Raw genomic sequence first — 43,835 nt, 5'->3', positions numbered from 1 at the left:
CCAAAGCAAAAGCCTAAGCCAAAGGATCGGCCATCGTGTAATAGAGCACGATCGGAATGATCGCGGCTTTCAGGGGGGAAGCGCCCTCAATCGGCAAATCTACAGGTTGCGGAGCTTCAGGCTCAACCCAGTCGCACTGGCCACACAATGTTCGGTCGGATGCGAGCACCGCCCCAAGGCTCACAACCAGCCAGTCAAAGGCTGCATCGCGCCCCTCGCTCACTTGCACGATTACCTCGATCTCAGCCCGATGCTGGTAGTGATAAGCCAGAGGCGAGAGCGTCACCTCAGGCGTCCCCGGCTCCCCATCTCGCAAGATCACAACGCCCTCCCGACCGATCCGTTCTGGCAGCACCGCGTTGCGCAGCACCAAGGCATCCAGCACCTGAAGCTTGCCATGCAAAGAGGCGAGGATGGTTTCGCGAGAACTGAGCATGGTGGGGATCTTTATTCTCGTCCTCGAGACGTGCAAAAGGCAGCCTTGTTGATAAGACCGTGATCCCCCGTGTCTCGACAGGCAGTTCTTTTCAGCATCGCAATCGTCTGGATCAAACGAACCCGATCTCGAGAACCTCGATTTCAGCCTCATGGTCCCGGCCATAGGCGACAATGGCAATGGACTTCAGCTTTTCAGGGCGCGGCACATTTCGCAAAAGTGCACCCGACGCACGGAACGCTTCAAACGGCAAGATCACTTCCGTCCAGCTGCGGGTGACCTCAAAGCCCGCCTGATAAAATTGCCAAGGCAAGATCGTACCCGATGTGCGAAGATGCACGAAGTAGCGTTGGAGATTGCCGCGCACAACGAGACGCACTCCGGTGACATCGGCCGACGGCGGATTCGAAAGATCACGCCTCATCTGAATGAAGCCGCCCCGGTTCGCGGTACTGACAAGACCGGTCATACGCGCATAGGGCGCGCCATTTTCCTTGAGGAATACAACACGCCCTGTCGAGACCCCGCCCATCACATTATCGGTAAAAAAGCGCCAGCCAGTCTCCGGCTGCATCTTGAAACCCTCGATGTTCATCGTCTCGGACCTCGCATGCTGCACCAAAGCCAGGCTCGGAATAGCCGCCAGAGCGAGCGTAACCAAGCCGCGCCGTGTCATGTTCATTGTGCTCTCCGCCAGATTGCCTGCGACCGTTTCATATCCGGTCGCCGTAGAGTCGATTGATCGCGCGCGGCAGGTGGATATCTGCACTTTACCTAGATCCGCTCGTCGATCCAATGTGCCATGATCAGCCCGGGCACACCATCAATCGCATTTGCGGCATCTCGCCCCAGATCCAGCCGTTTCGACAGCTTCACCTGTGGCACTAGGAGGAAGATCGGCACAGTGCTCTGGCCGCGCCCGGACTTGGACCGTGATGCCACGCCCAGCCCACGGCTGTTCAGCCGCCCATCGGCCACGAGCAGGCTTGGAGCGCCCCGCCGATAGACAAAGCGCAGACGCAGACCGCGCCGCCTTTCCCATTCGCCGGGCGTGAGCGCCTTGCCGCGCGTGCCATTGCCGGCCGCTGGCGTTGGGATCGCAAGCCAGAACCCGTCCCGCGAGCGGATGAGCGGGCCTGTGTCATGAGCGCCGACGATAACCGGCGCCTTCGACCAGACGAGTGCCGCAGCGTTCAGGCTCTCCCCTGACCTCGGATAGGTCTGGCTCCGGATCGAGTTTGCCAGCCGCCGCCCAAGTCCCGCTTGGGTGATCTGCCCGCGCCAGGCGGTCTTGAGACCGGTTCCCGCTTCCCGCATGGCAGCGCTGACAGCCTTTTCGCCAGCTTTGACCTCCGCGGCCATGACCGCGACCAGATCCGGGCTGATGTCGATGCTAAGTTTCACGCGGGGGCCAGCTCAATCGTCCAGACAAGCCGCTCGCGGTCCCGACGCGGCTCACCTTGGATCAGGAAGGTTTCTTCGCCGATCAGAATCTGTTCTTGCGGCCGAGGGGCCGGGATATCCGCCACCCGCACATCGATCCGGGTGGTGTCCGACAAAAGGCGCGCCGCCCCGAACTCGGTCATCTCGTCTGGACGGCGCAAAATCCCCCGCGCCCGCACAAACCGACCCTCCATATCCCGATGCCAAATTTCCACCGAGAGGTTGGGGTCAGCAAAAAGCCGCCCTAAGGCGGCTGCAAACACTGACATCAGAACGATCCGTTCAACCTGACCCGGCCGATCACATCACCAGCGCCACCGGCCACAGCCAGCACAGCCACACCAATCAACGTATTCGCTGTCGCCGTCGTCGTGGTGAGCTTATTGGTGTCGTCCCAATAGATTTTCGCGCCGACCGTCCAGGCCTGGCTCGCCGCTTTGGCCAGATCATGCACGCCGCTCAGAACGGTTTCCACCTCACTCCCCGCCAGCGCGTCATGGGCAGCAACCCCGACGATCGCTCCGAGTTTCAGACACTGGCCGGAGAGAACATCGTAAGGCGCACTCAGCGTGAGCGTGCCCCCCGGTTGACTATAGGTTTTCATATGGTTTCCCTTTTTGACAAAAGGAACGGGCGGCCCCGAAGAACCGCCCGTTCACAAATTTCAGAACTCAAGGGACGAGAACATCTCTGCCCTGCCCCGCGCGCCCTCGCCTTGACTAATCTCAAGATCCTCAGCCGAGCGCCACGCCCGGGTTCTTGTAAAGCCCGCGCCAATCAATCGCCTTCGCACCAAAATCCAGACGCGCCCGGATTTCCATGCCGTCCACGTCAAATCCCATCCGGGTTTCCATCGCGACGCCTTCCTGCCCCTCGAGATAGGCATACTCGACCGTGTCAATCGCCGCCGGGCTCGCCATCAGATACCAGGGCACCGCCCCCGACGCCGGATCCAGACGCGGCTCAGAGATCACCGTCAAACTGCGCAATGACGCCGGAACCACATCCCCCGATGCCGTCGGCACAAAGGCCTGCGAGAGCAACTGCTCGGCCTCCAACTCCAAAGAGGTCGGCACCACCAGAAACGCCGGACGAATGTTCAGAAGCGTTTTCCCGTCAATCCCGGTCTGATGGCTCATCGCCGTGCGCGCCTTTGCCAATCCTGCCACATCAAGCTTCACACCCGTCGCCGCCAGATTGCTATGGCCCGCGTGGAAGAGTGCCTTGCCATCCGCCATCGCTGCATTCGCGGTGATCACGCCCCAAACCACATCGCTTTCCAAGGTCGCCGCGGCCGTCCCGAAGAGTGCTGGCACCCGTGTAAACGCCCCCAGATCATCATTGATCAGCACCTGACGCGTAATCCCGATCACCTTACCAAAGGTCTCGATCCGGTATTTCTCCTGCGCTTCGCCGAGCGTGCCGCGCTTGTATTCTCCGCTCTCATTGACCTTCTCGAGCTGCGGGGCCTCACCGAGCTGCAACCGATGCACATCGCGGAAGTCCGCAACACTCGTGCGCCGCGCAATCGGTGCAAATGTCCGGGGCGCCGCATCATAAGCCGCACGTAAGGTTTTGTTCGTAACGCTCGATAAAATCAGCGGAAAGTCGGATGTACTATGAAGCGCACGTGTCGCCACCTCATCACGGCTGAGCCCGCGCACCCGAACCCCTTCAGCCGCCAGAAAGCTGCGCGCCAACTCAAGCAAAGACATCCCACGCCACTCGCGCGCCGCCTCACTCAGCGCAAACGCGCCCGGATCATGGCGGTGCAAGAGCGCCGCCTCTACCGCCGCCCGGCGGGTCTCGACCTCGCATTGCTCCCCCATCCGGACATGCGGACGCGTCTCGATCGCCTGGTCAGTTTGCGCGGCCGCATCAATCAACGCCGCCCGCGCCTCATTCAAACCAACACCGCGCCCCACAAGATCTGCCGTGATCTCAGCGGCCACACCGAGTTTGCGCGCAGCCTCCTGGATCCCGGAGATCCGCGAGCGCTCCCCTTCCATCGCTTCTTGCGCAATCCGGCGCATCTCCTCGCCCATGTCTTTGGGGTCAGCCTGCTCTGCCGGCGGCATATCGGCGACCACGCGCGTGCTCATCGGCGCCGCGCGGTCTTCAGATCCCCTCACCGCTTGCTGTTCCATTTCCTCACCGCCCTCGGCGGTCTGTTCCTTGTTCTCACTCATATCCTGTTCCTTTGCCTGCCCCGTGCCTCGCACCAATGTGCATGTTGCCTCATCTTCATCCTGCCACCTGAACCCGGCCGCAGCATCTGCCCCCACCGGAACCGCCGAGAGCTCCATCGGTTGCCAATCCACCGCACGCCAGACCGGCACCTGCCCCTCTTCTTCCGTGATCTCGAACCGGCGCACGCTATAGCCCACCGAGACATTGCGAATGATCCCCGAGCGCACATCACGCCAGAACGGGTCCACATCCGCGCGCTCCGAGAAGCGCACCCGCGCCCGCCCCTCCGGCACCCCCCCGGCCCCAACCTCGATCCAGGCGCGTTCCACCACGCCCAAAACTTGCGAGAGGTCGCGCGCACCATGTGTGTTGAGCACAGGCGCGCCCCCATTCAGACGGCTCAGATCCACATGTGCCCCCTCCAACGAGAGCACCTCGTCATAGGGTTTCCCCGTCCAGTAATCGCGCCTGCGCACCATCGCACCGGTCGACCAGACCAGTTCCACCGTCCTGGCATCTGCATCCACCGTCTCAGGCATCACCCGCACATCCGCGCGTGAGAGAACCCCCATTCGGCGGCGCTCCGGATCGCCCTCCGGCGGGTCTTCCTTAGCCATGTCCATCTCCTTCATTCGGGCTCACGGCAGCCGCAACATCGCGACCGCTGTCCTGCCCTGTTTTCGTGGACCGTCTGGGATCACTGTCCAGAACCAGCCCCAACACATCGAGTTCCGCATTGGTTTGAGCGATCTCGCGAAGCACCTGCCCCGGCTCATAGCCCTGCCGCGCGATCGCCTCTTTCAGCGTCATCACGCCCGCACGCACTGCCAGAACATCCGCCTGAATATCTTTGAGGGGATCCACCGCTTCAAAGCGCGGCGCTGTCCATTCTGCCACCAAATCAAGATCCTGCGGCAGATGCCCGGCTGCCTGCGCCGCCAGCACAAACCGGCGCCACACCGGCTGACAAAGTCCCGGCACCAACAACTGCCATTGCAGCGCCTCCATCCGTCGGCGGAACTCGATCAACCCCGCCCGGATTGACGAGTAGTTCACCTGGCTCAGATCACCTGTGAGCAACTCATAGGTCAGCCCTACTCCCGCTGCGACCGCATGAAGCTGCATGCGCATATAGTCCGCATAGCCCCCCGCCGCCGACGGGGTCGCAAAGCGCACATCCTTCCCCGGCTCAAGATATTCGATCATGCCGGGTTCAAAACTCTCGATCCTCTGGCCCTCCGCTGATATCTCCGCGCGCCCCAGAGTCTCCTCATCTTCCACCCCCGTCACAAAGGCGGCAAAGCAGGCTTCGATCTTTTTGCGCACCAGCTCCGCCTCGTCGTAATCGTCGAGATCACGCAGCTTCAACATCACCGGCGCAAACCAGGGCACACCCCGCACCTGCCCGGGGCGCAAGCGCTCAAAAAGATGCAGTACCTGCTCCGCCGGAACCCGCTGCGATTGCAGCCCGCCCGAGAGCGCCTCGCCCGGATGACGCGGAAAGAGCCAATAGGCCACCCTGCGGCCAATCGGGTCGAACTCCACACCTTGCAGAATATACCCACCCCCCGGCAGCTCCGCCGTTCGTGCCGCATCCAGATGATCCGGCTCAAGCACCTGCAATTGCAACGGCACCGCCAGGCCATCCTCGATCCGGCGCGGACGCAACCGCACCAAAGCCTCTCCACTTTCCACCAGCGCCCGAACAATCAGCGCCTGAAGACCGGCAAAATCCGTCAGCCCATCCGCATCACACTCCTGCGCAAACCGGCTCCAGAGATGATCCGCCTGAGCGGCCAGGCCCGCCTCGCCCGCCCGCGCCCGGGGCATAAGCCCCGTGCCCACCATATTACTCACCAGCGCCTGCACCGCCTTCGCGGCATAGGCATTATTGCGCACCAGATCCCGCGAGCGGGCCCGCAACCGATCAAGGGCGGGGCCGATCTCGGCGTTCGCCCCCGTTCCCGACGCAATCCACCCCTCACTGCGGCGTCCCGTCTTTGCGCCCTCATAGGCCCGGAAGAGAACATCAAGCGCTCGTCTTTGCCGCTCACGACGCAACCCTACCCCCGGAGCAATCACCCCGAGAGCCCGATCCAACCAGTTCATGATCCCTACCCTTTGGAGAAGGCCGCAAAACTGCGCCGCGGCTTGCGCTGCCCGAGCGCCTCAGCCAATGCCCCCTCGATCACCCGGATGCGCCGGAGCAAATCCGCCGCAGAGCCGTAGTCGATCGATTTGCCGTCATAGCTGACCCGCGTTGTCCCACTTGCATATGCCCGCCGGAGCGCAACCAATTCGTCCTCGGTCCAACTCATCTCGCCTCCACCAGTTTCTCAAAGCCAGCTGCCACCCCTCCGGCGCACCCAACGATCCGCCTTTGGCGCCACACCTTGCCCGGATGATCCCTCTACGGTCGGGGCTGCACGGGACGGCAGAGACCTGCCCATTCCCCTTCCAAGCCCCTCTTCCATCGCGCCCCATTGCGCCTCGGACCACCGATCCGCACCCAGGATCCACGCAGCCGCCCGGGCATAGACCCGGGTATCAAGCGCCTCGTTGCGCTCCCTGAGCTTTTGCCACTCCAACTTGGCGAAGCCGCGCTTGTTCTTGACCGTCACCAATTGCTCGGCCGTCAGTTGCTTCAACCATTCCGCATCGACCCAACCCGGCAGATGAAGAAAGCCCGGAGGAAAGACCTCCCCCTCTGCCAGGCTGGTTTCCGGCGGATCAAGCCGCAGGAAGCGATATGTCTCTGCCTTGAAGGTCGAGGTAGCCACCGTCCAAAGTCGGGCCCCTCGGCGAAGCCTCTTGCCCCCGATCGTCGCATCGACAAACGTTGGTCCCGTCACCGGGCTTGCGCGATTGAACCCCTCGAGGCCTTTCACCGGCGCCACCTGTCCGAACCCCATCTGTCGCGCCCAGGCGTAGACAGCCGCCGTCTCATAGCCCGTGTCGATCGCAAGCTTCGACACATTCATCACCGCACCACTGTCGTGGAGCCAACTCCGCCCCAAGAGGTCGCTGAGTTTTTGCCAGCACGCCGGATCTCCCGGGCCGCCCTCGATGACGATGTGATCAATGAGCCAGCTTTGCAGCCGCCGGCCCCAGGCCCAGACATCGACCTCGATCCTGTCCTTTTGGACATCTGCGCCCGCAGTCAAGAACAGCCCGCCCGCCGGCACCGTGCCCGCGCGCCAATCTTCCTTCAGCCCCTGCAGTCGCTGCCAGTCCGGCGCCTCGCCGCTTTCTATCCAGGTCTCGCCGAGTGAGGTGTTGACGAAGGTCTTCATCGTCTCATCCCCGCCTGCACGCGCAGACAGAAACGCCTTGGCCATGGCCTCGAGCCGCACCCAGGGCGAATAGATCTCGTTCAGATGGAACCCAGCCGTTCCATTGAATGGCGCGTCCGCGATCCAGCGACCCTTGGAGATTGCCGACCAGCGGGTTTCATCCTTCCACGCGGCGTCGCAGTCTGTGCAATGGTAGCGCGCCGTTTCCGGGCGGTGGCCGCCAGTTTCGTTCTTGTCCCACTTCACCTGCCCCCAGGTCAGGATTTGCTCATGACCGCAGGCAGGACACGGCACCCAGAACCGGCGTTGGTCGCTTTCCGCGAACGCCGCCTCGATCCGGCTCGCGCCCTTGTTCGTCGGCGTCGAGACCAGCACGATCTTGCGGTTCCAGAACGTCACCGTTCGCTTTTTCGCGAGGTTGACCGGGTCACCCTCGGCGCCGGCGCTGAATGGATAGCGGTCGACCTCGTCGCACAAGAGAAGCCGAATCGGCCGGCTCGCCAGCCCCGAGGGTGCGTTGGCACCGACGATGGTCAAATGCCCTCCCGGGAACCGCTTGTGCAGGATCTTGTTGTTGCCATCCCGCGAACGCGGATCTGCAATCTTGCCCTGCAAGCACGGCGTATCCCGCGCCATCGGCGAGAAGCGGTCTTTCGACCAGGTTTCGGCGTCCCGCTCGGTCGGCATCACCACCATGATCGGCGCCGGGTCCTGGTCGATATGGTAGCCTACGCAGTTGTTGACCATCTCCGTATTATGCGTCGGGATCATCGTGCGCCCGGCCAGATAGAGCCGGTTCGGGCTGTCCACCTGAATACAGCGCACCGGCACGCTCTCCACAGGCTCGACGGCGACAATGCGGCGGCGCTCGGTTTCCGTGGTCCGCCGCCCCTCCCGCGAGACCTGACGCGCCCGCTTCCGCGCCAGTCGAAACACCTGCGTGTCGTCATAGATCATGAACGAGAACCGCGTCGCGGGGTTTCCAAGACGCTTTTCGCCGTCGATCACCACCGTCGGCTGCTTGTCCACGGCCGAGAACTTGATGCCCAAGGAGGCAAGAAGCTCGCCGAAGCCCTTGGCCAGACGCGCATGAACCGTGATGAACTCGCAGCGACCGCATTCAGCGATATAGCCGTCCGTGTCCATCAGCCCCTGCAGGAGGGCCAGGCGCTGATCTATGGACCCACGCAGATAAACCAGCGGTATGTGTTTGCCGGTTGCTGGCGTCTTCCGATCCTTGGCCAGCCCCATTTCCCGAAGGCGCAGGCTGAACGGCTTTCCGGCGTCCAGAACCGGATCAACGGGAAGCCCGTACTTCCATTGCATCGAGAACTGACGCCCACATTCCGCGCATTGCCCATTCCCGTGGCGACCCAGCACATCCATGTCATGCCCACGGCGACAAATGTGGTCAGGCCAAGGGAGCGACGGCTTCAGAGTCAGGATATGAGGAACCCGCTTGTCCTTCGACTTGACCTCAACCTCCATACCGCAAGCGCGAAGATGGTCGGCGATTTCCAGATCGTCCTGATGGCAGGTAATCTGTGAACCGTAGCTGTGGCCGTCCCCCAGCCAGACGCCCAAGGCGTAAGGCGGGATCGGCAATGCCTGTTCGGGCAGCTGCAACGCACCGGCCACAGGGATGGCGTATCGGTTCCGCTTTTTCGCGCCGTAGTAATGCGCAGTTTCAGCAATCTCCTTCGTCGTCAGGACCGCCCTGTGGATCGTCATGGAACATGTCCCTCATCGCGTCTTGCGCGCGCGCTGGTGTGTCGCTGTCGACCGCCCAAAGGTGATCGGCATCGGCGATGATCGAACTCCCGTCCGAAAACCGCACGCGGTAGCAGCTCCGATTGAGCATCACATCCGTGGCGCCCGTGACGCGGCACGGCGCGCCAGTTTCGTCAAAAAGGATGTCGCCCACCTGAACGTCGGCCATCGTGGTCCAGCCTGTAGGCGTCGCTAGCGGCGTATCGAGCGCCAGCGCCTTGCCCACCTGTGAACTGGACATGATGACGACGGTTTCGGTGGCGGCATCAGAGACCGCTTCCATGATCCCGCGCTGGTATTCCGCGCGGCTGGTGCGCCATTGCCCAGGCTCGGCGCTGGCCTCAGAGCTCAGACGGCGGTTCTGGTCTGCCCAATCGCTGATGGTCAGGTCCGGCGGTGGCTTCAGAACTGCCAGTGCTTTGCCCACCGTCCGCTTCAGGATCGGTGACCCCTGCAAGGTCAATTTTGGCTTCAAGTTCAATATCTGGCTGCGCGAGATCATCGAGCACCTCGCGGATAGCGGCGCGGATCAGGTTCCGGGTGTCTCCGACGGTTGATTGTTCAAAAGCTTGTGGTGCCAGCCTGTCTGGCAGGGCCAGCAGCCTGGTGCGCAAGAGCGCCAACACCGCGATCCAGGCCGCCTCAATCTGTTCGGCGGCAATCAGAGAACGGCGCTTTTCTTCGGCCTCCATCTCGGCGAGGTCTGCCCGCGCCCGGATGAAGCGTGCGCGTTCAGCGGCATAGTCTGGTGCGCCCGCCTGCGCCTTTAGCGCCTGATCACGCAGATAGCGGACATAGCCGCGGACCGAGCCGATCAGATCATACTGGCCACGCTCCGCCTTCGGGATCACGCCTTCCCGGCTCAGCTGCTGGACCCTGCGCTCCGAGAGATCCAGAAGTCGCGCGATCACACCGATGGGTTGGGTCGCTGTCGACATGAAGTGATCCCCAGGCCCCTATCAAAGCCATGTAATTACAGCGATTATTCTGGATTAAGCAGCCCAGAAGAGCGAATCTAACCGCATCAAACAACGCATCCATGGAGCCCCCATGACCCTCGCCGAACGCTACAACGAAGCCGCCACCCGCCTGCTTCCCCACATGGCTGCTGACCTGGCCGTCGACCCCACGATCACCACCGGGAACGCGATCGACGAGATCGTCTTCCGCCGCAGCGAGTATCTGGGCGGCATGGCCGTCGCCATCCTCGCCATGATCGACCAACAAAGCTGAGGACGCACGCGCATGACCATGGCTATCACCACCATCCGCATCGATCACGCTGCCCTGCCGGAGCATCTCGACTGCTCGCGCCCCGACGCAGTGGCCGAAGTCATCGAGGCCGAGCTGCACGACGCCGGGATCATGGCCGAAGCCTCCGACGTGATCTCGCACATCAAGATCGAACTGCCGACCAGCCAGCTCGCTGCTGCCAGCACCCTGCTCGCCAGCCTCCAGCTGATTTGAGGGCGCGTCGATGAGCACGCGTGCGCAGATCGCCATCCAGATTGGCCCCGAGGAATGGGCCCATATCTACACGCATTTCGACGGCTACCCCGAGCACATGCTGCCCGCACTGGCTGCATGGACGCCCGAGGACATCCTCGCCGCCCGCGAGATCCGGCAGGTCACCGCTGAGGCGCTGGACTGCTTCGACCCGCCGCGCGCGCCAATCGTCTATCCCGAGCCCCACTGCGATTTCTCCCACACCTATGTGTTCGCACAAAGCGGCTGGATCGAATGGAGGGCGGGCCAATGACCACGCACCCCATCTTGCCCAGCCGCATCGGTCGCCATTTCGCCGACGATGTCGTCGGCAACATGACCGGCTGCAAGATCGCGCTCGAGCCTGCCATCGCCGCCGCGATCCTCCGCTGGCAGGGCTGGCGTATCGACCGCGCCACAGAACGCTCGGAGGGCATCCCCGCGGGGCTGCCATACCTGACCGGCTGGGTACAACATTTCGCGGTGACTGCCGCGATGGAGGACACAGAATGATCGAGCTGCGCCCATTGCATCGTCAGCACAGACGGCCTGGTGCCCTGCTCTCCGGCACCGCATTATGCCCGATCAAGCCCGCTCCCCCCAAGCGTCAGATCATCGTCAAGGGTCCTGTGGCCAGTATCCGGCTCCAGAAACAGCCGTCCCAACCCTATCCCGTCGCCAAACCCGAAGGAGCCCGCTGGGTCATGACCATCAATCCCCAAACCCCCACCCCTGCGGAGCCAACCGCGCAAACGAAGCCGCTGATCGATGACCAGCCGAAGGACAACGCACCGAACGAGCGGCAGACCAAGATCACCACGCTGATCGCCATGCTACGCCGCGAAGGCGGAGCCACTATCGAGGAAATGGCCGAGGCGACATCTTGGCAACCACACTCGCTTCGAGGAGCTCTGTCGGGCATCCTTAAGAAAAAGCTCGGCCTCGATGTGATCTCGGCGAAGGTTGAGAACCGGGGACGGGTATACCATCTGGCCTGAGGCCTTGGATCTCGACGCGCATCGAAAGAAGTGCTATATTTACACTGAATTCAATGCGCGCCGGGAGCCCACCATGAACATCACCAAGGACATCAGCCCTTTGACAGAGTTCAAGCGCGACTCCGCCCGCATGATCGCTCAGATCAAGGAGACCGGCCGACCGCAGATCCTGACAGTAAACGGCAAACCTTCGGTCGTCGTGATAGATGCCGCTGCCTGGCAGGAGATGCAGGACCAGCTCGATTATGCCGAAACCGTCGGGGGGATCCGCAAAGGTCTGGCACAGGCCCGTGCCGGTGAAGGCACCGCGGCGGGCGAGTTCTTCGATGGCCTTGCCCGAACGAAATGACCGCGCCGTTACCCGTGATCATCACGCCGAACGCGGCGGAGGATCTCACAACATCCTGGATCTGGCTGCGGGATCGCAACCCGAGGGCGGCGGATGAATGGCTGGCGGGCATCCGCGACACCATCCTCACCCTCGGTGCGATGCCCGATGCACACCCGATTGCTCCAGAAGCGCGTGAATTCGATCTACCGATCCGCCGAGCGCTTCACGGCAAGGCGACGCGCTGGCGCGTCTACTACGCCGTCATCGACGGGTCTGTGCAGGTTCTGCATGTCCGCCATGGTCGCCGGGGCGATTGGCAACCCTGAGTCCTTCGAACAGTCGCCGCAGGAGATACCCTCGCGCCAAGGATACCGCGACGAACGCCAAGCCTATAGTCAGATGCTCACCGAGCGCGGCCTCCAGGCCGAACCACGGGAACACGATGATCTGCGTGACCACCGCGAGGCCGTAGCCCACCGCGACATTCGTCACCGCTTCGATCAGCGACATCTTGCGGGACTGGGTCATTCGGCCATGCGCTCCGACTGCAGCGCATCGAAGGTTTTGTCGTGGCCCTCAAGCACAGCCTGTTTCCCGCTGAAGTTCTGCCAGCGCTTGACCGCCACATCGACGTAAGCCGGGTTCAGTTCAATGCCGAGGCAAACGCGGCCCGTGGTTTCGGCCGCGATCAGCGTCGTGCCCGATCCCATGAAGGGTTCATAGACCGCCTGACCCGGGCTTGAGTTGTTCAGGATCGGCCGGCGCATGCATTCCACCGGCTTCTGCGTCCCGTGGACGGTTTTCTCGTCCTGATCCTTGTTGGCAATCTGCCAGAGCGTGGTCTGCTTGCGGTCCCCCGCCCAATGGCCCTTGCCGGATTTACGCACGGCATACCAAGCGGGCTCATGTTGCCAGTGATAATCCCCGCGGCTCAGAACCAGTCGATCCTTGGCCCAGATGATCTGGGACCGGATGGTGAAACCCGCAACCTCGAGGCTTTCGGCGACCGTGGCAGCGTGCAGCGCCCCGTGCCAGACATAGGCGACATCGCCGGGGAACAGGGCCCAGGCCTCACGCCAGTCCGCCCGATCATCATTCAGCACCTTGCCGGTGCGTTTTGTCCTGGCCGCGCCAGCCTGGTTACGCCAGCTCGGATCGTATTCCACACCATAGGGCGGATCGGTCACCATCAGCAGCGGTTTGACCGTGCCAAGCAGGCGCTCGACATCCGTGGCGACCGTGCTGTCGCCGCAGAGCAGCCGGTGGTTGCCAAGGATCCAGAGGTCGCCAGGACGGCTGATTGGATCCTCAGGGGTTTCCGGAACATCGTCCTCACCCTCCTGCGGGCCGGTGCCCACCTCGAGGCTCGACATCAGCGCGTTCAACTCGTCGTCGGTGAAGCCCGTAAGCCCGAGGTCGAAATCCGCCTCCAGCAGGTCCGCCAGTTCGAGGTTCAGCAGGTCCTTGTCCCACTCGGCATTCTCGTTGGAGCGGTTGTCCATGATCCGGAAGGCCCGCGCCTGGCTGACGGTCAGCCCCTTGGCGACATGCACCGGCGCGGTCTTAAAGCCGAGCTTGCGGGCCGCTTCGAGCCGGGTGTGCCCAGCGAGAACCACCATCGCCTCGTCCACGACGATGGGTTGGCGCCAGCCAAATTCTTGGATCGACGCCGCCACCGTCGCAATCGCCTGCTCGTTGCGGCGCGGGTTGCGCGCATAGGGAATGATCTGCTCGAGCGGCAGGTCGACGACGTCCATGATGATGTCCTTGGGAAGCGTGCGAAGCGAAATGGGGTCGGATCCCCGTTTCGGTTCAGGCAGGTTTTGTCAGGCCGTCAGGCCTTTGTTTTCTTGGGGTTCGCTTCGAAGCGAAACGAAACGGGTTTTTTCAGGAGTGTCACTGGGAAACCCTCGCGCCTCGCCCCCCCGAATACGGTTACAAACAGGAGGGACCCATTCAATTTCAATGGGTTGCGTGTCTCACGAAAACGACCAGAGACAGTTTTTTCTGGCAACCGGTCACCAGTTACACCCCCACAAACCCGTTCAAACTGCAACTGCTCTCGCAGCCACACGACGGTCATCTTATCTGTTTTATAGCGTCTCGCTCGACATCTGTCTTGCTTTCCGGTGTCTCACCGAAAAGTGTCTCACTTGCACGAAAGGGGTTGACAGGCGAAAACCTAACCGTCGCCTCACACACCTGCCATCAAGACATCGATCGCGCGGGTGATCCGATCGGCTTGATCTGCAACACTACCGACCTCGCGCAGGCTGCCACGGCGCACCGACGCGATCAGTCTGGTGGCCATCACCAAGCGCCGACCGTCATGAACGATTTCCGGGTTCAGATGCTTGACAGCCGGATAATCCACAAGAAGCGGGACAACGACCACGCCCGGATCGGGCGGCAGAAGGTCGCTCTCGACGACTACCATGAAAATGCCGTTGTGTTCTGCAATGGCATATCGGCTCAAGCTTTCCAAGTAGCCGCTCCCGGAGCCACCATGAGGTCTGCAAGTGGATGACCATGACGAGAATGCCATTCGGCTTGTGCCGCGAAGGCATCGGCGTTTTCGCTAAGCCACTGTTCGCGCCGAGCATCAGCGATCGCTTTCGCAAGCGCAGCGTCTGCAACCGCGGATACGTTGATATTCAGTTCTCGCGCGCTCTCTAACGCCGCAGCGTCAAGGCTGAGTGAGGTCTTGCGCTTTGCTGCAACCGTCATCTTGTCATACCTCTTCTTTGTACCGTCAAGATATACCTCCATCCACCCTTGCACAAACTAAACGACGCTCTCGGCTCAGACGGGCGACCCTCAGCGGCTAATAATCTCAACCTTCAGCCCTGCAAGCCATTCTGCGAACGCCTCTTCCGATATGATGCCCGAGGCGAGGTCTTCCATCGCCCCGACGCCATCGAGCGGAACTGGGCGCAAGCCAAAGCCGTTCAGGCGCAGAAACGTAGCAGCCGTTACAAACGCCGTACGCTTGTTGCCATCAACGAACGCATGTGCCTTGGCGATGCCAAAGGCATAAGCGGCGGCAAGTTCGTCCAGGTTCGCTGAACCATAGGCGTTTTTGTTGCGCGGCCGCTCCACCGCCGCCTCGAGAAGTTCGATGTCCCTGATGCCAGCCGCACCGCCATGCCGTGCTATCTGACGATCATGGATGATTAGAACCGCCTGCAGCGGCACCCACACCGGCTCACTCACGCAAGCGCCTGCAGCATGTCACGGTTTTCGTCCATGACGATTTGCGCGGCAGCGAGAGCTGCCGCCAACTCAGGATTCTGTGGCGTGATCTTCAGGCTGCCATCGTCGCCACGCACTAGGTAAACTGTGTCTCCTTCGCGGGCATCGATTGCCGCCAGCATTTCCGCTGACAGCGTAACCACGGCTGAGTTGCCGACTTTGCGGATGCGGGTTTCGAACATGGCAGACCTCCTCGTGAATACATCGGTATATACGCATTTTGGGCGATGGATGCAAGGTCAGGCGCCGCGCCAGCCCAGCACGGCGCCCACCATCAAACCGTCTGTTCAATGACGTACTCCATCGACCGCTTGCGCGGCACGGTTCTGCCGTTGAGTTTCCAGACGATCACAGCCAGCCCATACTCGAACCGCCGGTTTGCCGTGGCCCTGCTGATGCCATGTTGCCAGGTGATCCGCTTCCATGGCTTGCGATTGGCCCGCGCCCAGAGGATCTGGCCGATGTCCTTGTCCACCCAACGCAGCCACAGCATCGCCTCATCGGCCTGCGTGATCATCCGCGGTGATGGCAGCGGCTTTTTCATCTGGGGCTCCTGGCCCACCTGATCGGCGAAGGTCGAAATGTATTCCGGCCAGGCGCTGATGTAACCCTGCGGACGGACCGGTGGCATGTACCGCATCACGTCCGCCGCGAGCTCAAGCCGATCGGCCACCATTGCCCGTGTCCAGTCATCGGCCATGGCGCACCTCCCTGACGGCTGGAAGCTTGCCGTAAAGTTTTTCGCCTAGCTGGCGGACCAGTTCACGTTCCGGCCAGCTCAGTCGGTGATCGTCGAGCGAGACAGCCAGCATGTGCTGCTCATGCCAACCATCGCGCTTGACCTGTTCAGCGTCACGGCGATTGCCGCCATACCCCTTGGGGGTGAACCGCATGCCCATCATGCCAGCCCTCCTCCCGTCTCGATTGCCCAGAGCAGGATGGCGATGGCATCCGCCTCGTTGTCGTCAGCCGGGCTAAAACCACGCTTGCGGGCGGCATTGATCATGGCCTGCTTGTTCGCACTGCCGTGGCCAGTGGCGTGGCGCTTGATGGTTCCGACTGGGACGCCCTGGTAGGGCACGCCACGCAACTCGCCCCAAGCGGTTAGCGTGGCCATCAGACCGCCATAGACGTGGCTCGCGTCCGTGCCTGCGTGCCGACGGACCTCTTCGAAGTAGATCGCCTCAATCGGACCGGACAGGCGATCGATCTCGGTCAGCCAGTTGGTGAAGCGCAGGTAGCGCATGCCACCGCCGTCATAGCGTCCGGGTTTGAAGCTGGCCGTACCGGTTGTGATCAGGCCGCCGAAGCCGCGCAGGGCCCAGCCCGTCGTGGTGCCGAGGTCGAGCGCGAGGATTGTCCGGCCGCGCTCGGGCGGCGGCATTTTCGGGGTTGCGCCGGCATCGATGTCGGCGAGAGTCGTGTCAGCCATGGGTCGTCTCCTTTTCTGGTGGGCTGCTCGGGTGGAAGACGACGGCGGTTGATGCTTGGCGGTACCGGCCGCCGTCGTCGGATTGCTCGCGGGCCGGAACTTCGACCCGAGAAGATTGCCCAGGGGTGGGTGGTGGACCTCCCGCCTTGCGGGGGAGGCCACCCACCCCTTTAGGGGGGCTTTTCCGAAATCTTGGAATCCTGAATAAGATATTGAAATCGCGTCGTTATTCAGGATTGCGCCAGGGTTTCGGAATGAGGCATCCGAAATCCTGAGAGAGTCTCGCAACGCACTGAAATTACAGAATAAAAGCCAGATTTCAGATTTCGGCAGGATTTCAGATTTCGGATTTTTAGCCGGAATTCCGGATTGTGAGGCCAGGATTTCGGGTTCGTTTTGGGGGTGAAACCTCATGGATTTGCCCCCTCGGGGTAGACCCAGATGTCGGGGTTTTCGACCGGGAGAACGGCCCCGGTCTGGGCACATTTGTAGTGACTGGGACGCACAGGCGTGACGGTCGGCAAGACCTCGCCGGTGCTTGGATCGACCAATTCCTCGCTGGTCCCCAGCTCCATGAATTCGGTGCAAAGATAGCCGAACTTGCTGCGATCCACAGGCAGCCCGAGCCCGGACGCGGCCTCGCCTTTGACGAACTTGATCACCCCTTTGGTGGTTAGGACATTCAACCGATCGCGGATGCTCGTCTGGCCGCTGAGGCCGCCCTGGTTCTCGAAGGACTGGGCGAACAAGGTCATCGTATACATGCGTCCTGCACGCGCTTCTCGCTCCAAAATATCGGTGATGACCTCGCCCTTGCGTTCGCGCTCGGCATCGTGCCGTGCCCCGAGTTCAGCCCGCACAAGCCGTTCGTTCATCGGGTTGATCTCGACCCATTCACCTTTGACCTTATCGATGATCTTCGCCGCGAGCGCCGGCCCGTTGCGCAGCTCGATTTCCAGCTTGCGCTGCGGGCTTTCCTCGTCGGGCCGGTGCAGGATCAGACCCGAGGTATAGAAGCCGCGCAGCGCGCTGGCCCCAGAGAGGGCCAGAAACGGATCATCCTTGACCTGCTGCTTGCTGAGCTTCTTGGTGTGGTGGACGAGGATCACGCCGCAATCGGGGTTGATGTGATCGCGCAGAACCTCGACCCGGTCCTTTAGAAAGAACATCATGGCAGCGTTGTCGTTTTCGCCGCCGCCCTCGGGGCCGCCGTCGAAGAGATTGCGGATCGGGTCGATGCAGATGATGTCCACGGGCTCGACCGGAAAGGCACGCCGGATAGCCTGAGCCACATGAACACTGCCCTCAGTGTCCAGCAGCATCTTCAGCTTGGGCGTGGCCACCAGATTGTCGCGGGCACCGGCCAAAAGGCCTGACGGCAAGGTGATCTGCTGCATGCGCTCGCGCAGGTAGTGATACTGGATCTCGGCCTGAAGGTAGAAGATCCGCAGGGGCCGCGGTGGCGTGAAGCCGAGGAAGGACTGTCCCGCGGCCATGTGCACGAGCCAGGAGATCAGCAGGTCGCTCTTGCCCACCTTGGGGGCCCCGCCCAACACCAACAGCCCACCCGGCGTCAGCACACGCGGCGCGATGATATCCGCCGGCATGGGGCTCGTGTCATCCAACAGCGCGCCAAGGGTGAAGGCGGGCATTTCGTCCGGGGCGGGTGCTGCGCTGTCGAGCCGGATGACCGGCGGCCCATGCTTTTCGACATGCATGGCCCAGAGCCGTTCGGACTCGCGCTTGAGCCGCTCCACCGGCCACTGTGGCCGGAGCATCGCCGCGTTGTAACCGCAGATCGCCTCCCAGCCCTCGTCCTTCGATAGCCGTCCCTCATGGACCATGCGGATGAAATACCCGATCGCGGCCGAGGCGCCCTCGAAGCGCGACCAGTCATCCTGACCGCCTTCGCGCACCGGGGTGACCAGCACCTCGTCCACGCGTGGCTTGTCGGGCGCGGTGAAATCCGGCGCGAGATTGACGCCCGGCGCGGGCGGCATGTCGGCCACGGCCTCGATGAATTCCCCGAGATCGCGTTCGCGATCGGCGTGCAACTCCACGATCTGGACCTGTGTCTTCAGGCTATTCTTGTAATAGACCGAGCCTGCCACCCGGATCGGCTGATGGGCGGAACGGAAGTGCATGTCACCGCCAACCTTGGCCGCAATGTCGCCCCGCAGGCGGGTCACGCGTGCAATGTCACTGCCTTCGGCTGGCTCCGTGAGTTTCCACCAGACATGGGCCTTACGCTGGCCCTCCGCCGTGACACCCCCGCTTTCCACGACCATGGTCGGCGGGCCGAGATGGCGCTCGAGATGGGAGCGTTTGGCGGCGATGTCGCCGGTGTCGATATCGACGACCACGGTCTGCATTTGCAGGATGTCAGCCGCCTTGGCCTGTCCAGATGCCGCCACAGTGCCAGGGATCACATAGACCGCCGCCCCCTCACGGGCCGCCCAATTGGCGAAGGTCGTCATCTTGTCGGTGGTGTTTTCGCTCGCCTCGAGCCAGATGTTATGCGGTCGGCCATCGATGCCTTGACCCTTGTCGATGAAGCTGCGCACCGGAATCAGCCCGTCGCAATAGCCGAACACGACCTCCATGAACTGGGCGATCTGTTCTGGATCCGGCTCGTCACCGAACACATCCACCATGGGCGCGGCATCGTTGAAGTCCCGCCACGGGTTGAAATGGATCAGGTTCTCCTTCGGTTCTTCTGGCGTCTCTGGGCGGTCATCATGATCGTGAGCCATTGCGGCCTCCTTCCCTGTGTCGTCGTTTTCGGGCGGTTCTTTCGGGGCGTCCGTCATGTCGGCAGCCCCCAACAGCGCTCGGCCCAGGAGCAGAACCGGCATCCGAAGAAGTCACGATTGGCGGCGACGCGGGGCAGCAACTCGCCCACATCCGTGGCGCGCAGGATGCGCACACCGCGATCCGACATGCGCTGCGCCAGCTCGGCATCGAAGGGCACGAGCTCGTGGTGAAGCTCAGCCGTGTCCTTGTTAATTGCTGTAAAAAGCGCCGGGTTGGCGGAAATCCCCGGCACCTGCGCTTCCATGTAGGCCTGATAGACGGCGATCTGGGCGGCATAGACGGGCTTCGATTTAGCCACGCCGTCCTTGACGCAAGCACGCCAGTTCTTTGCGTTCATCGTCTTGCATTCCCAGAGCGCGGGAACGGCAAGGCCAAAGCCCTCGGGGCCGGCGGCAATGATGCCGTCGACATGACCGCGGATACGCCCACCTGCCACCGAGAAGCCGAACTGCCCGCCGTCGGGGCGGTTGCCTTTGCGCGTGTAGAGGTCAAAACCTGCAGCGCGCAGCCAGGCGACGGCCAGATCCTCAAGCGCATGGCCGATGGCGAAGATGCGCAGCGACTGGCCCGAGAAATCCTGCCCCTCGTCCTTCGGCGTCGCCGTGAACTCGAACTGCAGGGCGCGTTCGCAAGCGTGCCCGAGGCGTGAGCCGCCGAGATAATCACGAGGCGCACGGGCGGCATTTTCGGCTATGATAGCGGCGTCGATGGTTTCATTGACCCGGTCGGCGAAGCTGGGTTTGTGGTTGTAATCCAGCATCAGAAGGGTACCTCCGAATGGCTAGCGATCTCGAACATCTCCGCGCGAAAGGCCTCGACGGTGACGACGATCAGCCTGTGCATGTCACATCGGGTCAGCTGGCCCAGCGACCGATCCCAGCCGATCCGCTCCATCTCGGGCGCGAGCGCGCGCATCACGGCGGGCAGCGCCTGGGTTTCCTCTTCGGTGAAATCAACCATGCTCAGTCCTCTTTTCGCTTTTCGGGTGAAGACCGACTGGCACGGCATCGAGCAGAACCAGCGGTATGTGCGTTTGCCGCGAGACTTGTTCGGATCGAACCAGCCGAAGCCGCGCGTGCGCGATGTGCAGGCGGCGCAGAGCTGACCTCGCGGATGCCAGAGGCGATCAAAGCCCGGGCGATCCGCAACCTCTGCGGACGGGGATTGCATTTGCGCGACATGGCTCATGCAGCCTCCCGCGCGGTTGGTGCCGCAGCCATGATCAAGCTGCGGATTTCGCGCTTGTTGAAAGTGAAGGTCATCAGCGCCGAGGCCTTGTAGCGGGTCAGGCCGAAATCACTGCGCGCTTCGGGAGAGAGATATTGCAGCTGCTTGTCGGTGACGGGCTGGCTCAGCCAGCCGCGGGTCTTGAAGGCGCTCTCGTCGGTTTCATGCTCGTTGAGCCAGTCATCGGCTTGCGCGAGGCACACGGACCGCTCGCCGATGCCCAGAAGTCGGGTCTTGGTCCCTTTGCGGCCGCCGACCGCATACCATTGGCCCTGATACCAGAAGATGCCGCCCCAGGCCGTGAAGCCCGTGGCCATCAGCGCATCCTCGGAGGCGAAGAGATCAACCCAGGAGAAGCTTGAGCGCTTCAGCAGATCGATTTCTGTCATCACGAAGCCGGAGAGCGCGCCGCCCTGCGCCCCATCGCGGCTTTCGGGATCATCGTCTTCTTCGACCAGCGCTTCGCCGCAAATCGGGCACTCGCGGCAAGCCAGCGGGATATCAGCTTTGCAGGACGGGCAGGTCTTCGTCGGGGCCTCGCCGGTTTCCGTCTTGCCATCGAGATCGACATCCTGCTCCAGCGTGCCATGGGTCAGGCTCGAGGTGCCAAAATCCAGAACGATACAGTCGGTCTTGACGACGCCCGGGAATTCGACCGGATCGACCGTGCGCAGTCCCCGGCCCACCATCTGGATCATGGTCGATTTGTAGGAACTGGGGCGCAGCAGCACGACGCAGGAGGTGGGCGGATGATCCCAGCCTTCCGTGAGAACGGCCACGTTTGTGATGACGCGGATCTCGCCGCGGGCGAAGGCCGCCAGAATGTTGCGCCGTTCATCGCCGGGCAGATCGCCGTGGATCAGCCCCGTCGGGATGCCGGCCGCATTGAAGGCCTCGGCCACATGCACCGCATGCGCCACTGTCGAGCAGAACACGACCGTCGGGCGACCCGTGGCCTTGTCCCGCCAATGGCGGATCACCTCCTCGGTGATCGGCGCTCGGTCCATGATCTCGGCCACTTCCGCCATGTCAAAATCCGACACGGTCTTGCGCACGGCCTTGAGTTTGTCCTGCACGCCCACGTCGATGACGAAGGTCCGCGGTGGAACCAGGTGACCGGAAGCGATCAGCTCACCCAGCCGCACCTGGTCGGCGACATTGTCGAAGACCGCCCGCAGCCCCTTTTTGTCGCCCCGGTTCGGCGTCGCCGTGACCCCGAAGATGCGCGCCTCTGGATTGGCATCGCGCACATGATCGATGATACGATGGTAGCTGTCGGCGACCGCGTGATGGGCCTCGTCGATGACCAGCAGGTCCAGCTTCGGCATCGCAGTCAGGTTGCGTTCGCGCGTCAGCGTCGGGACCATCGCGAAGGTCACCTGCCCGCCCCAGGACTTGGTCGTGGCATCCACCACGGAGGTGGTGATCGCCGGATTGACCCGCCCGAACTTCGCGCGGTTCTGCTCCGTCAACTCGTCCCGATGGGCCAAGACGCAGGCCTTGGCATCGGTGTCGGCGATGCTTTCACCGGTGACGGCAGACAGCATAATCGTCTTGCCCGCCCCTGTCGGGGCGATGCCGAGCGTGTTGCCGCGGGTGGCGAGCGCAGCCAGGCTGCGCTCGACGAAGAGTTTCTGGCGGGGACGCAGTCGCATGGGCCGATCCCCTCACTCAGCCCAGCTGGGCCGCCCGGCAAACCCGGGGCTCGCTGGCGGCTGCGCCGGCGCTTGGGCGGGCTGTTGCGGGGCTTGCGGAGCAGTGCCATAGCCATGCCCCATCGGTGCTGCCTGTGGCGGCATGCTGGGAGGGGCATGGTAAGCCGCGGCGGGTGCGCTCGGCATGGTGGACGCACCGAGCCCCATCACAGACGCATAATCGCGATGGTTTGGAGCCAATGCGCTTTTGATCTCGTTCTTCTCATCCCCATTGGTGTCGGTGCCGACATCAATGCGGGCGACGAATTCCAGACCATCAAGCTCATGAAAGCCGGCAATCCGGCGCCGCGCCTGGGCCTCGGGCGAGTTGTCCTTGTCAGAAATCCCGCGTGCGGAGTTCAGGATGCCCCGGATCAGGCTGCGACCCATATTGGCCCAGTTCGGGCCATTGGGGCTGTAAAGCCCGATCATCGACCAGATCTTGCGCTTGGCGTAGGGCCCTTCGAGCACCGTGAATTCAGCATCGAGATAGACTGCGCCCGAGCCGCCGCGCTTGGCATAACCGCCGGTCCAGCCCTGGGCCGGATCGTCAAACCCGCCCGGGCGGATGGTCAGGCGCACCTTGGCGATCGTGCCCTTGGGAATCAGGTTGATGTTGGACTGCGCGTCGTTGAAATCGTTCCAATGTCCAGACATGGCTGGGCTCCTTTCAGCTCGATGGGGTGTCGGAAGGGGTGGTCTGCGCCGGAGATGGCGCGGGCAACTGTGGCGGCTGGTAGGTCAGGCGCCGTTCAGCGGGCACGAGGGGGCCGCGGATCTTGTCCATCAGCTGGCCCAGATGCGGGACCTCCAAGAGGTCAAGACGGCCGGACCGGTCCTTGGCCGGGTAGCCCCAGGCGTTCAGCGTCTGGCAGACGAAGCCGCGCTGAAGCTGGCCATCCTCGCCCTTGATCTCGGCCATGGTGATGACCTGATCGACGATGCCCGGAAGCTCGAGCCCGGTCTTTGACCCATCGATCTGGGGCACGAAGACCTTGCGATTGAAGTCATCGAGCTTCTCGTCGAGGATGCCCACGAACCAGACATTCTTGCCGCGCGTGTGCTGCAGATGGGTCAGCCAGGCGATCATCTCGCGCCCGTGCAGCCCGTAAGCGCCGCGCACATCGGGCTTGCCGGTCTTTTCCGAATGCGCTTCGGGCTGGCCCTTGCACCATTGAAAGCACAGGCGCCCGGCCACGGTGATCGAGTCGATGAAGACCGTGTCGTATTTGGCGAGGGCCTCAGGATTGCCGAACTTCTGGCAGACGGCCGCATAATGCGCGGGGCTATAGGCTTGATCATCGCGCAGCGCCGGGTTCGGCCCGCCGATGAACACCGCAAAATCCCGACATTCCGTCCAGGTCCGCGGCCGGATGGCGTCGATCGCCAGCCCCTCGATGGCCAGATCCCCAGCTTCGAGATCGAAGAACAGCGTGGTGGAGGCGTTGAGCGTCCAGAGCAGGCTGGTTTTGCCAATGCCCGACCGGCCGAAGATGACACCCTTGATGCCACGGTGCTCTGCCAGACGCTGGTCCGCGGTGATGATGGGAAGCGCGCCGGTCATGACAGCACCTCATTCTGCGCGGCAGCCGCCGGATCATTGCCGGTCACAGCCGCGTACAGCGCGTCGAGCCGGTCAGCTTCCTCGAGATATGCGAGGGCCTGACGCCGCATCGCGCGCCGCTTTTCTTCGAGCAGGGCGAGATCGGCTGCCGGAGTGTTGGGCTTGGGAGGCAGCATTTTCATTGCACTGCCTCCCCACCGAGCGCGGGGCCGCCCTTTGCCAGAATGGCATCAAGGCAGTCACCGAAGCTCCTGTCCGGGTGGTCGGCCCAGAACTGATTGGCCTGACGCAGAGCCTCGCGCCATTCACGCAAAGCCGCGCTATCATGGGCAATTTGAAGGTGCCGGATCTCGATGGCTCGCGCGAATTCTGCGCGGGTCAGTTGGCGTGTCGAGACCAGCGTCGTGCCCTCGAGGTCCATGGCAACTGCCACCGGCAATGAAAACGGCAGTTCCGGTTGCGCTGGGGTGGCTGCCTGTTCTGCCCTGAGCTTCAGGCGGCGTGCCCGCGTGTCGATGCGGGCGACAACGCCATCGATCCCAGCGAGATACTGGCCATCCGCATCGATATCGTCCCAGCGGTTAACTGCCGCCTGCCGCTTGTTGATCGCGCGTCCCGCGATCACTTCGCCGACGATCTCGGCGACAACGTCATTCAGTCGCATTTGTCCCATTTTGGACCTCCTGTTCGTAAAGGGTGCTGAAGTCGGTGAGCCAGGCCGCCGCGCGTCGGATCGGCGCGGTATCGATGGCATGGCGAGACGCGGGTGGAACGCGGCGCACCGCTTCGAGAGGGCTTGGCTGCTCATCGATGCGTTCGATGATCTCATCGATCCGGCCGCAGATCGCGCGGTCCTCTTGCGTCCCGAACACCGCGATCTGGCGCGCCCGCATCTCCGGCGTCAGCGGCGGCGGGCGGTTTTCCTCAAGGCGGCGGACGCTTTCATGAATGCGCTGCAGCCGGTCGAGCGAGCGTTGCAGACGATCCTCTGCCGCGCGACGGACCGCAGAGCGGGTCGGTTCCTCGCCGCGCTCGAGTTTTGCATCGAGGGTGCGGCGCACGATGCCAGGGTCAGCAGCTTCCGCGTCGCGCAGACGACGCGCTTCATGGATCTGGTCGCGGCGCAATCCGAGGTCGGTAGACGTCGCGGGAATACCGTTGCCGCCCACAACGGTTTTGGGACGCCCATCAGATGCAACCTCACCACGCGCTTGCGCGGCGTCATATTCATCGGCGAGGCGCCGCTTGGCGGCAGCCTCAATTTCTAGCGCATCGGCCTGCGCACGATGGGCGGCAGCGACAAGATCGTCATGGGTAGCTTTGGCGTTTTTGAGCCGCGCGACCCGTTTCGCGATATCATAGGCAAGGCCTGCTGCTTCGCGAGCTTCCAGAACCTCCGCCGCGGTCTTGGCGCTAGCCAGCATCGACGCGGCACGATCGATGAGACCCGGAAGGTTCTCGCTTGCCGCGGGAATAGGGGCGAGCTCTGTCATTTCTGCGCCTCCACCGGCTCCAGAGTGACCTTGAGCGTGCCGGTCTTCACGGTGCGCGCAGGCTCGAAACCCCTGCGCCAGGCCTCGGGCAGCGCTCCGTACTTGCGCTCCGAGACGGTCAGCTTGGTGTCAATGAAATCGGCCGGGTCCTCGCCGCTGTCGGCGATGTTCCGCGCGATCTGCGCCAGCAGGTCCTGATCCCAGTCGACGCGTTTGGGCAGATCCGCGACCACGGTGTAATCGCCATCGACCAAGCGAACCGTGCCGGTGTCTTTGCCGCAGGCGCGGCGAGCCTCGGCGGCACGGGTGGCGTAACGAACCTCAAGGGCGCTGTTGAACCGGGTAGTCGCGGCCTTCAGCTGCTTGCCGGCATGATCCAGTTCAGCCTGCAACGCGGCCAGCAACTCGACCGGCATCTGCGCCAGATCGCCTGTGGGCATGTTGAGCATGTCGTTGATGCTGGGGGTGTTTGCGGGATAGGTCATAGGGGCTCCTTTTCGGGGGATGGGTCAGGCCGCGACGTCTGCGAGCCGCTTCAAGGCGGCAGCGGACGCGGTGCCCTTGTGCGGGCGGGCGATTGCGACGTAGGTGAACAGGTCTGGGCCGATGCGTTCCTGTACGAGGTGCACGAGACCCTGCGCTTCGCACCCGAAGGCGCGGTCGCGTAGAAGCACCAGTTCGGCGCGCGCGTTCAGGTCCAGCTTCGACGTGAGCTTGTCGGCATCCACCGCGAGGTAGCCGCGGTGATATTCCAGCCGGTCGCCTGGTTTGGCTTGTGCCACCCAGGCGCAGAACCGGATTTCTGAGATCGGCTCCGTCTGCCGGATTGCGGCGGCGGCGGTCTTGCGCTGCGTCATGGCCAGGCCCTTCCGTCACGCTGCCGTCGACGGGCGCTTTGCCCCCATCGCAGCGGTGTTGTCGGGAGCCTGGGTCCAGAGCTGCGCGACGACCTGTGCGGCAGGGCCATCACCGCTCGAAAACACCGCCAGCAGCGGTGTGCCATCCTCGTGCGCACCCGCAGCCTCGATCCGAAAGGCCTCGTGCATCCGCAGGATCTGTGGCAATTCCCAGTGGCGATACAGGCCCGGGATCCGGACCATCTCGCCGTCTTGATCAGTCTCTTGCATCGGTCATCCGTCTCCAGAACACGGCCCCGATCCGGGCCATTCACAAACCAAAAGCCACCCGGGCGGCCCGAGTGGGACATCGCTTCAGAATTTTTCCTGGAGAGCTTCACGAAGGCGCCGGACGGCCCGCTGGTAGCGCTTGCGCGCTGCGTCCCTGGTCAGGCCCAGCTCGACGGCGGCCTCGGCCTGCGTAAACCCCTCGACCGCCACACGGATCACGATGACGGCGTCGTCGCCGAGCACCTCCCGCACCGCGTCCTCCAATCGCGCAGATCCGGCCGCGCCAATCCCGCTGTCGCCGCCATCCATGACCATGTCGGAATCGGTGTCGCTGGCGAGACGCGCGCGGGCCTGGTCTCGCTGTCGGGCCCGGATGATGTCGCGCTCGATGTTGCGCAGCACCGTTGCCGCGATCCAGTTGACGCGGCCGAGATGAATTGTGCGGATCGCTTCCGTCGCGCGTGCGAGCAGATCGGAGGCAATGTCCTCAGCAGTACCCATCCGGCGCGCGAGCGACCGGCGCCTGATACCATCCAGCCCGGGCCAGAGCGCGAGCAACAGCAGCGTCAACGCATGATCGGCGCACGGACCATCCGGTTGCGCGGCACGGATCAGCGCGATGAGAATCATATTCTTTTTGCCAGGGTCGCCATCGGGACGGTGCAACCCGTTCAGTAGGGCTGCCGGGTCGCCGAAGGGTTTCAGCGCGCTGTGGGATCGCCGTAGAAGGTCGAAGCTGCGCTGAAACCCGAATGTTGAAGTTGAAGCCGTGAGATGCTCACGGATCTCGTGCCATGCGAGACACATTGGACGCCTGCCTTACGGCCAGGCGTCCAGCGCCTTCTCGTGGCCAGGTCAGGACGTCGCGCGTCTCTGGATGAAGGGGAGATCGAGGGGAAAGAACGCGCTTTACAGCGCGTTCAAGCTTTCATTCGAGCATTCAACGCGCCGCAGCCGGGGCAGATCGCGTAGACCGGAAAGCCCACGACATAGTCGAGCGGCTTGCGACGGATCTGCATCTGAGAACCGTTGTGCTTGCCCAGCAAGCGCCGACAATCCTGACAACGCCAGTCATTGCAGAATGCGGAACCAGCGCCGTCACCTTGGCTGTTCCGATCATTTCCATGGCCATATTGACCGGGTCTGAAGTTGATGTTCATCGAGAGGCCTCCTTTCGGGCGGGGTTCATCAGGACAAGCGGATTGGATCAGAGCCACGCTATCAGCAGCTCCGTTTGGGTCTTCACCGGTGGCGCATGGCCTCCGAGAGGGCTTAGGCGGTAGAGTCGGCTTTCACGCCGGGTGTGCGGCGTCTTCCACCGCCCGGCATGGCGGCTGCCTTGCGTTTGCGTTTGCGCTCTTCGCGTTCAGCGATGAAATCCGGGGCAATTTCCGCAAGGCGCTTCACCAGACCGGACAGGTCGTAGCGATTGTTCTCCCGCCCCCCGGATTCACCATAATATGCGATGCGGGTCAGGAGGCCGTTCTCCTCCAGTTCCCGGATGTACCGCTGAACCTGCCGCTCGCTTATGCCGAGACGGTCCGACAGCTCTGCCTTGCTCGGATACGGATCTCGACTTGCATCCCACCAGTGCTCGATGATCTGAAGCAAGACCGCCAGCTGCGACGGATTAAGGCCCAGCCGGCGCTGAGCGCGCAGCAGGAGCGCGGGGACTGGGCAGTAGCCCATCTTCGTTACTGCCCCACCCCAGCGCGCGGCAATGGACTTTGACCCTTTACCTTTGGCGGAATGGGGATCGCCGTCGATGTTTTCTTGCTTTTGCTCTGCCATTTGTGCTCTCCTTTCCCCGCAAAATGATCGACCCTGCACCTCAGGGCAAGAGGCTGGCCATGGACATCCTTGACCACTGGGGAAGTGACAGGAGCGTCCATAGGGGAAGGTCGCACATGTCTCCTGAAGTAGCACGAATTTAGATAGACGAACCGTAAGGCAGATAAACAGTAAAATTGCCCGTAGACAATTCTGACCGGGGGTGCTCAGCCCCGAGGGCGATTTTTCTGACCAGAGGGAGTGGCGACCGACGCCTCACATGCCGCTCTGCTGTCCACGTTGTCCCATTTCGTGCCTTCGGATGGCTTTTCCTCTCCAGAAGCCGCTCGCTGCGAGCGGCGAAGAGGGAACAACCGCAATGCACAGACCAAATCCTATTCATCCCGACCGGATGACGGCCCATGAGCGGAGGGCCGAGCTGTATGCCCTGCTTGCAGGGGCTGTGGTGCGCCTGATCGACCGCGATCGCGGGCAGCTATCTCGGGCAAAGGAAGATAGTTCGCTACACTTTCAACGCAAACAGAGCGGTACTGCGGTTCCAACTCACCGGAGATCCGCATGATGACACATGAACCAATCCTTGCCCGCCTGGCCGCCCTGAAGGCAATGTCGGTCAACGAACTGAAAGCCGAATGGCAAGCGCTCTTCGACGCGCCCGCCCCCAACAACAGCCGCAACTTCCTGGAAGGCCGGCTGGCGTACCGCATTCAGGAGCTGACCTTCGGCGGTCCTGACAAGCAAACACGCCGCCTGCTCGATCTGCTGGCTGACGAGGTCGAGGGCACGCTGAAGCACAAGGCGCAGATTGCCGACCCCAGAAACCCCGTGCTGGGCACAAAGCTCATCCGTGAATGGGACGGTGTCGCCCACACTGTCACGGTGCTGAAAGACGGGTTCGACTGGGAGGGCCGACGCTACAAGTCACTGTCCGCTGTGGCGCGTGCGATAACCGGCACACGCTGGAACGGCTACCGCTTCTTTGGCCTGCGTGAGCGGAAGCGGGGTGAGGCATGAAGGATCTCGCTCAGAAACCCGTGCGCCGCCTGCGCTGCGCCATCTACACCCGCAAGTCGAGCGAGGAAGGCCTCGAGCAAGAGTTCAACAGCCTTCATGCGCAGCGGGAGGCTTGCGAGTCCTATATTGCCAGCCAGAAATCCGAAGGCTGGGCGCTGGTCCGCGATCAGTATGACGACGGCGGCATTTCCGGTGGGACGCTCGAACGCCCCGGCCTCAAGCAGCTTCTGGCCGACATCGAGGACGGCCTGATCGATGTCGTGGTCGTCTACAAGATCGACCGGCTGTCGCGGTCACTGATGGACTTCTCGAAGCTGGTCGAGGTGTTCGACCGCAATGGCGTGACCTTCGTCTCAGTCACTCAGTCCTTCAACACCACTACCTCCATGGGGCGGCTGACGCTGAACATTTTGCTGTCCTTCGCCCAGTTCGAGCGTGAGGTCACCGCTGAGCGTATTCGCGACAAGGTGAAGGCCTCGCGCATGAAGGGCATGTGGATGGGCGGCTATGTGCCCCTCGGATACGATGTCGTCGACCGCAAACTCGTGGTGAACCAAGAGGAAGCTGCCAAGGTCCGCAAGCTGTTCGAGCGTTTCGTCGCGATTGGGTCAGCTACGATCCTCGCCCGGGAACTTCGCCGCGACGGCATGCGCACCAAACAGGGCACGCTCATCGACAAGGGCTATATTTACCGCCTGCTTAACAACCGCGTCTATCGCGGCGAAGCGGTCCACAAGGGCACAGCCTATCCCGGCGAGCACGAGGCCATCATCGAGGCCCGGCTTTGGGACCAGGTGCATAACATTTTGGGGGAAAGCCCCCGCAAGCGCGCGAACAACAGCCGGACGCAAACCCCGGCGCTGCTGAAAGGACTGCTCTTCAATGCAACCGGTGCGGCTATGACGCCTTCCAGCACCAAGAAGGGGACGCGCCGGTATCGGTATTACGTGTCGATGGATATTCTGAAGAGCCGCGATACGCCTGAGGACGGCATTCCTCGCCGCCTGCCAGCGGACACCGCCGAGGCGGCAGTGATCACCGAAATCTGCCGCATTCTGCGCACACCGAACACAACAGCGCAGGTTATTGCCGGATTGGATCGCGAAGACATCCCCGAGGCAGAAGCCATCGCCGCCCTGCAACAGTTCCCGCAGCTTTGGGAACAGCTGTTTCCTGCGGAGCAGGCGCGGATCATTCAGTTGCTTGTCCGGCGCGTCACTGTGAGCGCCGAAGGGCTTGTCATCGACCTGCGCACCGATGGCATGGCCGGCGTCATGCGCGATTTGATGACGCCGCGCCGGCTGGAGGCAGCTGAGTGATGTCTGACACAGATACCATCCAGATCTTCGTGCCGCTCAAGCTACGCAGGAAAAACGGACGGCCAAAGATCATGCCGCCTGCAGATTACCGGCCGTGCGAGGATCAGACCCAAGACCCGCACATCCTGCGCGCGATCGGCCGGGCGTGGGCGTGGCGGCGACGCATTGAGGCCGGCGAATTCGGCACCGTGCGCGATCTTGCCATTGCCGTGAACCTTGCCGAGCGCCATGTCAGTCGGCAGCTGCGGTTAGCATACCTTGCACCAGAAGTCCTCAAGGGGATCGTCTACAAGCGAGCACCTATTGCCGTCACGCTGATTCAATTGACGGAGTGCGCGGCATTGCCGTGGGCGGAACAGGCGGAGGTGGTGTTCGGAGACCAAGCGCAGATGGCGCTTCGCTCATGAGTCTTTCGCCCTGCCAGAAAAAACAAAGCCCGCGGGCGACATACCTGCGGGCAAACTTCGATGATTATTATTGGCTACGTCAATAGGGCTAGGATTGTCAATCCATGAAATGCCCTGAAAACAGAGCGTTGGCCGCGTCCACGCGAACAACTGCAACACTGTCGTACCGGATTGAAAGCAACTCGCGCTGTCATTGTCACCGCTGAACGGCCGCCGCCCGCGCGACCGTCTCTCGGATTCGTATCTGTCTCCGATGCCGTTTATCACTCGAAAAGGGCGCTCGCCAAAAACCCACAAGGCACTATAATTAATTTATAATTTATCACCGCCCCACCAACAGCTCAGGGCGCTCGAAAAGAGACACAGGGCTGTCAGAGACCGATTTGGAGCGTTCTGCCAGTCTCCGAAGGACGGCGGCAAAAGCTAAACCCCTTTGAAACAAAAGGAAAAAAGGCCCCATCAGGGCCTTTGGACAGATTCGGCATTTGAGTGTGGCGGAGAGAGAGGGATTCGAACCCTCGAGACGGTTCCCCGCCTACACACTTTCCAGGCGTGCGCCTTCGACCACTCGGCCACCTCTCCGTGGAGCGTTCTCTAACCGCAAACGGGCGGGTTGCGCAAGGGGGCGATCGTGGGAATTGCGGATTTGCGGTGGGGTGTATCGGGGCGCCGCGGGGCGTCTGGCGAAGGCATACCGCTGAGCCGTGTCCGGGGGGGGGCAAGCCAGGCCAGGCCGGGCCGGGGCGCCGGTCCGGGGCGCGCGGGACCTGTGCGGGCTGCTTGTCGGCAACCATCCGGCCTGGCCGTGGTTGCGCGGCTTTGGCGGTGGGTTCGGCCCCCCGTTCCACGGGGGCCGTTCCGGCAGGTGCGACAGTGGCATGTCAGGCAGACGCGGCCGTCGGCAAGAAGCCGGGTAAAGGCGTCCCGGCGGCTGTCTTCGTCGAGCATGTAACCGATGGGCCTGGCGCCGGGGTTGTGCCTCGACATCCGCGCGTGCCCCGCCCGCAAAGGCCGGTCGTCGCGCAGGCCGGTCCAGAACCATGCCATATGGTGCCGCCCCTGGCCATCAGCGGCCCGGTCGTGCCATCGGCGTGCGGCCGTTCCGCCGCAAGGACATGGGCGCGGATCAGATCGCGGATCGGCTGCCGCGGCCCCTTGCCAGCGTCACGCCATGCGATGGCCTTTCCAGATGATCCGGGCCTTTCCGTCATCCGTCCAGCGGCGTCGGCGCGCCCCGTATCGAACGCCGGCCAAACCTGAAGGCGGGGGGCTTCGCGTACGTTCATACGGACACCCGGCAGCCAGAGCCATGAAACACGCTCATGACGGGGCCTTGGCGCAGGCTTACGCTTGTCATGGGCGGGCGCGGACCTTACCGTGGCGCGGCGCAAGCGGGCGCGCGGGCGGATAACGGCAGGGATTGGCCCTGCAAGGACGGAATGGCACCGAAGATGAAAGACAACAGCGGGCCGGATGTGCTGCGCCGGGCGCCCACGATGCGCGAGACGATGCGCCTGCCCACGATCCTGCTGGGGCTGATAGCCTTTGCGCTGGTGCTGTTCTTGCTGGTCCAGGCGCGCTTCATCCTGATTTCGCTTGCGATCGCGATCATCCTGTTCTCGCTGACCTCCGAGGCGATCAATGCGATCGCGCGGGTGCGGATCGGGCCGATCCGGGTGCCCAACTGGCTGGCCTCGGTGGTGGCGCTGGCGCTGATCGCATCGGGCCTGCTGACGGCCAGCGCGATCCTGCTGGCGCAGGCCAATGAGGTGGTGACGATGATCCTGGCCTATGCCGGGCCCGCGCAGCGCGCCATTGCCGAACTGTTCCGATGGATGGGCGAGGATGTCGAGGCGGCGGTGCTGACATCGATCCAGAGCATCGAGATCGCGGGCTATCTGACGGCGATGGCCGGGCAAGCGTCAAACCTGTTGTCGGCGACGGTGCTGATCATCCTGTTCGTGGGCTTTCTGTTCGCCGAACGGGTCTGGTTCCATGCCAAGCTGGAAAACCTGCTGGGCGATCACGCCCGCGCCGAGCGCGCGGCGCGCACCGTGGGCACGATCATGCGGCGGGTGAACCATTACCTGATGGTCAAGGCCGCGGTCAGCGCGGTCACGGCGACGGTGGTGTTCTTCATCTTCAAGCTGGGGGGATTCGGGTTGGCGATGCCGGTTGCGGTGCTGACCTTCGCGCTGAACTTCATCCCCTCGATCGGGTCGATCATCGCGACGGGGGTTGCGGCGCTGGCGGTCTATATCCTGACGCAAGAGCCATCCTCGGCGCTGGGCATTCTGGTGTCGGTGGCGATCGTGCAATTCGTGATCGGCAATGTCATCGACCCGATGCTGATGGGCAAGGCGCTGCGGCTGTCGTCCTTTGGCATCATCGCCTCGCTGGCGTTCTGGGGGGCGGTCTGGGGCCTGCCGGGGATGTTCCTGGCGGTGCCGATCATGGTGGCGCTGATGATCGTCTGTGCCCAGTCGCCAACCTTCCGTCCCGTCGCGGTGCTTTTGTCGCGCGAGGGTCTGCCCGAGGACCACCACGGCTGATGGCGCGCGCGGCCCGGGGGCGCTGCCCCCGGACCCCCGGGATATTTCCGCAAATCCGAAGGCCAGAGGGTGCGCCTTTCGCCCACCATCGGCGGCTGTGTCAGCCCGGCTGGTTTTCGGGGGCCGGGTCGGGCTTGGCTTGCCCGGCGGGGCCCGATGCGGCCGCGCGCAAGGCATCGGGATTGCGCAACCAGATATCGCGCTGGGCGAAGGGAATCTCGATCCCTTCGGCGGCAAAGCGGGCGGCGATTTCGTGGTTCATGTCGGATTTGACCGAAACGCCGAAATTCACATCCGACAGGATCGCGCGGATTTCGAAATTCAGGCTGTCGGCGCCGAACCCGGTGAACAGCACGCGCGGCGGCGGGGCCATCATCACAAGCGGATTGTTTTCCGCGATCTCGGTCAGGATCTTTTCGACCCGGCGGGTATCGGTGCCATAGGCCACGCCGACCGGCACGATCACCCGCCCCGTCAGGTTGCCCCGCGTCCAGTTCGTGACCTGCCCCGAGACCAGATCGGCATTGGGCACGATCACCTCGGTCCGGTCGAAGGTTTCGATCCGGGTGGAACGCACCGAAATCGCCCTGACGGTGCCCATCTGGCCGCCGACCTCGATCCAGTCGCCTTCGGAAATCGGGCGTTCGATCAGCAGGATGATGCCCGAGACGAAGTTCGACACGATGTTCTGCAGGCCAAAGCCGATGCCGACCGACAGCGCCCCCGCGACGATGGCCAGCGACGACAGGTCGATCCCGGCCGAGGAAATCGCCAGGATCGCGGCCAGGAAGATGCCCAGATAGCCGACCCCGGAAACGATGGCGTTCTGCCCGCCCTTGTCCAGCCGCGTCTTGGGCAGGATCGAGCTGCGCAAGCCCCCCTGCAGCAGCCGCGTGATCGTGAAGCCGATGCCGAAGACCACCACGAAGGTCACGAAGACCATGGGCGAAATCCGCACCCCCCCCAGCGAGACGCCGGCTTTCGCCCGGGTCCAGAGTTCCACCAGGTCCTCGGGGCGCGCGCCCCAGATCAGCGCCAGCACCGGCAGCGCCAGAAGGATCAGCACGAAACCCGCCACCACCGGAACCAGATCCTCGGCCAGGCGATCCTCGCGCCGGGTCAGCACGCCGTAAAGTTCGGCCACAAAGCCCTGCAGCAGGCCCACCACCGCCAGCACCGCCAGCGTCAGGATCGCCGGCCAGATCAGCGCATCGGCCGCGCTGACATAGCCGATCAGCCCCAGCGCGGGCGCCACCACCGCGATCACGATCGTCGCATTGCCGAGCCACGCCATCAGCTTGAGCCGGAATTCGGCATCCTCGCCCGCGCGGGTCGCCGCCACCGCGCGCCGGCGCAGCAGCTGCCCCATGCGGAACAGCGCCAGGGCGGCGAAGACCTGCAGCGGCACAGACAGCACCGCCAGCGCCGCATCCGCGCGCAGCGCCACTTCCTGCGCCTTGTCCGCCGCGATGGTCCCTGCCCCGCCCAGATAATCCTGCGCGCGCGGCGCGATCCATTCCTGCAGCAATCCGTAAAGCGCCAGCGCCAGACCCATCGTCAGCGCGTGAAAGCGGCCCTCGCCCCGCGCCTCATCGGGCAGCGCCAGCGCGCCCGCGCCCGCGCCAAAGACCCGCGCGCCCAGCCACCAGCCCGCCAGAACCACCAGCAGCAATCCCGGCAGGGCCCCGAACAGCGCCAGCAGGATCGGCCCGAACATCCCGGTCTTTTCCAGCGCGGTGACCAGCATCAGCGCGCCCAGGAACGGCAGCACCACCTGCCCCAGCGATACCAGTTCCGAGATCAGCCCGCGGCCGCGCATCTGCGTCCGGGCCAGAAGCCATTGCGTCAGGCGGCCCATCCAGTGCCCGCCCCGCGTCAGCAGCACCCCCGCCACCAGCACCAGAACCGCGACCAGCGGCGCATTGTTGCGCAAGGTTTCCAGGTTGATCGGCCGGGTAAAGCGCCAGATGGTTTCATCATAGATCCACGCGCCCATCCAGCGCACCAGCGATACCGCGGCGGGCCAGTTGACCGGATTGGCAGGCGATGGCGACAGCCGCAACAGCTTGTCGGCCTGGCGCTCGCGCACCAGCCGGTCGATGCTGCGGATCAGGCCATCGGCCTCGGTCGCGGCTTCGGCGGCGGCGATGCGGGGCGCCTGAAGGCTGGCCAGCGTCCCGGCCAGTTCGGCGCGCCGCGCCGCGATCGCGGGATCTTCGGTTTCGCCTTCCGCGGGGGCCGGGCCCAGGGCCTCGATCTGACCGCGCACCGTCTCGATCCGGTCGGCATTGACACCCTGCGCCGCGGTGAAAGTGTTGCGCCATTTCACCACATCGGCGCGCAGCTGCGACAGGCGTTCGTCGCCAATGACGGTGTCATCCACCGCCTGCCGAACGGTCTGCGCCTCGCGTTCCCAGACGGCATAATCCGGGGCCTGGACCTCTTGCGCGGTGGCGGGCAGCGCCAGCAGCACAAGAACGGCGGCAAGCCGCAGCAGAGGCATCATCCCTCATAGACCTCGGGGATGGCGCGGCCCGGACCGTCCAGCCACGCGGGCACCGGCAGGCCCTTGGCGCGCAGGAAATCGGGGTTGAACAGCTTGGATTGATAGCGCGTGCCGTAATCGCACAGGATGGTGACGATGGTGTGCCCCGGCCCCATTTCCTGCGCCATGCGGATCGCGCCGGCCACGTTGATGCCGGACGATCCGCCCAGGCACAGCCCTTCATCCGACAGCAGGTCAAAGACCACGGGCAGCGCCTCGGCATCGGGGATGCGGAAGCTCATGTCCGGGCGGATGCCTTCCAGATTGGCGGTGATGCGCCCCTGCCCGATGCCTTCGGTGATCGACGAGCCTTCGGCCTTCAGCACGCCTTCGGTGTAATAGCTGTGCAGTGCAGCACCTTCGGGATCGGCCAGGCCGATCTGCACGCCCCTGGGCTGCAGCGCCATCGCCACCCCCGCCAGCGTCCCGCCCGAACCGACGGCGCAGATGAAGCCATCGACCTTGCCCCCGGTCTGGTCCCAGATCTCGGGGCCGGTGGTTTCCACATGGGCCTGGCGGTTGGCGACATTGTCGAACTGATTGGCCCAGATCGCGCCATTGGGTTCGGTTCTGGCCAGTTCGGCGGCCAGGCGACCGGAATAGCGGACATAGTTGTTGGGGTTGGAATAGGGCGCCGCCGGCACCTGTACCAGTTCGGCCCCGGCCAGGCGCAGCATGTCCTTTTTTTCCTGGCTTTGCGTTTCCGGGATCACGATCACCGTGCGAAAGCCCATCGAGGCGCCGACCAGCGCCAGCCCGATGCCGGTATTGCCCGCCGTGCCCTCGACAATCGTGCCGCCGGGCTTCAGCAGGCCGCGCGCCACCGCATCGCGGATGATGTAAAGCGCGGCGCGGTCCTTGACCGACTGGCCGGGGTTCATGAACTCGGCCTTGCCCAGGATCGTGCAGCCCGTCATTTCCGAGGCGCGGCGCAGCCTGACAAGCGGGGTGTTCCCGATCGCCTCGGCCAGATCGTTGCAGATGCGCATGGGGTGTCCCTCTTCTGTTCGTGTGGTCATGGTCATGCCGTTTGCCAAGACTTAGGCCCTGGGGGCCAAAGCCTCAACCCCCTGCCCCCGGCCCCGGCGACAGATCATCACCCGGATCGCGGCCCGGATCCGGGCGCAGTTCGGGGCGCAGTTCGGGGCGGCCACGCCATCCGCGGCCCGCCCCAGCACCCGCGCCAGAAGCGGCGGATGGCGCAGGGTGCCATACAGGAAATACCGGATCGTCAAGCCGTGCCCGCCCCTCAGACCCAGCGCCGATGCGCCCATTCCGAGGCGATGCCGGCAAGCGCGCCACCCAGGAACAGAACGATCACCACATCGGGCCGCAGCGCGGCGGCCCCCATGTCCAGGCCCTGCCCCACAATGTCGGTCAGCGCCTCGAACGGGCCATCATAGCGCATCCGCACCGACCAGCGGATCATCTGCAGCGTGCCCAGGAAGAACAGCACCAGAATGACCAGATAGACCGAGGCCCGCATCCCCGCCTGCGCCGCAAGCCACATCCCCCGGCCCACCGACCGGCCGATCACCTGCCAGCCCAGCAAAAGCCCGATCGAGGCCGCAGTCAGCGGCAGCCGCCCGCCCCCCGCCACGCCCGGCAGGTATTGCAGCACCAGCGCGCCGGTAAAGAACCCCGCCAACGCCAACGCCACCGCGGCAAAAAGTTTGGCTGCTGTCGGCATCTACCCCCCGGGCCTTTCATAGCGGAATTGCGTCACATCGCAGTTTCCGTACTCAAAGGCACCGGCGCAAGAGGCAAGATAGAAATTCCACATCCGCCGGAAGCGCGCATCAAACCCCATCGCGGCGATTTCGGGCCAGCGGGCATTGAAACGTTCGTACCAGACGCGCAGCGTGCGCGCGTAATCGCGCCCGAAGGACAGCCCCCCCAGGGGCCGCAGCCCCGCCGCCTGCGGCAGGGATTGCATCTTCGAAGGCGGCGGCAGCATACCGCCGGGGAAGATGTATTTCTGAATGAAATCCGGGCTTTGTCGATAGATCTGAAAACGCTTTTCCTGCACGGTGATGACCTGCAGGCAGGCCTTTCCCCCGGGCCTGAGCCGGTCGTGGACCACATCGAAACAGGTGGGCCAGTATTTTTCGCCCACCGCCTCGAACATCTCGATCGAGGCGATGGCGTCGAACTGGCCGGTGGTATCGCGGTAATCCTGCAGGCGGATTTCGACCCGGCCGGCCAGGCCCGCGCGCGCGATGCGGGCCACGGCATAATCGTGCTGGGCCTGTGAAATCGTCAGGCAGGTCAGGCGCAGCCCGCGTTCGCCCGCGGCATATTCGGCAAAGCCCCCCCAGCCGCAGCCGATTTCCAGGACATGCGCGCCCGGCGCGACGTCCAGCGCATCGACCATGGCGGCGTATTTCTGGCGCTGCGCCTCTTGCAGGTCATCGGTGCCGCGATAAAGCGCCGAGGAATAGGTCATCGAGGGGTCCAGCCAGAGCGCGTAGAAATCATTGCCCAGATCGTAATGCGCCGCGATGTTGCGCCGGGCCTGCGCGCGTGAATTGCCGCGCAGCCAGTGGCGGAAGGCCTCATATTTGCGCAGCAGGCCCAGGCCCGGAAAACCGTCATACAGATCGTCATTGTCGGCATGGATCAGATCCATGAAGGCCATCAGATCGGGCGAGGACCAGCCGCCATCCAGATAGGCCTCGCAAAAGCCCAGATCGCCCTCGCGGATCAGGCGGGCGAAAATGTCGGGATCATGCACCACCACCTCGGCCTGCGGCCCGGGTGCGGCGGCGCGGATGCGAAAGCGCCGCCCGTCGGGCAGGACGAAATCCAGCTGCCCATGCGCCACCCCGCGCCCCGCCACGGCAAAGACCCGCGCGAACCAGCGCGGCAGGTTCTTCTGCCCCGCGGTATCGGTCAGCACCTTGGCATCCATGTCGAACATCTGCGTCCCCCTTGAGCGTTTTCAACCGGATACGCATGGCGGGCGTGCCAGGTTCACTTTTCGCGCGCCGCATAGGCAGTCAAAGCCCGCTTGCGCCCTGCGTCAAGGGAAATCCGGCGCACGGGATAGCTCTGGTCCGGCGAAAGGCCCCAGGATTTCGGGCAGGCGGCAAAGAATTCCAGCGCCTCGGGGGCCGGCGAAGGCCGCCCCTCGGCGATGAACTTTTCCAGATAACCACCTGTCTTGTCGAATTTTTCCGCCTGCCCCCCGGGGTTGAACACGCGAAAATAGGGGGCCGCGTCGGGGCCGGATCCCGCCACCCATTGCCAGCCCATCGCATTGGCCGCCGGGTCCCAGTCGATCAGGCAGTCTTCAAACCATTTCAGGCCCACGCGCCAGTCGGTCAGCAGATGCTTGGTCAGGTAGGATGCCGCGATCATGCGCGCGCGGTTGTGCATCGTGCCGGTCACATACATCTGCCGCATGGCCGCATCGACAAAGGGTTCGCCGGTCATGCCGCGCCGCCAGGCCTCGGCATCGTCATTGTCCCCGCGCCAGGGAAAATCCTTCCATTCCGCGCGCCAGTTGTCCTGGGCCAGATCCGGGAAATGGTGCAGCAGATGCCAGGCAAATTCGCGCCAGACCAGTTCCTTCAGGAAATGTTCCGCCCCCGCAGCACCTTCCTGCAGCGCGCGCCAGCCCGCATGCCAGACCACCCTGGCCGAGATTTCACCCAGCGTCAGGTTTTCCGACAGGCCCGAGGTGGCGGGTTCCGCCGGAAAGTCGCGCCGGTCCTGATAGCGGTCGATCCGCCCGCGGATGAAACGGTCCAGCCGGTCCAGCGCCGCCGCCTCGCCAACCTGCGCGTGGCGCGCGACCACCGCAGCGCCCCGCCGCAGCGCCCCGCCCATCCGCCAGTCTTCCAGACTTTCGCTTTCTGGCCAATGGCCTGGCGCACGAAGCTGATGAATCGCCGGAAGCGCGGGCAGAACCTCACGTCCCTTGACCGCGCGCCAATAGGGCGAATAGACCCGATAGGGCCCGCCCGCGCCGGTCTGCACCGTCCAGGGTTCGAACAGCAGGTGCCCGGCAAAGCTCTGCGCCGCGATGCCTGCCGCCTTCAGCGCGGCCTTGACGCCGGTGTCGCGCGCAACCGAGACCGGATCGTAAAGCCGCGACCAACAGACCGCCCCCGCCCCGGTCTGCGCGACCAGCGCGCGCAGCACGTCCAGCGCGGGGCCGCGCCGCAGGATCAGGCGCGACCCGATCCGGTCCAGCAGCCCCGCGAAATGCCCGACCGCCGCCCCCAGCCGCCATTTCGGCGCGGCGCCCAGCGCCTCGACCGTCTCGTCATGGATAAAGACCGGGATCACCGGCCGCCCCGTCGCCACGGCGGCCGCCATGGCCGGGTGATCGCTTAGCCGGAAATCCCGCCGCAGCCACAGAAGTATCGGTGTTTCGCCCATCGCCTGCCCCCAGGGTTTCCGCTTTTACGCACCGCCCGGGCGGCTGGATCACCGCGCCGGCAGGCCCGCGCGCTGTGCGTCCAGCACCGCATCAAGCGCGCCGATCAGCCGGGCCACATCCTCGGGCGTGGTGTAATGCACGAAGGACAGCCGCAGGACGCCCGCGTCCGGGTCGACGCCCATCGATTCCAGCGGGCGGCGGGCATAGAAATGCCCCCCCGCGCAATCGATGCCCCGTTCGGCAAGCGCCGCGGCAACCGGCGCGGCCGGCCCGCCCAGCGCCAGCGCGAAGGTGGGCGCGCGGTCCCCGGCCGAAACGGGGCCAAGCAGGCGCAGCCCGGGAAGGTGGTGCAGATAGGTCAGCAAGGGCTGCATCAGCCGGGTTTCCTGCGCGCGCATCAGCCCGTGCACCCGCGCCGCGCGCAGCCGGGCGTCGGGTTCAGGCGCGAAATGATGATCGTGCAGCGCATCGATGTAATCGGCGATGCCCGCGCAGGCGGCCACCTGGGCATGATCGGGACCGGCGGGCGTAAATCGCTTCCACAGCACCTCGGCGTTGAACCAATGCGCCTGATTGGGCAGCCGCGCACCAAGATCACGGCGGATCACCATGATGCCCTGATGCGGCCCATAGGTCTTGTAGGCCGAAAACAGGTAGATATCGGCGCCCAGCGCGGCCACATCGGGCAACCCATGGGGGGCATAGCTGACCCCGTCGACACAGGCCACCGCGCCTGCCGCATGGGCCATCGCCACGATCTCGGCCACCGGATTGATCTGCGCCACCACGTTGGAACAGTGCGGGAAACAGACCAGCCGGACCCGCCCGTCGGCCAGCAAGGGCGCCAGCTGCGCGGGGTCCAGATGGCCGGTGTCGGGGTCGATGCCCCATTCGCGGATCTCGATCCCCGCCTCGGCCAGCCGCCGCCAGGGGCCGGAATTCGCCTCATGGTCCTGGTCCGTGACCACGATCGCCTCATCCGGGGCCAGCGCGCCGCGAAAGGCCTGGGCCAGCACATAGGTATTGGCCGTGGTCGAGGGACCAAAGCTGACCTCATCCCCGGCCACGCCCAGCATTGCCGCCAGCCGCTGGCGCGCCTCATCCATCTCGGCCCCGGCCGCGGCCGAGGCGGGATAGGCCGCATAGGGCTGCACCTTGCGGGTGCGATAGAACCGCGTCAGCCGGTCGATCACCGGCGCACAGGCAAAGGACCCGCCGGCATTCTCGAAAAAACCCCGCTGCGCGGCCACCGGATCGGAAAAGGCGGGAAAGTGCCGGCGCACGAAACGAAGATCAAGGGTCGGGATGGTCATCAGCTCTCCTGCACGGCGTAGGCCGGGGTTGATTTGCCCCGGGTGCCACGACAGTTGCGCAAAGCATCGGCAAAGGTCAATCACACCCGTGCCGATGGGCCGAATGTGGCTTGCCCGGACCTGCGCCAGCGTCTAGCGTCAGTGAACAACCCAAAGCTTTCAACAGGGAAATCATGCGCAAGTCTTCGCTTCTTCTGGCCAGTGCCGCCGCCTTCGCCCTTACCCTGCCCGCACGCGCCGCAGATCCCGACCTGCTGGTCTTCGACTGGGCCGGTTTCGAGGAAGAGGGCCTGTTCGCGCCTTATATCGAAAAGCACGGCACCGGCCCCAGCTACACCTTCTACGGCGATGACGACGAGGCCTATCAAAAGCTCGCCTCGGGTTTCAGGGCCGATGTCGCCCATCCCTGTTCGCAGATGGTGTCGAAATACCGCGACGCCGGACTGATCGAGCCCTGGGACACCAGCCGCATCCCCGAATTCGCCAATCTCGACCCAGACTTCCTGAACAGCCCGATCTTCAAGGACGATGCGGGCGTGTGGTATCTGCCCACCGACTGGGGCGTGACCGCCATCGCCTACAACCCCGACCAGGTGCCGGCCGAGGATGTGGCCTCGCTTTCGGTCTTCACCAACCCGAAGTATCAGGGCCGCACCTCGATGCCCGACAGCTCGGACGATGTCTGGGCACTTGCCTATCTGGCCACCGGCGTGACCGACTGGACCGATGTCAGCGAAGAACAGTTCGCCGCCGCCGCCGCCTGGCTGCGCGAGGCGCACAAGAACATCCGCTCCTACTGGTCCGATCCGGCCGAGATGTCGCAGATCATGGCCTCGGGCGAGGTTCTGGTGGCCTGGTCCTGGAACGACGGCGTCGCCTACCTTCAGGATGACGGCTACCCCGTCGCCTTCCAGCGCGAGGCCACGGAAGGCTCGTCCACCTGGTTCTGCGGCTTCGTCAACCTCAAGGACGGGCCCGGGTCGGAAGACAAGCTTTATGATTTCGTCAATGCCTGGCTGCGCCCCGAGGCGGGCCCCGAGTTGCTGGATGCCATCGGCTATGGTCACACCAACACCGCCGCGATGGACCTGGTCCCCGCCGCGGACCTGGAAACCGCGGGCCTGACCGATATCGACGCGCCGATTCTGGCCCAGACCCCGAACGACCCGGCACTGCGCGAACGCCAGCTGGCGGAATTCGAAAAGATCAAGGCAGGCTTCTGATCCCGCCGCGATCGCAGACCACAGGGGCGTCCCCGGGCGCCCCTTTTTACTGCCCTCCCTTCGGCCTTGCCGAAATATCCTCGCCCTTCGGCCTTGCCGGAATATCCTCGCCCTTCGGCTTTGCCGGAATATCCTCGCCCTTCGGCTTTGCCGAAATATCCTCGGGGGTGAATTGGCCGCAGGCCAAGAGGGGGCAGACAGCCCCCTGCCCGCCCGCCGCGCGCGCCCCGCCCGCCCGGCGTTTGACCGGCGTTTGACGGGCGTTTGACGGGCGCCCGCCCCTTGCATGCCCGATCCCGCCCCCCTATATTCGATCTGTCCGGGGCAACCCGGACTATGGACATAAACGCGCACGGAATAACCGGATCGGACCCGGGGGCGGTACCCGGCGGCTCCACCAAAGCACCCTCGTTGGGGGCAAATGGGGCCGAAACAGGATCGACGAACGTCTAAAGGTGTTTGCTTTGTCTCGGTGAGCTACCACCGTTATCGGTGCAAAAAGTACAGTTGCCAACGACAACCGTGCTCCGGTCGCTCTGGCTGCGTAAGCAGCTCGGGTAACCGAAACCTTAAGCCCTTGTGCCTAGCAGCCCAAGGCGGGGCCCGCAGGAGCCTGGCAACAGAATCCTGCACCTTCCCCCATCCCCCTTGCGGCCCGCAACCTGTCACCGGCGGGCGTTAACGGCTTTGCAAACCCTCTGTGCCAGGGTCGCCCCGACAACCGCGATGGGAAGC

Annotated in this window: 54 protein-coding genes, 1 tRNA gene and 1 other RNA gene; 13 read left to right on the top strand and 43 right to left on the bottom strand. The window is 63.9% G+C overall.

The window, feature by feature from the left end; translation table 11 throughout:
- Positions 1-13: 13 nt before the first annotated feature.
- The 11 genes from ACK8OU_RS12395 to ACK8OU_RS12345 all read right to left on the bottom strand — a co-directional run bounded on the left by ACK8OU_RS12395 (position 14) and on the right by ACK8OU_RS12345 (position 10,070).
- Entirely contained in the window at positions 14-436 is a 423-nt protein-coding gene (locus tag ACK8OU_RS12395) for an acyl-CoA transferase (RefSeq protein ID WP_410303726.1), read from the bottom strand.
- 112 nt (positions 437-548) lie between these two features.
- On the bottom strand, positions 549-1,118 hold the full coding sequence (locus ACK8OU_RS12390; protein ID WP_410303725.1) for a CIA30 family protein: 570 nt from the start codon (positions 1,116-1,118) through the stop codon (positions 549-551).
- Positions 1,119-1,210: 92 nt separating this feature from the next.
- Complete coding sequence (locus tag ACK8OU_RS12385) at positions 1,211-1,840, bottom strand: DUF6441 family protein (protein ID WP_410303724.1); 630 nt, start codon at positions 1,838-1,840, stop codon at positions 1,211-1,213.
- Positions 1,837-2,148, bottom strand: a complete 312-nt coding sequence (locus ACK8OU_RS12380; protein ID WP_410303723.1) for a head-tail joining protein — start codon at positions 2,146-2,148, stop codon at positions 1,837-1,839. The genes ACK8OU_RS12385 and ACK8OU_RS12380 overlap by 4 nt, the downstream gene beginning before the upstream one ends.
- Positions 2,148-2,483: a DUF2190 family protein gene (locus tag ACK8OU_RS12375; protein ID WP_410303722.1), complete on the bottom strand. Its 336-nt coding sequence runs from the start codon at positions 2,481-2,483 to the stop codon at positions 2,148-2,150. Before ACK8OU_RS12375 ends, ACK8OU_RS12380 begins: the two co-directional genes overlap by 1 nt.
- A gap of 130 nt (positions 2,484-2,613) precedes the next feature.
- Positions 2,614-4,686 (bottom strand): prohead protease/major capsid protein fusion protein, encoded by a 2,073-nt coding sequence (locus tag ACK8OU_RS12370; protein ID WP_410303721.1) that lies wholly within the window; start codon positions 4,684-4,686, stop codon positions 2,614-2,616.
- The gene (locus ACK8OU_RS12365; RefSeq protein WP_410303720.1) at positions 4,679-6,178 is read right to left on the bottom strand and encodes a phage portal protein; all 1,500 of its coding nucleotides are present in this window, start codon (positions 6,176-6,178) and stop codon (positions 4,679-4,681) included. Before ACK8OU_RS12365 ends, ACK8OU_RS12370 begins: the two co-directional genes overlap by 8 nt.
- Positions 6,179-6,183: 5 nt before the next feature.
- Positions 6,184-6,387: a phage head-tail joining protein gene (locus ACK8OU_RS12360; RefSeq protein WP_410303719.1), complete on the bottom strand. Its 204-nt coding sequence runs from the start codon at positions 6,385-6,387 to the stop codon at positions 6,184-6,186.
- A gap of 18 nt (positions 6,388-6,405) precedes the next feature.
- Entirely contained in the window at positions 6,406-9,093 is a 2,688-nt protein-coding gene (locus tag ACK8OU_RS12355) for a terminase gpA endonuclease subunit (RefSeq protein WP_410303718.1), read from the bottom strand.
- A complete protein-coding gene (locus ACK8OU_RS12350) occupies positions 9,050-9,559 on the bottom strand; it encodes a phage terminase large subunit family protein (protein WP_410303717.1) in 510 nt (169 codons plus the stop codon). Before ACK8OU_RS12350 ends, ACK8OU_RS12355 begins: the two co-directional genes overlap by 44 nt.
- Complete coding sequence (locus tag ACK8OU_RS12345; protein WP_410303716.1) at positions 9,474-10,070, bottom strand: terminase small subunit, Nu1; 597 nt, start codon at positions 10,068-10,070, stop codon at positions 9,474-9,476. Before ACK8OU_RS12345 ends, ACK8OU_RS12350 begins: the two co-directional genes overlap by 86 nt.
- Before the next feature lie 112 nt (positions 10,071-10,182).
- Here ACK8OU_RS12345 and ACK8OU_RS12340 point away from each other — a divergent pair, with 112 nt between their 5' ends.
- The 7 genes from ACK8OU_RS12340 (at position 10,183) to ACK8OU_RS12310 (ending at position 12,272) form a co-directional block, all read left to right on the top strand.
- Positions 10,183-10,365, top strand: coding sequence for a hypothetical protein (locus tag ACK8OU_RS12340; protein ID WP_410303715.1), 183 nt, complete (start codon positions 10,183-10,185; stop codon positions 10,363-10,365).
- 12 nt (positions 10,366-10,377) lie between these two features.
- Positions 10,378-10,599, top strand: a complete 222-nt coding sequence (locus ACK8OU_RS12335) for a hypothetical protein (protein ID WP_410303714.1) — start codon at positions 10,378-10,380, stop codon at positions 10,597-10,599.
- Positions 10,600-10,609: 10 nt separating this feature from the next.
- The gene (locus ACK8OU_RS12330) at positions 10,610-10,891 is read left to right on the top strand and encodes a hypothetical protein (protein ID WP_410303713.1); all 282 of its coding nucleotides are present in this window, start codon (positions 10,610-10,612) and stop codon (positions 10,889-10,891) included.
- On the top strand, positions 10,888-11,130 hold the full coding sequence (locus ACK8OU_RS12325; RefSeq protein WP_410303712.1) for a hypothetical protein: 243 nt from the start codon (positions 10,888-10,890) through the stop codon (positions 11,128-11,130). The genes ACK8OU_RS12330 and ACK8OU_RS12325 overlap by 4 nt, the downstream gene beginning before the upstream one ends.
- Complete coding sequence (locus tag ACK8OU_RS12320) at positions 11,127-11,615, top strand: DUF3489 domain-containing protein (protein ID WP_410303711.1); 489 nt, start codon at positions 11,127-11,129, stop codon at positions 11,613-11,615. Before ACK8OU_RS12325 ends, ACK8OU_RS12320 begins: the two co-directional genes overlap by 4 nt.
- A gap of 73 nt (positions 11,616-11,688) precedes the next feature.
- Positions 11,689-11,964, top strand: coding sequence for a type II toxin-antitoxin system Phd/YefM family antitoxin (locus ACK8OU_RS12315; protein ID WP_410303710.1), 276 nt, complete (start codon positions 11,689-11,691; stop codon positions 11,962-11,964).
- Complete coding sequence (locus tag ACK8OU_RS12310) at positions 11,961-12,272, top strand: type II toxin-antitoxin system RelE/ParE family toxin (protein ID WP_410303709.1); 312 nt, start codon at positions 11,961-11,963, stop codon at positions 12,270-12,272. Before ACK8OU_RS12315 ends, ACK8OU_RS12310 begins: the two co-directional genes overlap by 4 nt.
- Here the strand turns inward: ACK8OU_RS12310 and ACK8OU_RS12305 are convergent.
- The 24 genes from ACK8OU_RS12305 to ACK8OU_RS12190 all read right to left on the bottom strand — a co-directional run bounded on the left by ACK8OU_RS12305 (position 12,208) and on the right by ACK8OU_RS12190 (position 28,340).
- On the bottom strand, positions 12,208-12,474 hold the full coding sequence (locus ACK8OU_RS12305; RefSeq protein ID WP_410303708.1) for a DUF7220 family protein: 267 nt from the start codon (positions 12,472-12,474) through the stop codon (positions 12,208-12,210). The two genes, ACK8OU_RS12310 and ACK8OU_RS12305, sit on opposite strands and share 65 nt — an antisense overlap.
- Positions 12,471-13,703, bottom strand: a complete 1,233-nt coding sequence (locus ACK8OU_RS12300) for a DNA modification methylase (RefSeq protein ID WP_410303707.1) — start codon at positions 13,701-13,703, stop codon at positions 12,471-12,473. Before ACK8OU_RS12300 ends, ACK8OU_RS12305 begins: the two co-directional genes overlap by 4 nt.
- A gap of 437 nt (positions 13,704-14,140) precedes the next feature.
- On the bottom strand, positions 14,141-14,431 hold the full coding sequence (locus tag ACK8OU_RS12295) for a CcdB family protein (protein WP_410303706.1): 291 nt from the start codon (positions 14,429-14,431) through the stop codon (positions 14,141-14,143).
- Positions 14,419-14,673, bottom strand: a complete 255-nt coding sequence (locus tag ACK8OU_RS12290) for a type II toxin-antitoxin system CcdA family antitoxin (protein ID WP_410303705.1) — start codon at positions 14,671-14,673, stop codon at positions 14,419-14,421. Before ACK8OU_RS12290 ends, ACK8OU_RS12295 begins: the two co-directional genes overlap by 13 nt.
- A 90-nt stretch (positions 14,674-14,763) precedes the next feature.
- Entirely contained in the window at positions 14,764-15,159 is a 396-nt protein-coding gene (locus tag ACK8OU_RS12285) for a type II toxin-antitoxin system death-on-curing family toxin (RefSeq protein ID WP_410303704.1), read from the bottom strand.
- A complete protein-coding gene (locus ACK8OU_RS12280; protein WP_410303703.1) occupies positions 15,156-15,380 on the bottom strand; it encodes an AbrB/MazE/SpoVT family DNA-binding domain-containing protein in 225 nt (74 codons plus the stop codon). Before ACK8OU_RS12280 ends, ACK8OU_RS12285 begins: the two co-directional genes overlap by 4 nt.
- 92 nt (positions 15,381-15,472) lie before the next feature.
- On the bottom strand, positions 15,473-15,898 hold the full coding sequence (locus tag ACK8OU_RS12275; RefSeq protein WP_410303702.1) for a DUF6362 family protein: 426 nt from the start codon (positions 15,896-15,898) through the stop codon (positions 15,473-15,475).
- Positions 15,888-16,100, bottom strand: coding sequence for a hypothetical protein (locus ACK8OU_RS12270; RefSeq protein WP_458524353.1), 213 nt, complete (start codon positions 16,098-16,100; stop codon positions 15,888-15,890). Before ACK8OU_RS12270 ends, ACK8OU_RS12275 begins: the two co-directional genes overlap by 11 nt.
- A complete protein-coding gene (locus ACK8OU_RS12265) occupies positions 16,097-16,630 on the bottom strand; it encodes a crossover junction endodeoxyribonuclease RuvC (protein WP_458524352.1) in 534 nt (177 codons plus the stop codon). Before ACK8OU_RS12265 ends, ACK8OU_RS12270 begins: the two co-directional genes overlap by 4 nt.
- A gap of 410 nt (positions 16,631-17,040) precedes the next feature.
- Entirely contained in the window at positions 17,041-19,383 is a 2,343-nt protein-coding gene (locus tag ACK8OU_RS12260) for an AAA family ATPase (RefSeq protein ID WP_410303701.1), read from the bottom strand.
- A gap of 53 nt (positions 19,384-19,436) precedes the next feature.
- Complete coding sequence (locus ACK8OU_RS12255; RefSeq protein WP_410303700.1) at positions 19,437-20,204, bottom strand: hypothetical protein; 768 nt, start codon at positions 20,202-20,204, stop codon at positions 19,437-19,439.
- Entirely contained in the window at positions 20,204-20,404 is a 201-nt protein-coding gene (locus ACK8OU_RS12250; protein WP_410303699.1) for a DUF6511 domain-containing protein, read from the bottom strand. The genes ACK8OU_RS12255 and ACK8OU_RS12250 overlap by 1 nt, the downstream gene beginning before the upstream one ends.
- 224 nt (positions 20,405-20,628) lie before the next feature.
- On the bottom strand, positions 20,629-22,326 hold the full coding sequence (locus ACK8OU_RS12245) for a DEAD/DEAH box helicase (protein WP_281708337.1): 1,698 nt from the start codon (positions 22,324-22,326) through the stop codon (positions 20,629-20,631).
- 12 nt (positions 22,327-22,338) lie between these two features.
- The gene (locus ACK8OU_RS12240; RefSeq protein WP_281708338.1) at positions 22,339-23,022 is read right to left on the bottom strand and encodes a hypothetical protein; all 684 of its coding nucleotides are present in this window, start codon (positions 23,020-23,022) and stop codon (positions 22,339-22,341) included.
- 13 nt (positions 23,023-23,035) lie between these two features.
- Positions 23,036-23,929, bottom strand: a complete 894-nt coding sequence (locus ACK8OU_RS12235; protein WP_281708339.1) for an ATP-binding protein — start codon at positions 23,927-23,929, stop codon at positions 23,036-23,038.
- Positions 23,926-24,111 carry a hypothetical protein gene (locus ACK8OU_RS12230; protein ID WP_281708340.1) on the bottom strand — a complete coding sequence of 62 codons (186 nt, stop codon included), beginning with the start codon at positions 24,109-24,111 and terminating at the stop codon, positions 23,926-23,928. The genes ACK8OU_RS12235 and ACK8OU_RS12230 overlap by 4 nt, the downstream gene beginning before the upstream one ends.
- Positions 24,108-24,602 (bottom strand): hypothetical protein, encoded by a 495-nt coding sequence (locus ACK8OU_RS12225; RefSeq protein ID WP_281708341.1) that lies wholly within the window; start codon positions 24,600-24,602, stop codon positions 24,108-24,110. Before ACK8OU_RS12225 ends, ACK8OU_RS12230 begins: the two co-directional genes overlap by 4 nt.
- Positions 24,580-25,422, bottom strand: a complete 843-nt coding sequence (locus tag ACK8OU_RS12220; RefSeq protein WP_281708342.1) for a hypothetical protein — start codon at positions 25,420-25,422, stop codon at positions 24,580-24,582. Before ACK8OU_RS12220 ends, ACK8OU_RS12225 begins: the two co-directional genes overlap by 23 nt.
- Positions 25,419-25,907, bottom strand: a complete 489-nt coding sequence (locus tag ACK8OU_RS12215; RefSeq protein WP_410303698.1) for a hypothetical protein — start codon at positions 25,905-25,907, stop codon at positions 25,419-25,421. Before ACK8OU_RS12215 ends, ACK8OU_RS12220 begins: the two co-directional genes overlap by 4 nt.
- Before the next feature lie 24 nt (positions 25,908-25,931).
- Complete coding sequence (locus ACK8OU_RS12210) at positions 25,932-26,279, bottom strand: hypothetical protein (RefSeq protein ID WP_410303697.1); 348 nt, start codon at positions 26,277-26,279, stop codon at positions 25,932-25,934.
- Between the two features lie 15 nt (positions 26,280-26,294).
- A complete protein-coding gene (locus ACK8OU_RS12205; protein ID WP_281708345.1) occupies positions 26,295-26,549 on the bottom strand; it encodes a hypothetical protein in 255 nt (84 codons plus the stop codon).
- 84 nt (positions 26,550-26,633) lie between these two features.
- Complete coding sequence (locus ACK8OU_RS12200) at positions 26,634-27,179, bottom strand: RNA polymerase sigma factor (RefSeq protein ID WP_410303696.1); 546 nt, start codon at positions 27,177-27,179, stop codon at positions 26,634-26,636.
- Between the two features lie 290 nt (positions 27,180-27,469).
- Entirely contained in the window at positions 27,470-27,709 is a 240-nt protein-coding gene (locus tag ACK8OU_RS12195; protein WP_410303695.1) for a hypothetical protein, read from the bottom strand.
- Positions 27,710-27,821: 112 nt separating this feature from the next.
- Entirely contained in the window at positions 27,822-28,340 is a 519-nt protein-coding gene (locus ACK8OU_RS12190; protein ID WP_281708784.1) for a helix-turn-helix domain-containing protein, read from the bottom strand.
- 558 nt (positions 28,341-28,898) lie between these two features.
- On the opposite strand from ACK8OU_RS12190, the gene ACK8OU_RS12185 reads away from it, so the two are divergent.
- Genes ACK8OU_RS12185 through ACK8OU_RS12175 form a run of 3 tightly spaced genes read left to right on the top strand, consistent with a single transcriptional unit; the run spans position 28,899 to position 31,080 of the window.
- Positions 28,899-29,354, top strand: coding sequence for a DUF2924 domain-containing protein (locus tag ACK8OU_RS12185; protein WP_281708785.1), 456 nt, complete (start codon positions 28,899-28,901; stop codon positions 29,352-29,354).
- Positions 29,351-30,673, top strand: coding sequence for a recombinase family protein (locus ACK8OU_RS12180; RefSeq protein ID WP_410303694.1), 1,323 nt, complete (start codon positions 29,351-29,353; stop codon positions 30,671-30,673). Before ACK8OU_RS12185 ends, ACK8OU_RS12180 begins: the two co-directional genes overlap by 4 nt.
- Positions 30,673-31,080 (top strand): hypothetical protein, encoded by a 408-nt coding sequence (locus tag ACK8OU_RS12175; RefSeq protein ID WP_281708787.1) that lies wholly within the window; start codon positions 30,673-30,675, stop codon positions 31,078-31,080. The genes ACK8OU_RS12180 and ACK8OU_RS12175 overlap by 1 nt, the downstream gene beginning before the upstream one ends.
- 492 nt (positions 31,081-31,572) lie before the next feature.
- Here the strand turns inward: ACK8OU_RS12175 and ACK8OU_RS12170 are convergent.
- A tRNA-Ser gene (locus ACK8OU_RS12170) sits at positions 31,573-31,662 on the bottom strand.
- 869 nt (positions 31,663-32,531) lie between these two features.
- Here ACK8OU_RS12170 and ACK8OU_RS12165 point away from each other — a divergent pair.
- Entirely contained in the window at positions 32,532-33,632 is a 1,101-nt protein-coding gene (locus ACK8OU_RS12165) for an AI-2E family transporter (RefSeq protein ID WP_410303693.1), read from the top strand.
- Between the two features lie 100 nt (positions 33,633-33,732).
- On the opposite strand, the gene ACK8OU_RS12160 is transcribed toward ACK8OU_RS12165, so the two are convergent.
- Genes ACK8OU_RS12160 through ACK8OU_RS12130 form a run of 7 tightly spaced genes read right to left on the bottom strand, consistent with a single transcriptional unit; the run spans position 33,733 to position 41,877 of the window.
- Positions 33,733-36,135 (bottom strand): DUF3772 domain-containing protein, encoded by a 2,403-nt coding sequence (locus tag ACK8OU_RS12160; RefSeq protein WP_410303692.1) that lies wholly within the window; start codon positions 36,133-36,135, stop codon positions 33,733-33,735.
- Positions 36,135-37,166, bottom strand: coding sequence for a cysteine synthase A (locus ACK8OU_RS12155; RefSeq protein ID WP_410303729.1), 1,032 nt, complete (start codon positions 37,164-37,166; stop codon positions 36,135-36,137). Before ACK8OU_RS12155 ends, ACK8OU_RS12160 begins: the two co-directional genes overlap by 1 nt.
- 51 nt (positions 37,167-37,217) lie before the next feature.
- A complete protein-coding gene (locus tag ACK8OU_RS12150; protein WP_410303691.1) occupies positions 37,218-37,412 on the bottom strand; it encodes a hypothetical protein in 195 nt (64 codons plus the stop codon).
- 14 nt (positions 37,413-37,426) lie between these two features.
- Positions 37,427-37,867 carry a TrgA family protein gene (locus ACK8OU_RS12145; RefSeq protein WP_410303690.1) on the bottom strand — a complete coding sequence of 147 codons (441 nt, stop codon included), beginning with the start codon at positions 37,865-37,867 and terminating at the stop codon, positions 37,427-37,429.
- Positions 37,868-39,097 (bottom strand): class I SAM-dependent methyltransferase, encoded by a 1,230-nt coding sequence (locus ACK8OU_RS12140; RefSeq protein ID WP_410303689.1) that lies wholly within the window; start codon positions 39,095-39,097, stop codon positions 37,868-37,870.
- Between the two features lie 53 nt (positions 39,098-39,150).
- The gene (locus ACK8OU_RS12135; protein WP_410303688.1) at positions 39,151-40,563 is read right to left on the bottom strand and encodes a cryptochrome/photolyase family protein; all 1,413 of its coding nucleotides are present in this window, start codon (positions 40,561-40,563) and stop codon (positions 39,151-39,153) included.
- 48 nt (positions 40,564-40,611) lie between these two features.
- Complete coding sequence (locus tag ACK8OU_RS12130) at positions 40,612-41,877, bottom strand: aminotransferase class V-fold PLP-dependent enzyme (RefSeq protein WP_410303687.1); 1,266 nt, start codon at positions 41,875-41,877, stop codon at positions 40,612-40,614.
- A gap of 173 nt (positions 41,878-42,050) precedes the next feature.
- On the opposite strand from ACK8OU_RS12130, the gene ACK8OU_RS12125 reads away from it, so the two are divergent.
- Entirely contained in the window at positions 42,051-43,100 is a 1,050-nt protein-coding gene (locus ACK8OU_RS12125) for an ABC transporter substrate-binding protein (protein ID WP_410303686.1), read from the top strand.
- Positions 43,101-43,378: 278 nt separating this feature from the next.
- Positions 43,379-43,734, top strand: a transfer-messenger RNA (tmRNA) gene (gene ssrA, locus ACK8OU_RS12120).
- Positions 43,735-43,835: the final 101 nt, after the last annotated feature.

The sequence above is a fragment of the Pontitalea aquivivens genome (genome assembly GCF_046507575.1).
Lineage (GTDB): Bacteria > Pseudomonadota > Alphaproteobacteria > Rhodobacterales > Rhodobacteraceae > Pontitalea > Pontitalea aquivivens.
This window is presented reverse-complemented; position numbering and strand designations above follow the sequence as displayed.

Excerpts from the sequence above, each read along its gene's own strand:
- ACK8OU_RS12395 (WP_410303726.1), bottom strand. The coding sequence starts at position 436 with ATGCTCAGTTCTCGCGAAACCATCCTCGCCTCTTTGCATGGCAAGCTT.
- ACK8OU_RS12390 (WP_410303725.1), bottom strand. The coding sequence starts at position 1,118 with ATGAACATGACACGGCGCGGCTTGGTTACGCTCGCTCTGGCGGCTATT.
- ACK8OU_RS12380 (WP_410303723.1), bottom strand. The coding sequence starts at position 2,148 with ATGTCAGTGTTTGCAGCCGCCTTAGGGCGGCTTTTTGCTGACCCCAAC.
- ACK8OU_RS12375 (WP_410303722.1), bottom strand. The coding sequence starts at position 2,483 with ATGAAAACCTATAGTCAACCGGGGGGCACGCTCACGCTGAGTGCGCCT.
- ACK8OU_RS12370 (WP_410303721.1), bottom strand. The coding sequence starts at position 4,686 with ATGGCTAAGGAAGACCCGCCGGAGGGCGATCCGGAGCGCCGCCGAATG.
- ACK8OU_RS12365 (WP_410303720.1), bottom strand. The coding sequence starts at position 6,178 with ATGAACTGGTTGGATCGGGCTCTCGGGGTGATTGCTCCGGGGGTAGGG.
- ACK8OU_RS12360 (WP_410303719.1), bottom strand. The coding sequence starts at position 6,387 with ATGAGTTGGACCGAGGACGAATTGGTTGCGCTCCGGCGGGCATATGCA.
- ACK8OU_RS12355 (WP_410303718.1), bottom strand. The coding sequence starts at position 9,093 with ATGACGATCCACAGGGCGGTCCTGACGACGAAGGAGATTGCTGAAACT.
- ACK8OU_RS12345 (WP_410303716.1), bottom strand. The coding sequence starts at position 10,070 with ATGTCGACAGCGACCCAACCCATCGGTGTGATCGCGCGACTTCTGGAT.
- ACK8OU_RS12340 (WP_410303715.1), top strand. The coding sequence starts at position 10,183 with ATGACCCTCGCCGAACGCTACAACGAAGCCGCCACCCGCCTGCTTCCC.
- ACK8OU_RS12335 (WP_410303714.1), top strand. The coding sequence starts at position 10,378 with ATGACCATGGCTATCACCACCATCCGCATCGATCACGCTGCCCTGCCG.
- ACK8OU_RS12330 (WP_410303713.1), top strand. The coding sequence starts at position 10,610 with ATGAGCACGCGTGCGCAGATCGCCATCCAGATTGGCCCCGAGGAATGG.
- ACK8OU_RS12325 (WP_410303712.1), top strand. The coding sequence starts at position 10,888 with ATGACCACGCACCCCATCTTGCCCAGCCGCATCGGTCGCCATTTCGCC.
- ACK8OU_RS12320 (WP_410303711.1), top strand. The coding sequence starts at position 11,127 with ATGATCGAGCTGCGCCCATTGCATCGTCAGCACAGACGGCCTGGTGCC.
- ACK8OU_RS12315 (WP_410303710.1), top strand. The coding sequence starts at position 11,689 with ATGAACATCACCAAGGACATCAGCCCTTTGACAGAGTTCAAGCGCGAC.
- ACK8OU_RS12310 (WP_410303709.1), top strand. The coding sequence starts at position 11,961 with ATGACCGCGCCGTTACCCGTGATCATCACGCCGAACGCGGCGGAGGAT.
- ACK8OU_RS12305 (WP_410303708.1), bottom strand. The coding sequence starts at position 12,474 with ATGACCCAGTCCCGCAAGATGTCGCTGATCGAAGCGGTGACGAATGTC.
- ACK8OU_RS12300 (WP_410303707.1), bottom strand. The coding sequence starts at position 13,703 with ATGGACGTCGTCGACCTGCCGCTCGAGCAGATCATTCCCTATGCGCGC.
- ACK8OU_RS12290 (WP_410303705.1), bottom strand. The coding sequence starts at position 14,673 with ATGACGGTTGCAGCAAAGCGCAAGACCTCACTCAGCCTTGACGCTGCG.
- ACK8OU_RS12280 (WP_410303703.1), bottom strand. The coding sequence starts at position 15,380 with ATGTTCGAAACCCGCATCCGCAAAGTCGGCAACTCAGCCGTGGTTACG.
- ACK8OU_RS12275 (WP_410303702.1), bottom strand. The coding sequence starts at position 15,898 with ATGGCCGATGACTGGACACGGGCAATGGTGGCCGATCGGCTTGAGCTC.
- ACK8OU_RS12270 (WP_458524353.1), bottom strand. The coding sequence starts at position 16,100 with ATGATGGGCATGCGGTTCACCCCCAAGGGGTATGGCGGCAATCGCCGT.
- ACK8OU_RS12265 (WP_458524352.1), bottom strand. The coding sequence starts at position 16,630 with ATGGCTGACACGACTCTCGCCGACATCGATGCCGGCGCAACCCCGAAA.
- ACK8OU_RS12260 (WP_410303701.1), bottom strand. The coding sequence starts at position 19,383 with ATGGCTCACGATCATGATGACCGCCCAGAGACGCCAGAAGAACCGAAG.
- ACK8OU_RS12255 (WP_410303700.1), bottom strand. The coding sequence starts at position 20,204 with ATGCTGGATTACAACCACAAACCCAGCTTCGCCGACCGGGTCAATGAA.
- ACK8OU_RS12250 (WP_410303699.1), bottom strand. The coding sequence starts at position 20,404 with ATGGTTGATTTCACCGAAGAGGAAACCCAGGCGCTGCCCGCCGTGATG.
- ACK8OU_RS12245 (WP_281708337.1), bottom strand. The coding sequence starts at position 22,326 with ATGCGACTGCGTCCCCGCCAGAAACTCTTCGTCGAGCGCAGCCTGGCT.
- ACK8OU_RS12240 (WP_281708338.1), bottom strand. The coding sequence starts at position 23,022 with ATGTCTGGACATTGGAACGATTTCAACGACGCGCAGTCCAACATCAAC.
- ACK8OU_RS12235 (WP_281708339.1), bottom strand. The coding sequence starts at position 23,929 with ATGACCGGCGCGCTTCCCATCATCACCGCGGACCAGCGTCTGGCAGAG.
- ACK8OU_RS12230 (WP_281708340.1), bottom strand. The coding sequence starts at position 24,111 with ATGAAAATGCTGCCTCCCAAGCCCAACACTCCGGCAGCCGATCTCGCC.
- ACK8OU_RS12225 (WP_281708341.1), bottom strand. The coding sequence starts at position 24,602 with ATGGGACAAATGCGACTGAATGACGTTGTCGCCGAGATCGTCGGCGAA.
- ACK8OU_RS12220 (WP_281708342.1), bottom strand. The coding sequence starts at position 25,422 with ATGACAGAGCTCGCCCCTATTCCCGCGGCAAGCGAGAACCTTCCGGGT.
- ACK8OU_RS12215 (WP_410303698.1), bottom strand. The coding sequence starts at position 25,907 with ATGACCTATCCCGCAAACACCCCCAGCATCAACGACATGCTCAACATG.
- ACK8OU_RS12210 (WP_410303697.1), bottom strand. The coding sequence starts at position 26,279 with ATGACGCAGCGCAAGACCGCCGCCGCCGCAATCCGGCAGACGGAGCCG.
- ACK8OU_RS12205 (WP_281708345.1), bottom strand. The coding sequence starts at position 26,549 with ATGCAAGAGACTGATCAAGACGGCGAGATGGTCCGGATCCCGGGCCTG.
- ACK8OU_RS12200 (WP_410303696.1), bottom strand. The coding sequence starts at position 27,179 with ATGATTCTCATCGCGCTGATCCGTGCCGCGCAACCGGATGGTCCGTGC.
- ACK8OU_RS12195 (WP_410303695.1), bottom strand. The coding sequence starts at position 27,709 with ATGAACATCAACTTCAGACCCGGTCAATATGGCCATGGAAATGATCGG.
- ACK8OU_RS12190 (WP_281708784.1), bottom strand. The coding sequence starts at position 28,340 with ATGGCAGAGCAAAAGCAAGAAAACATCGACGGCGATCCCCATTCCGCC.
- ACK8OU_RS12185 (WP_281708785.1), top strand. The coding sequence starts at position 28,899 with ATGATGACACATGAACCAATCCTTGCCCGCCTGGCCGCCCTGAAGGCA.
- ACK8OU_RS12180 (WP_410303694.1), top strand. The coding sequence starts at position 29,351 with ATGAAGGATCTCGCTCAGAAACCCGTGCGCCGCCTGCGCTGCGCCATC.
- ACK8OU_RS12175 (WP_281708787.1), top strand. The coding sequence starts at position 30,673 with ATGTCTGACACAGATACCATCCAGATCTTCGTGCCGCTCAAGCTACGC.
- ACK8OU_RS12165 (WP_410303693.1), top strand. The coding sequence starts at position 32,532 with ATGAAAGACAACAGCGGGCCGGATGTGCTGCGCCGGGCGCCCACGATG.
- ACK8OU_RS12160 (WP_410303692.1), bottom strand. The coding sequence starts at position 36,135 with ATGCCTCTGCTGCGGCTTGCCGCCGTTCTTGTGCTGCTGGCGCTGCCC.
- ACK8OU_RS12155 (WP_410303729.1), bottom strand. The coding sequence starts at position 37,166 with ATGCGCATCTGCAACGATCTGGCCGAGGCGATCGGGAACACCCCGCTT.
- ACK8OU_RS12145 (WP_410303690.1), bottom strand. The coding sequence starts at position 37,867 with ATGCCGACAGCAGCCAAACTTTTTGCCGCGGTGGCGTTGGCGTTGGCG.
- ACK8OU_RS12140 (WP_410303689.1), bottom strand. The coding sequence starts at position 39,097 with ATGTTCGACATGGATGCCAAGGTGCTGACCGATACCGCGGGGCAGAAG.
- ACK8OU_RS12135 (WP_410303688.1), bottom strand. The coding sequence starts at position 40,563 with ATGGGCGAAACACCGATACTTCTGTGGCTGCGGCGGGATTTCCGGCTA.
- ACK8OU_RS12130 (WP_410303687.1), bottom strand. The coding sequence starts at position 41,877 with ATGACCATCCCGACCCTTGATCTTCGTTTCGTGCGCCGGCACTTTCCC.
- ACK8OU_RS12125 (WP_410303686.1), top strand. The coding sequence starts at position 42,051 with ATGCGCAAGTCTTCGCTTCTTCTGGCCAGTGCCGCCGCCTTCGCCCTT.